47 protein-coding genes (1 of these 47 running past the window's edge) are annotated in these 57,101 nt (G+C 71.3%); 21 read left to right on the forward strand and 26 right to left on the reverse strand.

Annotation, left to right across the window (positions count from 1 at the left end):
- Positions 1 to 12: 12 nt before the first annotated feature.
- The 4 genes from ABDZ66_RS02850 to ABDZ66_RS02865 are packed head-to-tail and all read right to left on the reverse strand — an operon-like array spanning position 13 to position 1,776.
- Positions 13 to 675, reverse strand: a complete 663-nt coding sequence (locus tag ABDZ66_RS02850; protein ID WP_343755857.1) for an ABC transporter ATP-binding protein — start codon at positions 673 to 675, stop codon at positions 13 to 15.
- A gap of 14 nt (positions 676 to 689) precedes the next feature.
- On the reverse strand, positions 690 to 965 hold the full coding sequence (locus tag ABDZ66_RS02855) for a hypothetical protein (protein WP_343755859.1): 276 nt from the start codon (positions 963 to 965) through the stop codon (positions 690 to 692).
- Positions 962 to 1,558, reverse strand: a complete 597-nt coding sequence (locus ABDZ66_RS02860) for a peroxiredoxin family protein (RefSeq protein ID WP_343755861.1) — start codon at positions 1,556 to 1,558, stop codon at positions 962 to 964. The genes ABDZ66_RS02855 and ABDZ66_RS02860 overlap by 4 nt, the downstream gene beginning before the upstream one ends.
- Complete coding sequence (locus tag ABDZ66_RS02865; protein WP_343755863.1) at positions 1,555 to 1,776, reverse strand: hypothetical protein; 222 nt, start codon at positions 1,774 to 1,776, stop codon at positions 1,555 to 1,557. The genes ABDZ66_RS02860 and ABDZ66_RS02865 overlap by 4 nt, the downstream gene beginning before the upstream one ends.
- 112 nt (positions 1,777 to 1,888) lie before the next feature.
- On the opposite strand from ABDZ66_RS02865, the gene ABDZ66_RS02870 reads away from it, so the two are divergent.
- Positions 1,889 to 3,802: an ATP-binding protein gene (locus ABDZ66_RS02870; RefSeq protein ID WP_343755865.1), complete on the forward strand. Its 1,914-nt coding sequence runs from the start codon at positions 1,889 to 1,891 to the stop codon at positions 3,800 to 3,802.
- A gap of 53 nt (positions 3,803 to 3,855) precedes the next feature.
- On the opposite strand, the gene ABDZ66_RS02875 is transcribed toward ABDZ66_RS02870, so the two are convergent.
- Together ABDZ66_RS02875 and ABDZ66_RS02880 are read right to left on the reverse strand one after the other, a co-directional pair.
- Positions 3,856 to 4,206, reverse strand: a complete 351-nt coding sequence (locus tag ABDZ66_RS02875) for a transposase (protein ID WP_343755867.1) — start codon at positions 4,204 to 4,206, stop codon at positions 3,856 to 3,858.
- Between the two features lie 227 nt (positions 4,207 to 4,433).
- Positions 4,434 to 5,009 (reverse strand): transposase, encoded by a 576-nt coding sequence (locus tag ABDZ66_RS02880; protein ID WP_343755869.1) that lies wholly within the window; start codon positions 5,007 to 5,009, stop codon positions 4,434 to 4,436.
- Positions 5,010 to 5,028: 19 nt separating this feature from the next.
- On the opposite strand from ABDZ66_RS02880, the gene ABDZ66_RS02885 reads away from it, so the two are divergent.
- Positions 5,029 to 5,550, forward strand: a complete 522-nt coding sequence (locus tag ABDZ66_RS02885) for a zinc ribbon domain-containing protein (RefSeq protein ID WP_343755871.1) — start codon at positions 5,029 to 5,031, stop codon at positions 5,548 to 5,550.
- 13 nt (positions 5,551 to 5,563) lie between these two features.
- On the opposite strand, the gene ABDZ66_RS02890 is transcribed toward ABDZ66_RS02885, so the two are convergent.
- Positions 5,564 to 5,794: a hypothetical protein gene (locus tag ABDZ66_RS02890; RefSeq protein WP_343755873.1), complete on the reverse strand. Its 231-nt coding sequence runs from the start codon at positions 5,792 to 5,794 to the stop codon at positions 5,564 to 5,566.
- Positions 5,795 to 5,937: 143 nt separating this feature from the next.
- Here ABDZ66_RS02890 and ABDZ66_RS02895 point away from each other — a divergent pair, with 143 nt between their 5' ends.
- The 3 genes from ABDZ66_RS02895 to ABDZ66_RS02905 are packed head-to-tail and all read left to right on the forward strand — an operon-like array spanning position 5,938 to position 10,436.
- Positions 5,938 to 7,638, forward strand: a complete 1,701-nt coding sequence (locus ABDZ66_RS02895; RefSeq protein WP_343755875.1) for a DNA repair helicase XPB — start codon at positions 5,938 to 5,940, stop codon at positions 7,636 to 7,638.
- A gap of 36 nt (positions 7,639 to 7,674) precedes the next feature.
- A complete protein-coding gene (locus ABDZ66_RS02900; RefSeq protein WP_343755877.1) occupies positions 7,675 to 8,028 on the forward strand; it encodes a hypothetical protein in 354 nt (117 codons plus the stop codon).
- Positions 8,025 to 10,436, forward strand: a complete 2,412-nt coding sequence (locus ABDZ66_RS02905) for a hypothetical protein (RefSeq protein WP_343755879.1) — start codon at positions 8,025 to 8,027, stop codon at positions 10,434 to 10,436. The genes ABDZ66_RS02900 and ABDZ66_RS02905 overlap by 4 nt, the downstream gene beginning before the upstream one ends.
- A 44-nt stretch (positions 10,437 to 10,480) precedes the next feature.
- Here the strand turns inward: ABDZ66_RS02905 and ABDZ66_RS02910 are convergent, their stop codons facing one another.
- Positions 10,481 to 11,890, reverse strand: coding sequence for a phosphohexomutase domain-containing protein (locus ABDZ66_RS02910; protein WP_343755881.1), 1,410 nt, complete (start codon positions 11,888 to 11,890; stop codon positions 10,481 to 10,483).
- A gap of 121 nt (positions 11,891 to 12,011) precedes the next feature.
- Between ABDZ66_RS02910 and ABDZ66_RS02915 the strand changes: the two genes are divergently transcribed.
- On the forward strand, positions 12,012 to 13,076 hold the full coding sequence (locus ABDZ66_RS02915; RefSeq protein WP_343755883.1) for a mannose-1-phosphate guanylyltransferase: 1,065 nt from the start codon (positions 12,012 to 12,014) through the stop codon (positions 13,074 to 13,076).
- Here ABDZ66_RS02915 and ABDZ66_RS02920 read toward each other — a convergent pair.
- Positions 13,042 to 13,470: a hypothetical protein gene (locus tag ABDZ66_RS02920; protein ID WP_343755885.1), complete on the reverse strand. Its 429-nt coding sequence runs from the start codon at positions 13,468 to 13,470 to the stop codon at positions 13,042 to 13,044. The genes ABDZ66_RS02915 and ABDZ66_RS02920 overlap by 35 nt on opposite strands.
- A 77-nt stretch (positions 13,471 to 13,547) precedes the next feature.
- Here ABDZ66_RS02920 and ABDZ66_RS02925 point away from each other — a divergent pair, with 77 nt between their 5' ends.
- Both ABDZ66_RS02925 and ABDZ66_RS02930 read left to right on the forward strand, forming a co-directional pair.
- Complete coding sequence (locus ABDZ66_RS02925) at positions 13,548 to 13,733, forward strand: hypothetical protein (protein WP_343755888.1); 186 nt, start codon at positions 13,548 to 13,550, stop codon at positions 13,731 to 13,733.
- On the forward strand, positions 13,694 to 14,530 hold the full coding sequence (locus ABDZ66_RS02930; protein WP_343755892.1) for a glycoside hydrolase family 130 protein: 837 nt from the start codon (positions 13,694 to 13,696) through the stop codon (positions 14,528 to 14,530). The genes ABDZ66_RS02925 and ABDZ66_RS02930 overlap by 40 nt, the downstream gene beginning before the upstream one ends.
- Before the next feature lie 16 nt (positions 14,531 to 14,546).
- Here the strand turns inward: ABDZ66_RS02930 and ABDZ66_RS02935 are convergent, their stop codons facing one another.
- The 5 genes from ABDZ66_RS02935 to pucL all read right to left on the reverse strand — a co-directional run bounded on the left by ABDZ66_RS02935 (position 14,547) and on the right by pucL (position 22,382).
- On the reverse strand, positions 14,547 to 17,672 hold the full coding sequence (locus tag ABDZ66_RS02935) for a GAF domain-containing sensor histidine kinase (protein WP_343755894.1): 3,126 nt from the start codon (positions 17,670 to 17,672) through the stop codon (positions 14,547 to 14,549).
- Between the two features lie 164 nt (positions 17,673 to 17,836).
- Positions 17,837 to 18,238 carry an ArsR/SmtB family transcription factor gene (locus ABDZ66_RS02940; protein WP_425544394.1) on the reverse strand — a complete coding sequence of 134 codons (402 nt, stop codon included), beginning with the start codon at positions 18,236 to 18,238 and terminating at the stop codon, positions 17,837 to 17,839.
- A complete protein-coding gene (locus ABDZ66_RS02945; RefSeq protein WP_343755896.1) occupies positions 18,235 to 20,460 on the reverse strand; it encodes a heavy metal translocating P-type ATPase in 2,226 nt (741 codons plus the stop codon). Before ABDZ66_RS02945 ends, ABDZ66_RS02940 begins: the two co-directional genes overlap by 4 nt.
- Positions 20,461 to 20,514: 54 nt before the next feature.
- Positions 20,515 to 20,883, reverse strand: a complete 369-nt coding sequence (gene uraH / locus ABDZ66_RS02950; protein ID WP_343755898.1) for a hydroxyisourate hydrolase — start codon at positions 20,881 to 20,883, stop codon at positions 20,515 to 20,517.
- The gene (gene pucL, locus ABDZ66_RS02955; protein ID WP_343755900.1) at positions 20,880 to 22,382 is read right to left on the reverse strand and encodes a factor-independent urate hydroxylase; all 1,503 of its coding nucleotides are present in this window, start codon (positions 22,380 to 22,382) and stop codon (positions 20,880 to 20,882) included. The genes uraH and pucL overlap by 4 nt, the downstream gene beginning before the upstream one ends.
- Positions 22,383 to 22,747: 365 nt before the next feature.
- Here pucL and ABDZ66_RS02960 point away from each other — a divergent pair, with 365 nt between their 5' ends.
- Together ABDZ66_RS02960 and ABDZ66_RS02965 are read left to right on the forward strand one after the other, a co-directional pair.
- Complete coding sequence (locus ABDZ66_RS02960) at positions 22,748 to 23,851, forward strand: GGDEF domain-containing protein (protein WP_343755902.1); 1,104 nt, start codon at positions 22,748 to 22,750, stop codon at positions 23,849 to 23,851.
- A 137-nt stretch (positions 23,852 to 23,988) separates the two neighbouring features.
- Complete coding sequence (locus ABDZ66_RS02965; protein ID WP_343755904.1) at positions 23,989 to 24,420, forward strand: response regulator; 432 nt, start codon at positions 23,989 to 23,991, stop codon at positions 24,418 to 24,420.
- Positions 24,421 to 24,650: 230 nt separating this feature from the next.
- Here ABDZ66_RS02965 and ABDZ66_RS02970 read toward each other — a convergent pair whose 3' ends face one another.
- Positions 24,651 to 25,097, reverse strand: coding sequence for an Ohr family peroxiredoxin (locus tag ABDZ66_RS02970; protein ID WP_343755906.1), 447 nt, complete (start codon positions 25,095 to 25,097; stop codon positions 24,651 to 24,653).
- 81 nt (positions 25,098 to 25,178) lie between these two features.
- Between ABDZ66_RS02970 and ABDZ66_RS02975 the strand changes: the two genes are divergently transcribed.
- Positions 25,179 to 26,102, forward strand: a complete 924-nt coding sequence (locus ABDZ66_RS02975) for a LysR family transcriptional regulator (protein WP_343755908.1) — start codon at positions 25,179 to 25,181, stop codon at positions 26,100 to 26,102.
- Between the two features lie 34 nt (positions 26,103 to 26,136).
- Here the strand turns inward: ABDZ66_RS02975 and ABDZ66_RS02980 are convergent, their stop codons facing one another.
- Together ABDZ66_RS02980 and ABDZ66_RS02985 are read right to left on the reverse strand one after the other, a co-directional pair.
- A complete protein-coding gene (locus ABDZ66_RS02980; protein ID WP_343755910.1) occupies positions 26,137 to 26,994 on the reverse strand; it encodes a DNA repair protein in 858 nt (285 codons plus the stop codon).
- Positions 26,995 to 27,183: 189 nt separating this feature from the next.
- Positions 27,184 to 30,078, reverse strand: coding sequence for an EAL domain-containing protein (locus ABDZ66_RS02985; protein ID WP_343755912.1), 2,895 nt, complete (start codon positions 30,076 to 30,078; stop codon positions 27,184 to 27,186).
- Positions 30,079 to 30,222: 144 nt separating this feature from the next.
- On the opposite strand from ABDZ66_RS02985, the gene ABDZ66_RS02990 reads away from it, so the two are divergent.
- Positions 30,223 to 33,180: an EAL domain-containing protein gene (locus ABDZ66_RS02990; protein ID WP_343755914.1), complete on the forward strand. Its 2,958-nt coding sequence runs from the start codon at positions 30,223 to 30,225 to the stop codon at positions 33,178 to 33,180.
- Between the two features lie 480 nt (positions 33,181 to 33,660).
- Here the strand turns inward: ABDZ66_RS02990 and ABDZ66_RS02995 are convergent, their stop codons facing one another.
- Positions 33,661 to 34,509 (reverse strand): MurR/RpiR family transcriptional regulator, encoded by an 849-nt coding sequence (locus tag ABDZ66_RS02995; RefSeq protein WP_343755916.1) that lies wholly within the window; start codon positions 34,507 to 34,509, stop codon positions 33,661 to 33,663.
- 484 nt (positions 34,510 to 34,993) lie between these two features.
- Between ABDZ66_RS02995 and ptsG the strand changes: the two genes are divergently transcribed.
- The 6 genes from ptsG to ABDZ66_RS03025 all read left to right on the forward strand — a co-directional run bounded on the left by ptsG (position 34,994) and on the right by ABDZ66_RS03025 (position 43,280).
- On the forward strand, positions 34,994 to 37,126 hold the full coding sequence (gene ptsG / locus ABDZ66_RS03000; protein ID WP_343755918.1) for a glucose-specific PTS transporter subunit IIBC: 2,133 nt from the start codon (positions 34,994 to 34,996) through the stop codon (positions 37,124 to 37,126).
- 78 nt (positions 37,127 to 37,204) lie between these two features.
- Positions 37,205 to 37,474, forward strand: coding sequence for an HPr family phosphocarrier protein (locus tag ABDZ66_RS03005; RefSeq protein WP_343755920.1), 270 nt, complete (start codon positions 37,205 to 37,207; stop codon positions 37,472 to 37,474).
- Positions 37,467 to 39,233: a phosphoenolpyruvate--protein phosphotransferase gene (ptsP, locus tag ABDZ66_RS03010; RefSeq protein ID WP_343755922.1), complete on the forward strand. Its 1,767-nt coding sequence runs from the start codon at positions 37,467 to 37,469 to the stop codon at positions 39,231 to 39,233. Before ABDZ66_RS03005 ends, ptsP begins: the two co-directional genes overlap by 8 nt.
- Before the next feature lie 4 nt (positions 39,234 to 39,237).
- The gene (gene nagA, locus ABDZ66_RS03015; protein WP_343755924.1) at positions 39,238 to 40,416 is read left to right on the forward strand and encodes an N-acetylglucosamine-6-phosphate deacetylase; all 1,179 of its coding nucleotides are present in this window, start codon (positions 39,238 to 39,240) and stop codon (positions 40,414 to 40,416) included.
- Positions 40,413 to 41,438: an SIS domain-containing protein gene (locus ABDZ66_RS03020; protein ID WP_343755926.1), complete on the forward strand. Its 1,026-nt coding sequence runs from the start codon at positions 40,413 to 40,415 to the stop codon at positions 41,436 to 41,438. Before nagA ends, ABDZ66_RS03020 begins: the two co-directional genes overlap by 4 nt.
- Before the next feature lie 291 nt (positions 41,439 to 41,729).
- A complete protein-coding gene (locus ABDZ66_RS03025; RefSeq protein ID WP_343755928.1) occupies positions 41,730 to 43,280 on the forward strand; it encodes a GGDEF domain-containing protein in 1,551 nt (516 codons plus the stop codon).
- 166 nt (positions 43,281 to 43,446) lie between these two features.
- On the opposite strand, the gene ABDZ66_RS03030 is transcribed toward ABDZ66_RS03025, so the two are convergent.
- The 8 genes from ABDZ66_RS03030 to ABDZ66_RS03065 all read right to left on the reverse strand — a co-directional run bounded on the left by ABDZ66_RS03030 (position 43,447) and on the right by ABDZ66_RS03065 (position 51,491).
- Positions 43,447 to 43,914, reverse strand: a complete 468-nt coding sequence (locus ABDZ66_RS03030) for a response regulator (protein WP_343755930.1) — start codon at positions 43,912 to 43,914, stop codon at positions 43,447 to 43,449.
- A gap of 78 nt (positions 43,915 to 43,992) precedes the next feature.
- Positions 43,993 to 44,418, reverse strand: a complete 426-nt coding sequence (locus tag ABDZ66_RS03035) for a response regulator (protein ID WP_343755932.1) — start codon at positions 44,416 to 44,418, stop codon at positions 43,993 to 43,995.
- 325 nt (positions 44,419 to 44,743) lie between these two features.
- Positions 44,744 to 45,154 (reverse strand): response regulator, encoded by a 411-nt coding sequence (locus ABDZ66_RS03040; protein ID WP_343755934.1) that lies wholly within the window; start codon positions 45,152 to 45,154, stop codon positions 44,744 to 44,746.
- Between the two features lie 209 nt (positions 45,155 to 45,363).
- Positions 45,364 to 47,403: a hypothetical protein gene (locus tag ABDZ66_RS03045; protein ID WP_343755937.1), complete on the reverse strand. Its 2,040-nt coding sequence runs from the start codon at positions 47,401 to 47,403 to the stop codon at positions 45,364 to 45,366.
- Positions 47,404 to 47,585: 182 nt separating this feature from the next.
- Positions 47,586 to 49,667 (reverse strand): fimbria/pilus outer membrane usher protein, encoded by a 2,082-nt coding sequence (locus ABDZ66_RS03050; RefSeq protein WP_343755940.1) that lies wholly within the window; start codon positions 49,665 to 49,667, stop codon positions 47,586 to 47,588.
- Complete coding sequence (locus ABDZ66_RS03055) at positions 49,642 to 50,295, reverse strand: fimbrial biogenesis chaperone (RefSeq protein WP_343755942.1); 654 nt, start codon at positions 50,293 to 50,295, stop codon at positions 49,642 to 49,644. The genes ABDZ66_RS03050 and ABDZ66_RS03055 overlap by 26 nt, the downstream gene beginning before the upstream one ends.
- A 214-nt stretch (positions 50,296 to 50,509) precedes the next feature.
- Positions 50,510 to 51,016, reverse strand: coding sequence for a spore coat protein U domain-containing protein (locus tag ABDZ66_RS03060; protein ID WP_343755943.1), 507 nt, complete (start codon positions 51,014 to 51,016; stop codon positions 50,510 to 50,512).
- A 1-nt stretch (position 51,017) separates the two neighbouring features.
- Positions 51,018 to 51,491 (reverse strand): hypothetical protein, encoded by a 474-nt coding sequence (locus ABDZ66_RS03065; protein WP_343755945.1) that lies wholly within the window; start codon positions 51,489 to 51,491, stop codon positions 51,018 to 51,020.
- A 271-nt stretch (positions 51,492 to 51,762) separates the two neighbouring features.
- Between ABDZ66_RS03065 and ABDZ66_RS03070 the strand changes: the two genes are divergently transcribed.
- From ABDZ66_RS03070 to ABDZ66_RS03080, 3 genes are all read left to right on the forward strand, one after another.
- Entirely contained in the window at positions 51,763 to 53,118 is a 1,356-nt protein-coding gene (locus tag ABDZ66_RS03070; protein ID WP_343755947.1) for an AfsR/SARP family transcriptional regulator, read from the forward strand.
- 78 nt (positions 53,119 to 53,196) lie between these two features.
- Positions 53,197 to 54,441: a tetratricopeptide repeat protein gene (locus tag ABDZ66_RS03075; RefSeq protein WP_343755949.1), complete on the forward strand. Its 1,245-nt coding sequence runs from the start codon at positions 53,197 to 53,199 to the stop codon at positions 54,439 to 54,441.
- 119 nt (positions 54,442 to 54,560) lie between these two features.
- Positions 54,561 to 57,101, forward strand: the 5' portion of a protein-coding gene (locus tag ABDZ66_RS03080; RefSeq protein ID WP_343755950.1) for an EAL domain-containing protein. It continues 309 nt past the right edge of the window; only the first 2,541 of its 2,850 coding nucleotides appear in the window; the start codon lies at positions 54,561 to 54,563; its stop codon lies beyond the right edge, outside the window.

Here is a 57,101-nt window from a genome sequence, read left to right on the forward strand (position 1 = left end):
CAAAGCAGCCGCTCATCGGCGGCGCCTTAAGACGCCACCGGCCACCTTGTAAAGACCGTGAGCAACGGCCGTCGAGGGCTTAACGGGGGTTTTCGGGTGATTGAGGCTATAACGCGTATGCGTGGACAGCACGACGCTGCGGTCGCGGGAGATGTTCCCCAGAATCTTGCGGATGAGGGTCCGGCCATCTGGATCCACGCCCGCCGTGGGTTCATCCACCACGAGAATTGACGGGTCGCCCAGCAGCGCGGTGGCCAGGGCCAGGCGGCGTTTCATGCCGCCTGAGTAGGCGCCCACACGCAGGCCCGGGTCAGGGAGTCCGACCGTATCGAGCGCGCCACGTACGTCCGCGTCCGTGAGGCGCTGGCCACGCAACTGCGCGAAGAAGCGCAGGGTTTTGCGGGCCGACCAGTGCGGGTAGAACTCCACGTGCTGTGGAACGTACCCCAGGCGCTGCCGGTAGACAGCGGGGTCGTCCATGGGGGTGCCGTTGTAGATGAGGGTTCCAGACGTGGGAGGGATCAGGGTGGCCATGGTTTTGAGCAGGGTGGTTTTCCCGGCGCCGTTGCGGCCCAGGAGGCCCGTGACCCCACCAGCGAGGTGCAAATTGACGTGCTTCAAGATGGCAGTTCGGCCATAGCCTTGGTGGACGTCGCGCAATTCAAGATGATCCATAGGTAGAAGACAGGCTACGGCGCAATCGCCGTAGCCTGGGTCTTACCGGTTTCACCCGAGGAGATCAGGTGCGTGTGCCGGTTGCCCATGTCGCCGACGTAGTAGCCGTACGTGTACGTCCAGTACTGCTTGTTGGGCGTGAACGGGTTGAGGTAGCAGCCGTTGTCGGTGACGCACTTCGTCTGGCTGTACGTCTGACCGGTGAAGGCGCCGTCCGCTTTGGCCGTCGCCGCCAGCAGGCCCATCACGCACGCGCCGGCCACCAACATCGCTTCGAGTTTCAGTTTCATAGGTTCTCCTTTTGAGCACCGCTGCCTGCCGCGCCGCCGAACAGGTCCGGCAGCTCGTCATGCAGGCGGTTGTCTCCGTGTGAATTGATCAGTCGTCCCGACTGCAGGAACAGAATTTCGGCCTTCTGGTCGGTCAGAATCGTCTGGGGCGTCGCTTCACTCCCCAGCGTCTTATGGGCGTACGTTTCGTTCTTGTCGTGGAGGTACGTGAACTTCAACTTCATGACCGCTGCGTATTTGCTCTGAAATGCCAGGGGATCTTTGGAGATCACGATCAGGTTCATGTCGTTGATCCCGGGAATGTCGTGGAGGCCTTTGAGTTCCTCCACGCACGGGACGCAGTTGTAGTCCGCCACCATGATGAGGTTCCGTTCGTGCTGCCCGAGGAGATCAGCCAGTTTGACCGCGCCCTTGGCCGTGGCGAAAGTGTGGTCCGGCAGGGTCTGCTCAGGGCGGTACTTCAGTGACCGGTCAATGAAGGGGTATTTCGTGACTTCGGTGCGGCCATGATCCGAGACTTTCTGGTAGGCGAGGACGCCTCCTGCAGTGCAGAACAGGGCGAGGGCGGCGGCCGTGATCAGGGTGGGTTTCACTGAGCTCCTGAGGTCAGCTCGACGCTGGTCTGCTGCGGACCAAGCGCCTGTGGGCAAGTGTGTCCACACGCGGCCGTTCCCTCGGCTACTTTGGGGTCAGGGAAGGGGGTGATGACCGTGATCGGCTGCCCATCGCCCGATGTCATCGACAGACCACCACCATTCCTGCCGTCCGGTTCAGCCTTGGCTGAGCCCATCATCGCCGTGAGGATCACCATGACCCTGAGCACTGACCGTTTCATTTGGAAGCCCTCTTTAACATGCCGAGAGCCTAGACACTGGCCGTTGAGGCGCCGTTGAGGTGAATGCGCTCCTTTGTCGAGGACGGCCGTGACAGACGCGCCACTGCACCTGATCCTGGAGGGGAAGTACCTGCAGGCGCTCGAGCACGTTCAGGGCCTGTCGTCGCCGACGCCCCGCGATGAACGGTGGGCGGGCGTGTGTCTGCTGAACCTGGGGCGCCCGCTGGAAGCGCGCGCGGTCCTGATGCGGGCCAAGGGCCGCGGCTGCGCGCCGGCCGCCATCGAACTGACAACCACCGCACGCCTGATGGGTGATCTCGTGCGGGCGCAGGGGCACCTCGCGCGGTTGGACCTCGCCGCGCTCGGGGCCTTCGACCGGGCCCTGGCCGAGCGGGAACGTGGCGTGCTCCGCTTCGCTCAGGGTGATCTGCCTGGCGCGCGCGACGCCCTGGAACAGGCTTGGGAGGCAGCGGCGGCGTCCCCCCATGAGCAGGCGCTGCTGCCGGGCATCTGTCAGACGATCGCGTACGTGTGTCTCGACCAGGGTGCGTCCAGCACCGCCCTGCATTACATCGGGCACGCCCTCCCCTACGCCCACCCGGCCAAACGTGTGGCCCTGTTGACACTGCAGGGCGCCTGTCACCTGTTCGAAGGGGACTTCGAACTCGCCGGCACGTGCCTGGCGGAAGCAGAAGCGGCCGTGACACTGGCCCCACAACAGCGGCCCACGCTCTTGTACTACCAGGGAATGCTGTATCGGTATGTGGGCCAACCGGCCAAGGCCAGTGCCCTGTTCCACGCGTGCACGGCCGCCAGTCGTGAAGTGCAAGCGCTCAGCACGGAGTGCTATGCGGAACTGGGAGCCTGCGCCCTTTGTGCCGAATGTGGTGACTTCGCCCAGGCGCACCTTCACCTGGCCCGCGCGCAGGCGATCACCGGCTCGAGCCGCCTCCAAACAGTGATTGATCTGCGCGCCAGCCAGGTGCTGATTCAGGACGCACCCGAGCGGGCCCAAACACTCTTACGAGAGGTCTACGCACAACTGCAGGCGTTGGGCCTTCACCGCGAAGCTGGTTGGGCCAGTTTGCAACTCGCCCGGGCGGCGCAGGTGCTCGGAGATGAGACTGGTCTGCGAGGCGCGCTGCGCCTCGCCGCTCAGTGCCGGGCCGCGACCGGTGACTCCCGGGCCGTTGCCCTGGAATTGCGGGCCACTCCGGAACTTGTCCCTGCCCTGGAAGCTGCCGGGCCCGCCGGCCAACTGTTCCTCAGCGACTGGCAGGCCATGACGGGCGCGACGCCGCTGCACCTGAACATCACCGCGCTCGGCGCGCCCTCTCTGGTGCTGGACCGCGTCACCGTGCGGCCCAATGCCAGCCTCGCCCGGAGCGTCGAGTTGCTGGTTTACCTCACCCTGAAGGGTGGAGCAAGCCTGGAACGCGTCCTGACTGACGTCTTTCCTGACCGTGACCCACAGTCCGCGAGGGTCTACTTTCACCTCATCCGCGCTGAACTGGCGCGGATTGCGCCCGGGCTGAAGATCGTGTTCCAGCGGGAGAGCCGCCAGTACGAACTGGAGACCTGCGGCGTCCGCGTGACGGTCGATCACTTGGAGGTGCGACGTGAGCTCACGGCGGGTGGTATAGATGGAGTGACCCGCGCGCTGGCGCTGTACCGTGGCCCGCTGCTCCCAGATTCGGACAGTGAGTGGGTGAGAGAGGAGCGAGACGATTTGGAATGGTCCATGGTGAGGGTAGGTCTCGAGTTGGTCGAGGAGTACTTCGAACGCGGCGAAGATCAGCTGTGTCTGGACTTGGCAGGACGACTGCTCGACATCGAACCGTTCAATGAAGCCATCCACACCTTCCTGATCCGTGCGACCGAACGCCTGAGTGGGACCATTGCGGCGCGGCAGGCCATGGCCCGCTCACAAGCGCAGTTCCGGGATCATGTGGGCGAAGTGCCGTTGACCCTCAAACAACTCCAGATCACCATGCAGGCCTGATCCGTCTTGAGCTGCTCCCAGAATTGTGGATAGGTCAGCTGACATGTTGCAATTTAGGAAGCAGGAGCAGAAAGTGCGTCCTGGAAGGCATCAAGCTCGGAAAGTTCCAGTTGAATCGCTTTACGACGCACTTCTGGGATAAACGAGAACCGAACGGTTCTCGCTAACGCTCCCCAATCCGGCCATGTTCCCAGTGGTCTGGGCGGCACATCCTGATCCGCCAGGTGGCAGAGCAGATACGCCAGCCCTGAGAGACACCACCACCGCATCACGCCCTTTTTGCTGTGCTGCGCGAACCGCTCCAGGCCGAACCGCCCCTTGATGGTCTTGAAGAAGCCCTCGATCCGCCAGCGTCGTTTCCCGACCCTGGCCAGGTATTTGCCGCCCAGGTTGATGTTCGACATCACGAAGCGCTGCTCTGGCTCTTTGTTCCGGTACAGCCATCTTGGGCAAAACGGACGCCCATGAGGACGCCTGCCCGCATGCCCACGAGACGTACATGGTGGGTTTCAGACCCTGGAGTTGTGCCTTGTACCCGCGGGTCATCAGCTCGTGAATGGGTGTCCCATTCGCGAGTGTTCTGTTGCGCCGGACACCAATCACGATGTCTATTTCTCTTTCCAGGACGGCCTCAATGAACTCCGCACTTTCGAAGCCCCCGCCCCTTTTGCAGACGGGGGCGGCGCTTCCCCTGAAGCATGACGGGTGGAACAGTGCGGAGCAGTTTGAGGGCTAACGCGGCGGGTGAGGACGTGCCTTTTCCACGCCAGATCTGAAAGGCCCAGGGGAGCTTCAGGTCTCTACAGCAGATGTACAGGACGACCAGGTGAACGCCGTTCACGGCGTTCAGGACGTGCATCCAGTCGGAGAGTCCGGAGAACTTTCCTGCTTTTTCGAGACTGGTGAGGTCGACCAGGAATTCGAGCCGGGGACGCTGGTGTGGAGCATGTTTCCCCGTGTCATTGAAGAGCTGAAGTGCAGCCTGGCGCATGAAGCGGCAGAGCGTCCGGAGATCCCAGCTCGTGTGGTTGAGGAATCGACTGATCGCGGAGGGCGATTTGACGGTTGCGCGAGTGGGCAGGGGACGGCCGGAACCGTCGAGGAGGAGGTCCAGGAAGACCTGAAAGGAGTCGCGATGTTGTTTGCGCGAGAAGCAGGTGAGGATGTCAGAATAGAGCCGTCTGGCACGTGCATTCTTTGGGTTCACACCTCATTCTGAGGCCAAAGTGTCGTGCCAGACGTCCTTTTCTCAAACTGCAAGATGTGAGTTGACCCGTTTCCCAGGTTCGATCTTCGGCCTGGAAGACCTCACGAACATTCGAGACCGCACCGAGGGACGCGCACACCCGAAGGCCGGCCCCAGGGCCAGACGGTCGAGGCGTCGCCGTTCCCAGTGGTCGTTCGCGGAACTCCAGGCGAACCTGGCGTACAAGGCTCCGCTGCACGGCTCGCTGGCGGTGCAGGTGGACGCCGATTACACCAGTCAGGCGTGCCCACGTTGCGGGCACACGTCGAAGGGGAACCGGCCGAACGCGGGTCTGATGTTCATGTGCGAGGTGTGCGGTCATATGGGTCATTCCGACAGGGTGGCGAGCGTGAATATTGCGTTGCGAACGTTGCTTGTCCGGCAGGACTGGATGAGTACGGGTGCCTTGTCAATGCGCCCTGATGTGTCGGATGGTGAAGTCGAAGCCGCTCGCCTGTCGAGGTACGCGGAGTTGCGATGGAATCCAGACACAAACCCGTGACTTCAGTCATGGGTCATTGCAGGGTCAGCAGCACCAGCGTCAGCGAGCGCGCCGCGACCAGCCAGGGCCGCTGCGTGACCAGCATGGTGAGCCCGCGCGACGGTGCGAGCAGGGCCGTCATCAGCAGCAGCTGCACCGCGTAGCGGACGCTGGCGACCAGCGGGACCGGGTACTCGGCCGTCAGGTGCTTGACCGTGGCGTCCAGGCACGCGAACAGCAGCAGCGCGCCCGCCAGCAGGGCCACGCCGCGCAGGGGCAGACGCGCGTGATGGCGGGCGCGGTCACGCGGACCGGCCGCGCCGGGAGGACAGGGCGGGCAGGGAAGGGCGGGGCATCGCGGCCCACCATACGCGCATTCCAGCCTGCCGCCGCTATGCTGCCGGGCGTATGGCGACCGACCCCCTGAACCCGCTGATCGTGCAGGCGGACCGCAGCGTCTTCCTGGAGGCGTTCAACCCGCGTGCCGACGCGGCACGCGCGGCCATCGCGCCGTTCGCGGAACTCGTCAGCAGCCCCGAGCACCTGCACACGTACCGCGTGAGCCCGCTGTCGCTGTGGAACGCCGCGAGTACCGGCATGACCGCCGACGCCATGCTGGGCGCACTGGAAGGACACGCGAAATTCCCGCTGCCGGGGAACGTCGTGACCGACATCCGCGAACTGGTGGGCCGCTGGGGCCGCCTGACCCTGGACCGCTTCGACGAGGCGCTGATCCTGTCCGCCGCGCCCGGCGACGGCCCGCTGCTGAGCGAACTGGCCCGCCACCGGGCCGTGGGGCCGCTGCTGCGTGAACGCATGAGCGACGTGGTGTACACCGTGGACGCCGGGGCGCGCGGGGAACTCAAACGCGCCCTGATGGACGCCGGGTGGCCCGTCGACGACCGCGCCGGGTACACCCAGGGGGCGGCGTTCCCCGTGACCCTCGCGCCGGACCTGACGGTGCGCGACTACCAGCGGGAGGCGGCGCAGGCGTTCTACCAGGGCGGCAGCGACACCGGCGGGTCCGGCGTGGTCGTCCTCGCGCCCGGTGCGGGCAAGACCGTGGTCGGCATGGTCGCCATGAGCCTCGTGGGGCAGCGGACGCTGGTGCTGACCACCAACCGCACCAGCGTGAACCAGTGGCAACGCGAACTGCTCGCCAGGACGGACCTGACCCCGGACGACGTGCAGGAGTACGCGCCGGGCCGCCCCGCCGGGCGGGAACTGGCCCCCGTGACACTGTGCACGTACCAGATGCTCACGCACCGCCGTCCCGGAGCGCCCGCCGGGGAGGAGCATCCGCACATGAGCCTGATCGGCGCGGCCGAGTGGGGCCTGATCATCTACGACGAGGTGCACCTGCTGCCCGCCCCGGTGTTCCGCCTGACGGCCGGCGTGCAGGCCCGCCGCCGCCTGGGCCTGACCGCCACCCTGGTCCGCGAGGACGGCCGCGAGGGTGACGTGTTCGCCCTGATCGGCCCGAAACGCTACGACCAGCCCTGGAAGACCCTCGAGACGCAGGGCTGGATCGCGGCCGCCACCTGCGCCGAGGTCAGGTTGCGCCTCCCGGCCGACGAGCGGCCCGCGTACGCCGCCGCGCCCGACCGGCAGAAGCACCGGCTGGCCGCCGTGAACCCCGCCAAGCGCGCCGCGCTGCGCGCCGTCCTGGCCCGCCACCCGGACGCCCCGACCCTGGTGATCGGTTCGTACCTGGACCAGCTGGACCTGATGGCCGCCGACCTGGAGGCGCCGCTGATCAGCGGGAAGACCCCGCAGCGCGAGCGCGAGCGGCTGTTCCAGGCGTTCCGCGAGGGGCGGCTGCGCACGCTGCTGCTCTCCAAGGTCGGGAACTTCGCGCTGGACCTCCCGGACGCCGAGGTGCTCGTGCAGGTGTCCGGCGCGTTCGGGTCCCGTCAGGAGGAAGCGCAGCGGCTCGGGCGGCTGCTGCGGCCCAAGGCCGACGGACGCGCGGCGCACTTCTACTCGCTGGTCACCCGCGAGACCGTCGAGGAGGACCACGCACACCACCGGCAACTGTTCCTCGCGGAGCAGGGCTACACGTACGACATCCTCGACGAGAGCGAACTGTCAGCGCCGGGCGTGCATTGACACGGCGCCGTTCCCTGCGCAGGATGCACGTACCCCATGACCGACCAGACTCCCAAACGACGCGGACGGCCCCCCAGGGTGCGGCCTGAAGAGACGCCCACCCCCGCCGCGCCGGCACCGGCCAGAGCTTCCCGCTCCAAGGCGGCCCCGGTCCTGCCGGAACCCACCTTCGTGCCCGAACGCCTGACCGTCCACGCGGGCCTGACCCTGCTGGAAGTGCAGGACCCGGCGGACCTGGACGCCCTGCTGAGCGACGCGCGGCTGAATCCGCACGTCGCCGAGCGGCTCGCGCCGACCTTCGCGCTGCTGCGCCCCGGCACGGACGCCGCCGCGCTCGACGCCCTGCGCCGCGCCGGGCACACGCCCCGCGTGAACGGAGGCCAGCCGTGAGTGGCCCCACCGACCCGTTCACGAAAGCCGACGCGAAGGCCGCGCTGGACGCCGTGGCGGCCCTGGAGGAACGCAAGGCCCAGGACTTCGACGATTCCATCAGCCGCCTGCCTCGCCCGTACCAGCAGCGGATCGCGGCCCGCTACGTCAGCGAGAAGGTCAGCAGTGGCGCCCGCGCGGCCGAGGTGATCGGTCAGGTGCGCAGCAGCCCGGAACGGCTGCGGACACTGGTGGCGAGCCTGAGCGTCATGGAACGCGCCGCACTGGGCGAGGTGGCCCGGCAGGGCGGAATCATGGACGGCTGGGACCTGCACGTCTTCCTGTTCCTGCGGGACCTGCGCGGCGACCCGCGCGTGTTCGGCAGTCCGAAGGGCAGGGTCGGGGATTTCTCGGTGACGGAATTCACCGGGGCCGCCGCCCTGTGGGAACTGCTGACCGGCGGTCTGCTGCTGCCCGAGGCGCTGCCGAACGTCTGGATGCAGTCGTACTACAGCCAGTTCGAACCGCTGGGACGGCTGCCCAGCCGGGTCCTGCTCGACCCGCGCCTGAAGCCCCTGCTGCCGCCGGAACCCGCCCCGCCCATCACGGCCCCCCCGACCGAGGTGCCGGCCGCGCCCGGCCAGACGGACCTGACGCCCCTGCGGCTGCTGGAGGTGCTGCGCGGCGTGCGCCTGCACCCGCTGTCGGTCACGAAGACCGGCACGCTCAGCCGCACGTCCCTGAAGACCCTCGCCAGGAGCGTCACGGCCGTGGACGACCTGGAAGGCTGGGTGATCGCGGCCCTGAACCTGGGCCTGATGATCCGCGCGGGCGACCGCGTGATGGTCACCGCGCAGGCCGAGCGGCACCTGACGACCCTCGACCCGGCGCGGCTGCGCGCCGTCCTGAGCGGCCCGGGCGGGCACGTCCATCCGGAGGACGCCCGCGCGCCCTTCAACTCGGTCACGGTCGTGCGGCGTCTGCTGGGCGCCGTGCTGCGCGCCCTGCCGCACGCGACCACCCAGGCCGAGGTGATCCGCCTGACCCGGCTGGTCACGCCGCCGGAACTGCTGGGTTCCCGGCCCGGTCAGTCTGTCCGGCCCGACGCGCTGGACCGGTGGGTGGCCGAGGCGCTGCGCGGGCAGCTGAGCGCGGCCGGACTGGTGCATGTCAGCGGCGAGGGACCGGGCGCGGCCGTCACGCCCGCGCACCTGATGACCCCGCCCGCCCCGTCCGGCCCGGCCTGGATCCTGCAACCGAACTTCGACCTGCTGGTGTACCCCGCCAACCTCACGCCGCCGCAGTGGCCGCTGCTGGCCGCCGCCGAGGCCGTGCGCTTCGACGGGCAGACCGCCTCGTACCGCCTGACCCGCCCGAGCGTGTACGCCGCGCTGGAAGGCGGCCTGAACCTCCCGGACCTGCTGGCCGGATTGCAGGCCGGGTCCGCCACGCCCCTCGCGCCCGGCGTGCAGCGCAGCCTGGAGGACTGGGCGGCGCGCCGTGACCGCCTGACCCTGCACCGCGCCGCCACGCTGCTCGAGTACCCCACGTCCGCCGAGCGCGGCGCCGCCCTGAAGAAACTCGGGGGCACGCCGGTCGGCGAGCGCTTCCTGCTGCCCGCCGGCACCGACTTCAAACTCCCGTCCGGCACGCCGGTCCTGCGGGCCGACGGGTCACCCACCCCCACCTTCTCATTTGACCCGGACGGCTCCTTCCGCGCCGAGGGCAGCGTGGACCTGCACGCCCGCGGCCTCCTGCGTGGCCGCGTGACCACCCGCCCGGACGGCCGCCTGGAACTGCGCCCCACCCCGCCCGGCGGGCTGCCCGCATCGTTCCTGCCGGACCTCGAAGCGCGCGTCGAGGGCCGCCTGCCCGGCGCGCTGCGACTGCAACTGGGCGTCTGGAGCGGGCAGACGCCGCCGCCGTCCCTGGCGAGCGTGGCGCTGCTGTCTCACCCGCAGGCCGCCATGCTCGCCGCGCACCCGCGCCTCAGGGGTCTGATCGGCCCGGTGATCGGCCCGAACCTGTTCACGGTGGACGCCGCGAACGTGGACGCCGTGCGCCGCGCCCTGGACACCCTGGGCCTGAGCCCCACCACCGACCTGACCGTCCCGGAGAACCGCTCGGCGGAACTGACCATCATGGACGACACCCGCCAGAAACGCGCCTTCCTGGAACGCGCCATCGAGGCCGGGCAACGCGTGCTGGTGCAGTACAACGTCGAGAAGTACGTCGGCTGGTCCGGGCAGCCCAGCGCCGGGCGCAGCGTCCTGGAGGAACTCGAACCCCTCAGCATCGAGCGCGGCAGCGGGAACACGCCCTACCTGAACGCCCGGCTGGTCGGCGAGCCCGGCAGGGGCCGGGGCGCGCAGGCGTCCAGGGACCGGCACATCCGCATTCAGTACGTGACCGGCATGGCGCTGCGCTGAAACCGGCTGGCCGGGACGGTTGCCGCCGTCCCGGCCAGCCGGTTTCAGCCCGGCAGGTGCCGCAGCGTCCGCTCGCGCAGTTCGTTCAGGATGCCCTGCACCTCGGCGTCGCTGGGGGCCTCCACGTACAGGCGCACGACCGGCTCGGTCCCGGACGCCCGCACCATGCCGTACCCGCCCCCGAACACCAGTTTCACGCCGTCCATCGTCACGACGTCCTGCACGGCGTGGCCGCCCAGCGACCCCAGGCCCGCGATGTCCTCCATCAGGGCCGCCCGGTCGATGGGACGCGGCAGGTGCAGGTCCACCCGGTCGTAATGATGCCGGAAGTCCACGAGCGCCTCGATCTGCGCGAACTGCTCGTCCAGACCCAGGCCGGTCACCGCGACCGCCTCCTGCAGCAGCAGGCCGTTGAGCAGCCCGTCACGTTCCGGCACGTGCCCCTGCACGCCGATCCCGCCGGACTCCTCACCGCCGATCAGCACGGCGTCCTCCGGGTGCGTCTCGCCGCGCAGGAACGCCTCGGTGATGTACTTGAAGCCCACCGGCGTCTGCACGACCCGCAGTCCGTGATGCTGCGCGAGCCGCTCGATGATGCCGCTCGTGGACACGGTCCGCACCACGATCCCCCGCTTCCCCTGCGAGGCGAGGTGATGCAGCAGCACCGCGAAGATCTGGTGGCTGTTGAAGAACCGCCCGCCCGACAGCACCGCCCCGATGCGGTCGGCGTCGCCGTCCGTGACCATCGCGAAGGCCGGGCCGCTCACGTCCCGCATGACCTGCATGGTGGACTGCAGGTTCTGCGTGATCGGTTCCGGGTTCACGCCCCCGAACAGCGGGTCCGGCGCGGCCCGCAACCCGTGGAACGGCACGCCCAGGTACTCGCGCGTGAACGCCTCGATCCAGCCTCCGGCCGCGCCGTGCATGGCGTCGTGGTACACCGGCAGGCCCGCCCGGCGGATCGCGCCGGTGTCCACCAGCCGCGCCAGTGCGCCCAGGTACTCTGCCCGGACGTCCGCCTCGTTCAGCCCCCCGGCCGGGCGGGGCGTGACCGGGCCGTCCAGCCGCGCCTCGACCTCGGCGACCAGCGCGGGCGTGGCGCTTCCGCCGTACGCGCCCTTGAGTTTGTACCCCTGGTACTGCCCCGGGTTGTGGCTGGCGGTGATCATCACGCCGCCCGCGTGCCCGCCGGCCCGCACCGCGTACGACAGGGCCGGCGTGGGCGTGGCGCCCTTCAGGACCGTCACGTTCAGGCCCGCCTCCTGCAACGTCTCGCCGGCCGCGCGGGCGAACGCGCCTCCCAGGAAGCGGGTGTCGTGCGCCACGACCGCCGAGCGGCCCCCGGCGTCCAGCAGCGCCTGCGCGTGCGCGCGGGCCACGCGCCCCACGTTGGCGAAGGTGAACTCGTCGGCAATCACGCCGCGCCAGCCGTCAGTGCCGAACGAAAGCTTCATGAGGCACAGCCTACCCTGACACGCTGCGCCCTGCGTCCATTGTTCACGCCGCGGCGCTCCCCGTGCAGGTGGGGCGCACAGTCGGGGCGCGGCCCGCACACACCGGGGATAAGATGCGCGCATGACCTTCTACCCGGTGATCCTGGCAGGTGGGAGCGGCGAGCGCTTCTGGCCGCTGTCGCGCAAGAGCAAGCCCAAGCAGTTCCTGACGCTGGAAGCCAGTGGCCGCAGCCTGCTGCAGACCACCGCCGAACGCCTCACGGCCGGGCTGAGCGGCGGCCTGGAACGCCTGATGGTCGTCACCGCCAACGAGCACCGCTCGCACGTCCTCGAGCACCTGCCGGACCTGCCGCTGGAGAACCTGCTGGTCGAACCCGTGCCGCGCGACACGGCCGCCGCGATCCTGTACGGCGCGCTCACCGTGCACCGCGACGACCCGGACGCCGTCATGGGTGTGTTCCCGGCCGATCACCGCGTGGATGATCCGGCGGCCTTCGCCGAGACCCTCGACCGGGCGGTGGCGTACGCGCAGGCCAACGACGTGCTCGTCACGCTCGGCATGCAGCCCCAGTACCCGGCCACCGGCTACGGGTACATCGAGAAGGGCGAGCAGGACGCGCAGACCGGCGTGTACCGCGTGCAGCGCTTCGCGGAGAAACCCGACGCGCAGACCGCGCAGGCCTTCCTGGACACCGGCAACTACCTGTGGAACTCCGGGATGTTCATCTGGAAGGTCAGCACCATCCTCGCCGCCTTCGAGGAACTCGTCCCCGACCTGTACGGCCCCATGGCCGAGGCCGCGAAGGTGCGCGGCGGGCTGCGGCAGGTGTACCCGGACCTGCCCAAGATCAGCGTGGACTACGCCATCATGGAACGCGCCCGGAACGTCGCCGTGATCCCCGCCAGTTTCGGCTGGGACGACCTGGGCGACTGGAACGCCCTGGAACGGCTGCTCAAGGGGGACGGCTCGAACGTCGCCGTGGGCCGCCACGTCAGCCTCGACACCGGCGGCGCGATCATGTACACCACCGGCGGGGACGACCTGATCGCCACCATCGGCCTCGAGGACGTGGTCGTCGTACGCGCCGGGGACGTGACCCTGGTCGTCCGCAAGGACCGCACGCAGGACATCAAGAAGGTCGTGCAGCAGCTCAAGGCCAACCCGGACCTCGCGCGCTTCGCCTGACGCCGTTCACCGGCGGGGCGGTGTCCGCCTCGCTCCGGCCGGCGGGTGGGGGCACCGCGTTCCAGTTCTCACGCAGGTGCGCGGCCAGGGCACTGGCCTGCCGTTTCTCGATCGGGGACAGGACCCGTTCGAGGGCCATGGCGACGCGCGTGTGGGTTTCCAGGTGCGTGCGAATCTGACGGGTGGTCGCGGCGTCCAGGTGGTTGGTTGCCAGCAGAGACTCGCACAGGATGGAGATGGCCCAGCTGGCGACCCGGCGCACGCTCAGGTCATGCACGTAGTTGTGGTCGGTCAGCGCCAGCAGGTGTTCACGCCTGGCCGCCACCAGCCCCTCTGGACGGCCGGGTGGCGCGCCGAGGCCCCCGGCCCGGTCCAGTACCTGCGCGAATACCACCGCCTGCTGGAACGCTTCCCGGCCGTTCCGGGGGCGGGCCGCGCGGCGCGCCCCTTCACGCTCCTTCCGGTGCCCTCATGACCCGCCTGCCCACCCGGCGTTCCACGTTGTTCACGCGCAGTGACCTCAACCCGCTGCTGTCCGCCGCCGACTGGCCGTACCCGGTCAACTCGGTGTTCAACGCCGGAGCGACCCTGCTGCGCGACGGCACCACGCTGCTGCTGTGCCGCGCCGAGGGGATTTCCGGGGCCTGTCGCACCTGACGGCCGCCCGCAGCGTGGACGGCGTCCACAACTGGCAGATCGACGCCGCGCCCACCCTGCTGCCCAGCCCGGACCACCCGGACGAGGTCTGGGGCGTCGAGGATCCCCGCATCACGTACCTGCCCGAAGAGGATCAGTACGCCGTGCTGTACACCGCTTACAGTCCCGCCGGTCCCGGCGTGGCCCTGGCCCTGACCCGCGACTTCGTGACCTTCGAGCGCCGGGGCCTGATCTTCCCGCTCGAGGACAAGGACGCCGCGATCTTCCCTGTGCGTTTCGGGGGGCTGTGGGCGGCCCTGCACCGCCCCGTCACGGGTTCCAGCGCGACCATCCACCTGAGTTTCAGTGAGAACCTCCGGCACTTCGGGGACAGCCGCTCGGTGCTCGGGGCGCGGCGCGGCCCCTGGTGGGACGCCCGCAAGGTCGGGCTGTCGGCGCCGCCCATCCGCACCGTCGAGGGCTGGCTGGTCATCTACCACGGCGTGAAGGTCACGGGCGGCGGCGTCCTGTACCGCAACGGGCTGGCCCTGCTGGACCTGCACAATCCCAGCGTGTGCCTGCGCCGCAGCGACCCCTGGCTCCTCGGGCCGCACGACCTGTCCGAACGTGTCGGGGACGTGGCGAACGTCGTGTTTCCCTGCGGGACGGTGCTGCAGCCGGACGGCGACACCCTGCGGGTGTACTACGGGCAGGCCGATACCAGCATCGGCCTCGCCACCGCCAGCCTCAAGGAACTGCTGCGCTGGCTGCGGGACAACAGCAGCGTGCCCGGCAGCGCCGACACCGGCCTGGACTGAACCGGCGGGCTGGGCGTCAGGCGGGCCGGGCGGGCAGCGTGAAGGTGAACGCGCTGCCCTGGCCGGGTGTGGACTCGGCCCAGATGCGCCCCCCGTGGTGCTCGGTGATCTTGCGGACGATCGCGAGGCCCATGCCGGTCCCCTCGTACTGATCGCGCAGGTGCAGCCGCTGGAACAGCTGGAAGACCCGCTCGGCGTACTGCGCCTCGAAGCCGATGCCGTTGTCCTGCACGCGCACCTCCCACTGATCGCCGCGCCGCGTGGCGCTCAGGTGCACGCGCGGCGCGGCGTCCGGGCGGCGGAACTTCACGGCGTTCCCGATCAGGTTCTGCAGCAGCTGCGTCAGTTCGCCGGGAATGCCCATCACGTCCGGCAGGGGGTCCCAGCTGACCTGCGCGCCGGCCTCCTCGACCGCCGCCTGCAGGTGCGCGAGGGCGTCGTGGAGCGGCTCTTGCAGGTTCAGGGGTTGCAGCGGCTCGCGCACGGCGTTCAGGCGGGAGAAGACCAGCAGGTCGTCGATCAGGCCCTTCATGCGCCGCGCGCCCTGCGTGACGATGCCCAGGTACCGCTGGCCCTGCGGGTCGAGTTGCGGGCCGTAGCGCCGGTCGATCAGTTCCGTGAAACTGGTGATGGTCCGCAGGGGCTCTTGCAGGTCGTGGCTGGCCGCGAAGGCGAAGCGTTCGAGTTCGGCGTTGCTGCGCTCGAGTTCCTGCGTGCGCTCCTGCAGGGTCCGGGCCTTCTGTGCGCCCTCCAGCGTCAGCCCGAGGCTGCGGGTGACCGTGTCGAGCAGCGCGCGGTCCGTGTCGTTCCAGCGGCGCCGTCCGAAGAGCCCCACCACGATCACGCCCTGCACCGTGCCGTCCACCCGCACGGGCAGCGAGGCGGTGGTGCTGATGTGCTCGACGCTGCCCTGCAGGCCGTCGTGCCCGCGGTCGTACTCGTCCTGGTAGAGCGGCTGGCCCGACTCGAAAGGCTGCCGGACGGTCAGGGTGGTGTCGTACGGCAGTCCGGCGTCCAGCCGGCGTTGCAGGGCGTCACTGCCGACCTGGCCGACCTGCGTGCGCACCCGCACCCACGCGCCGTCGCGTTCCCAGTACAGCGCGTACCCGTCGGGCAGCAGGGACAGCATGATCTCCTGCGCGCGGTGGATCAGGGCGCCCGGGTCGGCTTCCAGCGTGAGGTCCCGCGTGAGTTCCGCGAACGCCTCGAGCGCCTGGGTGCGGGCCTGCAGCGCGTCACGCTGCGTCTGGAGTTGCGTGGCGACCTCCGCGCGTTCCAGGGACAGGTTCATGCTGCGCCCGGCCGCGCGGACCACCGCCCGGTCCCGTTCGGTCCACACGCGCGTGTCGAGCAGGCCGACCGCCAGCATGCCGACCACCTCGCCCGCGACCAGCATGGGGTACAGCGCCACCGTGCCGTAGTCGTCGGTGGCGGCCACCTGCTGCTCGCCGGCCTCCCAGCCGTCCACGAACACCGGCGCGTGCGTGCGCGCCGCTTCCAGGAAGGCGGGCGCGTCGACCGGCACGCCGGCCGTGATGCTCTGCACGACGTGCGGGGCGATGTCCTCGGTCCACACCTGCGCGTACCAGTGGTCGCCGCCGCGTTCGTAGTACGCCGCGCTGCACTGCGCGAAGAAACTGCGGAACACCGTCAGCGCCTGCCGCGCCAGGGTGCGCACGTCGGTGCTCGTGCCGGCCGCCTCAGTGAACCGCGCGAACGCCTCGAGCGCGACGGCCTGCTCGGCCAGTTCGCGGGTGCGGGCCTCCACGCGCGTCTCGAGCAGCGCGTGACTGTCCTGCAGCTGCTGGTACAGGCGGGCGTTGTCGAGCGCCGCGGCCGTCTGCGAGGCGAGCCCGGTGGCGAGCTGCTCGGAACGGTCCGTGAACACGTCCGGGTCGGGATGCCCGAACAGCAGCGCGCCGAGCACCTCACCGGAGCGGGACGTGACGGGCACCGCGAGGTAACTGCGGACCGGCAGGTGACCCGGCGGCATGCCGTGGAACGGCCCGAGCTGCCCGTAGCGTCCGTCGCGGGTGATGTCGCCGGCCCGCACGACGCCCTTGCCGGCGAAGGTCGGGCCGAACACGCCGGTCATGCGGGGCGTGGGAAAGGACGAGAAGGCCTCGCGCGGCGCGCCGGACAGGACATGCAGGCGGTAGCCGTCCGGGTCGCGGTCACTGAGGTTGTAGAAGAACGCCCCGAACTGCGCGCCGGTGAGGGTCACGCCGGCGTCCGTGACGCCCTGCACGAGTTTCTGCAGGTCCAGTTCGGCCGCGAGTGTCTGTCCGACCCGGTTGAGCGTGGCGAGGTTCTCGGCCTGCTCCTCGAGGTGGCGGCGCGCCTCGAGTTGCGTCAGCGCCTGCGCGCACTGCTGCGAGAGCGTCCGCAGGAACTGCTGCTCGGCGGGCGGGAAGGGGCGCGGCACGCCGAAGCCCAGCAGCAGCGCTCCCCAGGGACGCCCGTCCACGGTCAGCGGCAGGGCCGCCATCCGTCCGTGCGGACTGTCCTGCGCGAACACCGCCCGTTCCCCGCGGACCGCCTCGCAGGCCGGGTGGTCGCTGCCGAGCGGCAGGGGGTCCGGCGGGATCTGGTCGGCCGGCAGGCAGACCGGACTGTCCGCGCAGGGTGGCGTCGCGCAGGTGAGGGCGTCCCCGCCGGGCGTGAGCCGCAGCGCCAGACCGCCGGTCGCGGCGGTCACCGGGACCGCGCCGGCCAGGGCGGCACGCAGCACCTCGTGCGGGCTGCTGGCGGTCACGAGGTCAGCGGTGATCTGCTGGAGGGCCGCCTTGCGTTTCATGGAGGACACGTCGCGCAGGTGCGCCGCCAGCGACTCCCCGCGCGGCGTCAGCGTGACCCGCACCCAGCCGCCGACCGCCGGGCTGAACGCGTCGTACCCGCCGGGCCGTCCCTCGGCGCGGACGCGGCGGCTCTCGGTGTACCAGTGCTCGCTCAGCAGGTGCGGGAAGTCGCGCTCCAGTGGCCGGCCGAGCGCCTCGTGCGGCGCGAGGTGCAGCAGGGCGGCGGCCGCGCCGTTGACGTACTCGAAGTGACCGTCGCCGTTCAGGACGAACATCACGTCCTCGCTGCCGAGCAGCAGGTCCGCGAGCGCCGGGGGCAGCGTGGGGAGGTCGTGGCGCGTCATGCGGTCTGGAGGAAAGTCACGGCAGGGGGCCTCGGGAAGCAGGTCGAAAGCAGGTGTCAGAGGGCAGTCGGGGGCGGGCAGGGACCGTCACCGGGCCGGGGACGGCGCGAGGGCAGTGGGAACAGCCCTGATGGTAGCGCACGCGGCGCCCCGCCGGGTCCCGGTCAGCGGTCCTGCTCGGCGGCGTGGTCAAGGGCGCTGCCGATCAGGTCGGTCAGGTGAGCGTCCAGCAGTCGGTAGTACACCACGCGGCCCTCCCGGCGGGTCTGCACGGCCCGCACCTGCCGCAGCAGCCGCAGCTGGTGGCTGACGGCGCTCTCGCTCAGGTCGATCACGGCGGCCAGGTCACACACGCACAGTTCCCCGCCGGGACCGGCGGCGTTCAGGGCGCTGAGCAGCCGCAGCCGCGTGGGGTCCGCCACGACCTTGAGCAGCGCGGCGGCCCGCTCGACCTGCGCCGGGGCGGGCTGGGCGGCCAGGGCGCGCGCCACGGCCTGCGGGTGCCGGCCCGCGCAGGCCGTGGCGTCCGGCGGGGGGGGCGCGGCCGGAACGGGGGGCGGGGTCACGCGCGCTCCGGGGTCCAGCGCAGCAGGCGCAGGGCGTTCGCGGTGACCAGCGCCGTGGCGCCGGTGTCGGCCAGGACGGCCATCCACAGGGTGGTCGTGCCGCTCAGGGTGGTGATCAGGAACAGGCCCTTGAGGCCCAGCGCCAGGGCGATGTTCCAGTGGATGTTGCGCATGGTGGCGCGTGCCAGCTGCACGAGGTCCGGCACGCCGCCCAGCGACGGGCGCAGCAGCGCGGCGTCGGCGGTGTCCAGCGCGACGGCGGTTCCGCCGCCCATGGCGACGCCCACGTCCGCGCGGGCCAGGGCCGGCGCGTCGTTGATGCCGTCGCCGACCATCACGACCGGGCCGGGCAGGGCCTCGATGTGCCGGAGTTTCTCCTCGGGGCGCAGCGAGGCGTGCACGTCGAGCGGCAGGCCCTGCGCGGCGTGCCGCGCGGCGCGTTCGTGATCCCCGGTGAGCATCACGGTGCCCAGGCCCAGGCGGCGCAGGTCCGCGAGCGCCTGGGCGGCGTCCGGGCGCAGGTCGTCCTCGAAGGCCAGCAGGGCCAGCGGGGCGTGGTCGTCGTGCAGCACGCTGACCGAGCGGCCCTGCGCCTGCAGGGCGTCGAGCTGCCGCGCCAACGGGCCGCTGAAGGCGCCCAGCTGGGCCGCCGCGCTGGCCGGGGAGCCCAAGTGCAGCGCCCGGCCGTCCAGGACGGCGCTGGCGCCCTCGCCGGGGCGGGCGCGGGCGTCCGTGACGGCCGGGACGGTCAGCTGCCGCTGGCGGGCGGCCTCGGTCACGGCGCGTGACAGCGGGTGGCTGCTCGCGCCGGCCACGGCGGCCGCCAGGCGCAGGGTCTCGGTGTCCGCCTGCGGGTCCGGGTGGACGTGGTCCGCGGCGTGGCCGCTCCCGACGGAATGCCACTCGCTCAGGCGGGGGTGTCCGGCGGTGAGGGTGCCGGTCTTGTCGAACGCGACGGTCCGCACGCGCGCCAGGGTCTCCAGGGCCGCGCCGCCCTTGATCAGCAGGCCGCGGCGCGCGCCGGCGCTCAGGCCGCTGGTGACGGCCGCCGGAACGCTCAGGACCAGCGCGCAGGGGCAGCCGATCAGCAGCAGGCTCAGGCCCTTGTACAGCCACGGTGAGAGCGGTTCGCCCAGCAGCGGCGGGCCGAAGGCCACCAGCGCCGAGACCAGCACCACGCCCGGCGTGTACACCCGGCTGAAGCGGTCGATGAAGCGCGCGGTGGGCGCGCGGCTGTGCTCGGCCTGCTCGATCAGGTGCAGGATGCGGGCCAGGGTGGTGTCGTCCGCCTCGCGGGTCACGCGGACCGTCAGGCTGCCGTCGGTGCTGACGCTCCCGCCGAACACCTCGTCGCCGGCGGCGCGGCGGACCGGGACGCTCTCGCCGGTCACGGCGCTCTCGTCCAGGCCCGAGACGCCCTCCTCGATCACGCCGTCGGCCGGGACGCGCGAGCCGGGCGTGACCAGGACCCGCTGGCCGGGGCGCAGCGTGGCGGCCGGGACCTCGCGCGGGCCCTGCGGCGTGAGCAGCTGCGCGCTGGTGGGCGTCAGCGCCGCGAGGGCCTGCACGCCGGAGCGGGCGCGTCCGGCGGCGACGCCCTCGAGCAGTTCCCCGACGGCGAACAGGAACACCACGGCGGCCCCCTCGGCGGCCGCGCCGATCAGCAGCGCGCCCACGGCGGCCAGCGTGACCAGCAGGTGGATGGAGAACACGTCGCCCAGCCGGGCGCTGGCGACGGCGCGGCGGGCCAGGGGCGCGCCGGCCAGCAGCGTGACGGCCACGTAGCCCAGTCCGGCGGCGGACGGCGCGGCCAGGGACAGCAGCCACGCGGCGGCCAGCAGCGTGCCGGACAGCAGCACCAGGCGGCCCTGCGCGCCGCGGTGCCAGGCGGGACCGGCCGCGTGGCCGCTGCGGGTGTCCTGACCGGGGTCGGGGTCGGTCGGGGGGGGCGCGCCGGATGGAGCGGTGGGGGCCGGGTCCTGGAGGGTGGGAGCGTAGCCCAGGGCGCGCAGGTGACCCTCGAGGGTGTGGCGGGGCGTGCGCGTCTCGTCGAGCTGCAGCCGGAGGGTCTGGCGCGTGAAGCTGGTGCTGACGGCGCCGGTGCCGGGCAGCGTGCCGACCAGCCGCTCGACCTTCTGAACGCAGTTGGCGCAGTCCATGCCCTCGACCCGGTAGGTGAGGACCGGCGTGGCGGGGAGGTCCGGGCGGGTGGGGGCGGTCATGCCCCCAGTATATCTGAATGAATGCTCAGGTCTTCAGATGAACGGTTCCCGGCCTCAGCTTCCCCGGTAGGTGCTGTACGACCAGGGACTGACCAGCAGCGGCACGTGGTAGTGCGCGTCCGCATCGGCCACCGTGAACCGCAGCGTGATCTCGTCCAGGAACGGCTCCCCGGCCCCCGGGACCGCGCCGACCAGCTCCGCGAAGTACGGCGCGACGTGAAAGGTCAGTTCGAAGGTGCCGCGCCGCAGCGCGCCGCGCGCGATCAACGGCCCGTCCGTCCGCCCGTCCGCGTTCGTGACGGTCCGGGTGACCAGGGTGCGCGTCCCTCCCTGCACCTCGCGCAGCTCCACCGGAATCCCGGCGGCCGGCCGGCCACGCGCGGTATCCAGCACGTGCGTGCTCAGGCCAGCCGACCCGCTCATGCGCGCTCCACCCAGCCCTCGATCACGCCGTACGGTTCGGCGTCCGCGTGGAAGATCACGCCCGGATTCTCCAGTCCGAAACGGCCCAGGTCGTAGGGAATGTGATGCCGGTTCGGGAACGAGAAGTGAATCCGTTCGATCTCCGGGCAGCGGGTCAGGACCGCCTCGCCCAGCCGGTAGAGGGTGTGCTGCATGGAGTGCGAGTAGTGGTCCGGGAAGACCTCCAGCAGCGTGCCGTACACCCGCGCCCACACGGCGTCGTAGTCGGGGTTGTCCTCACGGTACGTCCAGCGGGCCGTGACGGTGGTCGCCAGGATGCGGTCGGTCGTCTCCGGCAGCGTCGTGAACTGGTCACGGTGAAAGCCGGCCCAGCCGCTCTGGGTGGTCTTCAGGATGAACAGTTCGTCGATGCCGCTCTCGACCGTGAAGCGCTGCCCGTCGCCCTCCACGCGGGCGGTGTGCTTGGGCAGCTGCCGCGCGAAGGCGTGGTCGTGGCCGCCGGGCTGCCCGGGGACCGGCAGGCGGTCCCACAGGTGCTCGGTGAAGGTCGCGTACGCGCCGCTCACGCGCGGACCGGCCTGCACGAAATGCCGGATCAGCTCCTTCCCGAAAGCCTCCACGCTGCCGGTCAGGTGATCGCGGGCCAGCGCGTAGATGGTGTTGCGCACCGTGTCGGTCGCCACGAGGTCCGTGTTGTCGCCGACCTCGTGCGCCGCGCTGAAGTCCCCGCGCATGCCCACGCGCACCCACACGTCCTTGATCTCGTGCCGGGGCGAGTCGCGGAACACCTTGAACAGCCGCACGTCGGCCTTGCCGTAATTGTTGTCTCCCAGCCGCACCCGGACCGCGCCGGTCGGGGGCGCGGGCGTGACAGCGGGGTCGGGGGCCGTGGCAGGAGCGGGCGGTCGGGACTCGGTCATGGGATCTCCGGTGACGCGGGGGGAAGGGGAGGGCTCGATCAGGTCCAGCACCCGCAGCCGCGCGATGCGGCCGATCTCATGCAGCGCCGCCGCGCGTTCCTGCCCGGGCGTGTGGGCCAGGCGTTCACGCGCCGCCGCGAAGATGCTGCGCTTGTCATGTTCGCGCACGCACACCACGAACGGCAACCCGAAGCGCTCATGGTACGCGGCGTTCAGCCGCTGAAACTCGGCGTATTCCCCGGGGCTCAGGCGGTCCAGGCCGGCGCTGGCCTGTTCGCGGGCACTCTCGGGTGTCAGGTCGCCGGCCAACGCGGCCTTCCCGGCGAGGTCCGGGTGCGCGCGGATCAACGCGAGCTGCTCTTCCTCGCTGCCGCTCCGCGCGGCCTGCGCGAACGCCTCGGCCAGCGTCCCGGCGTCCCGGTAGGGCCGGCCGGCGGCCACCTGCGCGGCGTAGTGCGGCGAGTGTTCCAGCACGCCCGCGAAGTACGCGGCGAAGGTCTCGGCACTCAGGTCGTTCAGGTCTTCCACGCGCAGGCGCGGCGTCACCCCGCTCGGGGCGGGGACGGGGGTTCGGGACACGGGAATACCTCCTGGGAACGGAAAAGGGAACCGGGGTCCCGGCGGGCGCGTGGGGCGGGCGGGCGCCGCGCCCGTGGGGCGCGCGGGCCGGGCCGCTGCGCCGCCGAACGCCGGATGAGAAAGAACTGCGCGCATGCTAGGCGGGGCCACCCGGACGTGTCAAACCACCCGTCCAGACCGCGCCGCGCCGCCCCGCGCGCCCCGGCGCACGCACCTGATAGGATGCATGCGCCCATCGTCGAGCCAGCCCTCCCTGCCGGGACCGGGCCGCGCCTCCCCCCACCGTCAGTTCCGTCCGGACGATCCGTCTGGACCTGTCACCCATCACGCGCTGATCACGGCCACCGGGAGGTGGAACGCCGCAAGTGCCCGACCCCCTGCACGCCCAACCCAGCCCCGTACTGCCCGGTCCCGTTCCGCCCGGTCCCGTTCTGCCCGCGCCCGACCTGCCTGGCCGGCACGCGGAGGCGGAACGGCTCGCGTCCCTGCGCAACCTGGGCATCCTGGACACCGCGCCGGAACCGCAGTTCGACCGGATCATGGCGCTCGTCGCCCGGTACTTCCAGGTGCCGCTCGGCTCGATCACCTTCGTGGACGAGGACCGGCAGTGGTTCAAGGCGCGCGCCGGGTTCACGCACACCGAGGACCCGCGGGCGCAGTCCATCTGCGCGCTGACGGTGACCGGCGGGTGCCCGCTGGTCATCCCGGACCTGCGCGCGGACCCGCGCACCGCCGGCCTGAGCGCCGTGCAGGGCCCCCACCAGGCGCAGTTCTACGCGGGCGTGCCGCTGCGCGCCGCGGGGCACGCCGTGGGCACCCTGTGCGTGCTGGACACCCAGCCCCGCCACTTCGGTCCGCAGGAACTGGAGGTTCTCGAGCAGTTCGCGGAACTCGTGCAGTCCGAGCTGCGCCTGCGCCTGGCGCTGCGTGACCTCGAGGCGCTGGCGCTGACCGACCCGCTGACCGAACTGCCCAACCGCCGCGCCTTCCAGCGGGAACTGACCCGGGTGTGTCTCGCCGCGCAGGACGGCGAGGAACTGGTGGTGGGCCTGCTGGACCTCGATCAGTTCAAACCCATCAACGACACGCTCGGGCACGCCGTGGGAGACGCGGTGCTGAGGTTCGTCGCGCAGCGCGTCCGCGCCCTGCTGCGGCCCGGCGAGATTCTCGCCCGCTACGGCGGGGACGAGTTCACGCTGCTGCTCTCCGGGGCCGGGGCAGACGCCCGCGCCCGCCAGATCACCCTCGAACTCCCTCAGCGGCTGCACATGCCCTCCGGCCGGCAGGTGGGCGTCAGCCTGGGACTGGTCAGCGCCGAGGGGCCTGCCGATCCGCACGCCCTGCTGGAACTCGCCGATCAGACCATGTACCGCGCCAAGGCGGCCGGTGTACTCGTCGTGCACAGCCGCCTCCCGGCCCGCGCCGGCCCCCATGACCGGCCGCTCACCGGCCCGGATCCTTTTCTGTAAGGAAGCTGACGGTAAGACCGCCGGCGCTCCCATGTTGTGCGGCAGGTCATCCGATATGATCGGCGCATGTCCCTGCCTGTGCCTGCCCCCCGATTCAGCGGCGTTCCCGCCGCCCCCACCGGTTCCGCGGGACGCCGTTGACGCGCCCGTTCCAGGTGCTGCTGGTCGATGACAACCCGGCGGACCTGCTGCTCGCGCAGGAAGTCTTCCGCGAGCACGGCGACGCGCTGCACGTGACGACCTGCTCCAGCGGCGCGGACGCCATGGCCTACCTGCGCGCGCCGGACACCCGCCCGGACGTCGTGATTCTCGACGTGAACATGCCGGTCATGAGCGGCTTCGAGGTGCTGCAGGCCATCAAGGACGATCCGGCGCTGGTGTGGATTCCGGTCGTGATGCTCTCCACCTCCTCACACCCGGGCGACGTGGCGCGCGCCTACACCCTGCACGCCAGTTCCTACATGGTCAAGAGCAGTTCCTTCCAGGCGTTCATGGAGCAGGTGGACGCCTTCGTCCGCTTCTGGCGCGAGAGCCGCACGCCCAGCTGGCCGGAACGCGCCGCCCACTGATACCGACTCCGATTGAATGGGCTGCTGAGCCCGTTCAATCCGAGCGGATGCGAGCAAGAGAAAAACGGGTTCCGGACGTGGAGCTGGCAATCCGGTGAACTTCCGGATTGTCGGCGAAACAAACGGAATCCGTATGACAGCCCGTCGCGTTCCTCCTGTGCGGGGCCGCTCCGCGAGTCGTGTCCACCCGGATTGAACGGGCTGGCGACCCCGTTCAATCCGGGTCCGTATCACAGCAGCGGGTCGCGGTGCAGTTCCAGGTCCACCTGGACGTTCCCGGCGACGGCGCGGCTGTACGGGCAGGTGGCGTGCGCGGCGTGGATCAGTCGTTCGGCGGTCGCGTCGTCCGTGCCGGGCAGGTGAAGCTGCAGCAGGACGCTCAGGTGGTAGCCGCCGGTCGTCTCGGCGTGCAGGCCGACGTGCGCGCGGGCCTGCGGCGTGCCGATCGTGACGCCGTCACGGCGGGCGACGCTCTGCAGGGCGCTCAGGAAGCAGGAGGCGTACCCGGCGGCGAACAGTTCCTCGGGGTCGGCGCCCTCGGTGCGGGACTGCGGGGGGCGCAGCGTGACGGTCAGCCGGTCGCGGCCGACGACGGCCTGACCGCTGCGGCCGCCACTGACGTCGCTGGTGGCGGTGTAGATGAGTCTGGAATCGCTGGCGGTGGCTGCTTCGGTCATGCCGGCAGGTTACGCGCCGCATTTCCCCGCATCAAGCTGGAAATCCGGCCGGATTGATGCGCGTTTCGTTATAATCGCCGGATGGACCGCAAACAGCTGCAGGCCTTCGTGACCCTCGGCCGGGAACTGCATTTCGGCCGGACCGCGGATCAGCTCAACCTGACCGGCCCGGCCCTGGGCCGCCTGATCCGCGCCCTGGAGGCGGACGTCGGCACGTCCCTGCTGACCCGCACGACCCGCCGCGTGGACCTGACGTCCGCCGGCCGGGCGTTCCTGCCCGAAGCGCACGCGATCCTGGAGCGCATGCACAGCGCCGCGCACCTCGCCCGGCGCACGGCGAGCGGGCACGCCGGACGGCTGCGGCTGGGCTACCTGGGGGCCGCGAACCTGCACCTGCTGCCGCGCCTGTGGCGGCACATGAGTGCCACGCACCCGGACATTCACATCGAGGCGACGGAACTCTGCACGCCCGACCAGCGGCAGGCGTTGCTGGCGGGCGAACTGGACGCCGGACTGATGGCCCTGCCGGTGTGGCATGACCGCCTGATCGCCCAGCCCCTGACGCGTATTCCCCTGCTGGCCGCGCTGCCCGCCGCGCACCCGCTGGCGGGCAGCGCGCGCCTGCACCTGCGGGAGCTGGCGGACGAGGAGTGGTTGACCTGCACCCCCCACCACACCACCCCGCCGCCCGAACAGGTGCAGGCCCTGTACCAGACCTTCGGCCAGCAGCCCCGTATCCGCGCGGTGGGCGGCACGGAGGGCGCCGTGGTGGGCCGCGTGGCAGCCGGGCAGGGCGTCACGCTGGTCCCCCAGACCCTCGTCAATCCCCAGCAGGAGGGCGTGGCGTTCATTCCGCTCGAGGGTGGGGTCACGCTCGACGTGGGCCTCGTGACCTGCCGTGACGCCGCTAACCCGGCCCTGGGCGCGCTGCTCGGCAGTCTCGCCGTGGTCACGGGCCACGCTGGGCCGGGGTCCGGCGGCGGTCCTCGTGGGAACGCCGGTTGAGCGGTCCGTGCAGACCGCGCGACCGGCGGGCGGTTCAGCTGTTCTTCAGGCCGTGACGCAGCACCTCGGCCAGCTGCCGGGTGGTGTGCGACTGCAGCTCGTCGAGTTCGGCGCCCGCGGCGCGCAGCAGCGCGCGGTGCGTGTCGGCGTTGCGGGCGTCGGGGCCGGTGATGGAATGCACGGCGGCCTGCACGGTGAAGTGCGCGTCGGGCAGCAGGGACAGGTTGCTGCGCGCGCCGGCGTGGCGGGCGCCGAGCAGCGCGCCGAGCATGCCGACCTCCTCGCTGCGGCGCATCAGTTCCCGCTGGAACACCCGGTCCCTGATGCTGGTGATGACGTCCCAGGCGGCGTCGGACAGGGCGGCCTCGGCGCTGGCGGGGCGGGCGACCTCGACGTGCAGGGTCTCGCCGCTGCGCCAGGTGCGCCAGTACTGCTCGCCCCGCCCGGCCGTCCAGTGGGTTTCGAAGTCGCGGGCGTCCTCGATCAGGACCTTCAGGCGCGCGGCGGGCGCGTCGCCGGGCACGCGGTGGCCCTCGCCGAGCGCGCCCCAGAGGCTCAGGCCGCGTTCGTCGGTGGCGCGCATGTCCTCGTAGGCCCGTGCCAGGGCCGCGACGCCCTGCGAGAGGGTCGCGGTGGGGCGGTCGTCGGTCAGGAAGACGATGTCGTCCCCGTCGACGCGGGCGGCGTGTTTCAGGTGGTGCAGGCCCAGACCCCAGCGCCGCTGCGCGGCCTGGGCCGCCTCGGTCAGCGCCGCGTCGAGCGTCAGGCTGTCGGCGCCGCTGTCCGCGAGGGACTGGATCTGGCTGTCCACGGCGGCGGTGGCCATCAGCGCGTCGAAGGCGCTGAAGGGGGAGGCGGTGGTGGATTCGGTTTTCGTTTTTGCTCGTGCCATAGTTCCTTTATTCTGCCCTGAACAGAGCGGATGATGTGTTCGCCGGACACGTTATCACGCGTGTGGCCGGTCCGGGGCGCCCGTGCGGGCCTGCGGTCCCGTCACCCCGGCGGTCCCGAGTTCGTGCAGCGCGTAACGCCGCCCGCCCGGATTGAACGGTGCTCGCCCCCCATTCAATCGGAGTCCGTGTCAGGTGCGGGCGTTCAGGAACTGCTGCCGGAACGTCTCGGCGTCCAGGCCCGGCGCGATCAGGTAGCCCTGCATGACCGGACAGCCGAGTTCGGCGAGCAGGTCGGCCTGCGCCTGCGTCTCGACCCCCTCGGCCACCACCTGCAGGCCCAGGGCCTGCGCGAGCCCCAGCGTCGCCTGCACGATCGCGCGGTTCTGGCTGCCCTTGCGGCCCGGCGCGCACAGCTCCCGGACGAAGGCCCGGTCGATCTTCAGTTCGTGCGCCAGCAGGTCCCGCAGGGTCATCAGCGTGGAGTACCCGGTGCCGAAATCGTCCACGGTGACCCGCACCCCCAGCGCCCGCAGCGCCCGCACGGCGCCCGTCACGGCGCTCAGGTCGTTGATGAACGCCGTTTCCGTCACCTCCAGCGTCAGGCGCGCCGGATCGAAGCCGGTCTCGGCCAGCAGCGCGGCGAGACGCCCCGTGAACTGCGGGTGGCGCAGCTGCACCGGGGAGACGTTCACGCTCAGGCGCAGCGGCGCCGGCCAGGTCAGCGCCTCGCTCAGCGCGGCGCGCAGCACGAACGCGCCGATCCCGTCGATCAGGCCGGTCGCCTCGGCCAGCGGAATGAACTCGGCCGGTGAGATCACGCCCAGGTCCGGGTGGGTCCAGCGGACCAGGACCTCCGCGCCGATCAGCCCGCGGTCCACGACCCGCACCTGCGGCTGGAAGACCAGCGTGAACTGCCCGCCGCGCAGCGCCTCGTACAGCGCCGACTCGAGGGTCAGGTGCGCGATGCGCGGCTGGGTGACCGGCGTGAACACCGCGTGCCCCTCGCCCCCGCGCTTGGCGAGGTACATGGCCATGTCGGCCTGCCGCAGCAGCGCGGCGCTGTCGGGCGCCGTGTGCGGGTAGACGCTCCACCCGACCGCGATGCCCACCCGCAGGCGGCGGCCCGCCACCTCGAACGGCTGCGCCATGGCCGCGCGGATCGTCTCGCTGACCGGCCCGATCAGCGCCGGGTTCCGCAGCATCAGCGCGAACTCGTCGCCGCCCATGCGGGCCAGGACCGGCACCGGCCACGCACGCAGCACCTGGTCGAGCCGGGCGCTGATGGCGCGCAGCAACTCGTCGCCCACGTCATGCCCGAGGGTGTCGTTCACGACCTTGAACCGGTTGAGGTCCATCAGCGCCAGCGCCAGCGGCTCGCCGCCCGACAGCAGCTGCGCGGCCTGCCGGGTGAAGCCGCCCCGGTTGGTCAGGCCCGTCAGGGCGTCGGTGTAGGCCAGCTGCTCGAGTTGCTCGAGCGTACGCTGCCGGTCGATGAGCAGCGCGATGTGTCCGGCCATGTTCTCGGCGAGGCGCAGCAGGTCGGGGCTGACCTCCAGCGGCTCGGGATGGGTGAGGACCAGCAGGCCCAGCAGCTGCCGGGCCCGGTCGTACATGGGCACCTCGACGCTGGTCTGCACGGCCGGCACCCACTGACCCTGGACCTCCTGCCCCACCGGCACGCGCGCCCACTGCCGGCGGATCACCAGCGCCCGGCCGGACCGGTTGGCGTCCCGCCGGCTCCACAGCGCGCGGGCCCACTCGCTGGGGTAGGTGTCCAGTGCGCGGCGCAGCGGCGCCGGGACCGGCCCCATCACGCGCATGATCGGGCTGTCCAGGGTGGCCACGCCGGGACTCCAGCCGTTCAGGACCTCGCCCAGCCCGCGGAACATCGCGTCCAGCACCGCGTCCAGCGGCGCGTCCTGCAGCGAGGTGACGGTGGCGTCCGCGAAACTCCGCAGGAACAGCTCCGCGCGGCGCTGCTCGCGCACGTCCCGCAGGAACAGCGCCCAGTGACTGCCGCCCCCTGGCAGGTCCTGACCGACGCGCGTGGCGGTCACCTCCCACCACTCGTCGCGGCCGGTCAGGTTCAGGTCCCGCGTGAACGACGTGACGGCCGTGCTGTTCAGCTCGGTCAGCAGCGCGCGGATCACCCGCCGGTCCGCCGGCGCCCACGGCCATTCCAGCGGGTGCGTGCCGAGGGAGACGGTCAGCGGCGAGAGCAGCCGCTCCAGCGCCACGTTCGCGTACACCAGCCGGCCGCGCTGGTCACCCGGGCGGGCATCGAGGATGCACATGGGCAGCACGGCGGCCTGCATGCTCCCCTCGAGCAGGGTCAGCCGTTCGGACTGCCGCAGCCGTTCGGGCAGGTCCGTGGCGAACGACAGCATCAGGTTCAGGCTGCCCTGCTCGTTCAGGATCGGCACCAGCGTCCGCTGCTGCAGTTGCCCGGCGGCCGTCTCCTCCCAGCTGAGCCGCTCCGGGTCCCGCTGCGCGCGGGCGGTGGCCGCCTCCCGCAGCTGCACGGTGTCCCCGTCCAGCCCGAGCCGCGCGGCCGCCTCACGCTCGGTCAGGCCGGTCAGGGACGCGCGCTCCTCCGGGTCGGGCGCGGCGGCCGGGTTCAGGTACAGGTAGCGTCCCTCCGGGTCCAGCACCGAGAGGGCCAGCGGCAGTTCCTCGAGGATCTGCCGGTAGAACAGCGCGGCCGGCAGCAGTTCCGTCGCGGGGCGGATCGCGAGGACGCCCACGCGCCTGCCCCCGGCGAGCGTGAAGCGCAGGCCGCGCACCTGGGCCGGCAGCGGTCCGCCGCGCGCGGACTGGAACATGAAGTCCCGCCGCGCCGAGGGCATGTTGCCGTGCAGGAACACCTGCAGGCTCCGGCGGAAACGCTCGCGGTCCTGCGAGGCGAGCAGGTCCACGGTCCTGAACCCGGTCAGCTGCGCGCGCGGGTAGCCGCTCCACTGCGCGAACGCCTCGGAGGCCAGCAGCACCTCACCGGACACGCTGTCGACGATCAGCAGCGGATCGACGGTGTCGGTCAGGGCGGTCAGCACCGCCTGGTCGGTGGGCGTGAGCGCGGCGTCCATCGTTCCTCCAGTATCCCAGCGCCCCTGTCACGACCGTCTTAATCGATCCCGGTCCGCCGGCCGTGCGCTCCCGCCCCGCCCCGTTCCCGCGACCATGGAGAACCCATCAAGACTGCCGTAAGAGTTCCCGGTGAATACTGAACCATGAGCCAGGCGGGCAGCGCGGAACAACCGGCGGACGGGGCAGCGGCAGACGAGGTCCTGCGCGTCCTGAGCGCCAGTGCCGCCGCCCTGCTGACCGCCGACGCCTGCGGGCACCTGCTGAGCGTGACGCCCGCCCTGCTGCAGTGGCTGGGCCACACCGAAGACACCCTGAGCGGCCAGCCGCTCGCGGACCTGGTCGCACCCGCCCACCACGGCCGCCTGGATGCGCTGCTCGCCGGAACGTCGCGCCGCCCGGACGACCCGGTCAGCACCGACCTCGACCTGCGGCGCGCCGACGGCCGGTGGGCCGCGGCGCAGGTCCGCGCGCTGCCGCTGCCGCACCCCCCCCGGGCCACGCTGCTGGTCGTCCTCTCGGCCCCCGGCCTCACGCCGCCCGGCATCCCGGACAGCGTGGACCTGTACCGCGAACTGGTGGACCACCTGCCGATCGACGTGGTGCTGTTCGACCCGCAGGGCCGCTACCTGTACTGCAACCCCGCCGCGATCCGCGACCCGGCCATCCGCGCGGCCGTCGTCGGCCTGACCAATCCCGAGTACGCCGTATGGCGCGGCCATCCGGCCGGACTGGCCCACGAGCGGGTCGGGCGTTTCCGTGAGGCGGCCACCCAGCGGCGCGCCGTGCAGTGGGAGGAGGTCCTGCGGGTCGGCACGGAGGACCGGGTGTTCCGCCGGGCGTACTGGCCGGTCTTCAATCCGGACGGGACGCTGCGCCTGATGATCGGACACGGCACGGACGTCACGCGCAGCGTCGAGCAGGGCCAGCGCATGACGCTGCTCGAGACCATGGTCGCCACCTCCGTGGACCCGCTGCTGCTGCTCGACGCCCGCCCCGGCCCGGCGTACCTGACCGTCACGTACGGCAACCCGGCCCTGTACGCCCTGCTGCGCCAGCAGGGACTGCAGGAACTGCCGACCATGCCGCTGCCGGACTGGCCGCTCGGTGACGGCAACCGCGTGACCATCAGGGCCATGCTCGCGCACCTGCACCCCCGCGAACCGCACCGGGAGGTGCTGTACCTGCCGGACGCCCACCAGTGGCTGGAGGTGAACGCCAGCCCCATCCTCGCCGCGGACGGGCAGTGCTCCCACTGGGCCATCAACCTGCGGGACGTCAGCGACTCCGAGCGCGCCACGCAGGTGCAGACGCACGTCGCCAGCGCCAACCGCCTGGCCCTCGGCGGACACCCGCTCGAGGAGAGCGCCGAGGCCCTGCTGGGCGGCATCGAACCGCTGAACCCCGGCTGGAAGGTCGCGCTGGTCGTGGCGCACCCGGACAGCGGCCTGCAGGTGGTCGGTGAGGTCAACCCCACCTTCCGCCAGACCGTGACCGGCGTGCCCTCCATGCACCTGCAGGAAGTCTGGGGGCACGCGGACCCGGACCGGGCCGGCCTGAGCATGAACATCCCGGACCTGCTGGCGTTCGACTCGCCGTTCCCGGTCGCGCGGGCCATCGCGCCCCTGCTGGGCGTCCGGACCCTCGCGCAACTGCCGCTGTACGGACGCGACGGGCAGCTGCTGGGCGTGCTGCTGGCCGCGCATGCCGACCCGCGGCAGTGGATGGAGCCCCTCACCGACGCCCTGAGGCTGCGGGTGCCGGCCGCGTCCATGCTGGTCGAGCGGCACCTGCAGCAGCAGCGGCTGTCCAAGCTGGCCTTCACGGACGCCCTGACCGGCCTGATGAACCGCGTGACGCTCGGCGAGCAGCTCGACCGGCTGCTGCGGGCCGCCGAGCGGGACGGAAACCGCCTGGCGTTCGGGCTGATGGACCTCGACCGGTTCAAATTCCTGAACGACGGCTACGGTCACCTCGTCGGGGACCGCCTGCTGCAGCAGCTGGCCCGCCGACTCGAACGGGTGTGCGGCGCGTATGGCGTGCCGGCCCTGGCCCGCATGGGCGGTGACGAGTTCGCGGTGGTCGTCCCGGCCGACCGGCAGCCGGACCTGACCGGGGCGCTGAACACCGTCTTCGACCAGCCCTTCGACACCGGCAGCGGCGCGGTCCTGATGCAGGCGTCGCTGGGCTGGAGCGTGTACCCGGACACCGCCCACAACGCCAGCGAACTGCACCAGCAGGCCGACGCCGCCATGTACACCGCCAAGCGCCGTCAGCTGTTCGCGCAGGTGTTCGAGGCGGGGGCGCGCACGGGCCGGCAGACCCTCACCCTGGAAACCGCGCTGCGCGAGAGCCTGCGCGACGGGGACTTCCACCTGGTCTTCCAGCCGCAGGTGAGTGTCCGCAGCGGCGCGCTCGTCGGCGCCGAGGCCCTGCTGCGCTGGACGCACCCGGTGCTGGGCGCCGTGCCGCCCGACCAGTTCATTCCGGTGGCGGAGATGAGCGGCCTGATGGGGTCGCTGGGCGTGTGGGTGCTGCGCGGCGCCTGCGAGGAAGCGGCCCGCTGGACCGGCGTGTGCGTGAGCGTGAACGTCTCCAGCGTCCAGCTGAGCACCCCCGACTTCGCCGCGCAGGTCCGCGCGGCCCTGTCCCACAGCGGCCTGGACCCCCACCGGCTGGTGCTGGAAGTCACGGAGACCGGCCTGATCGACAACCCGGCCCGCACCCGCGAGACCCTGCAGACGCTGCGGGACGACGGCGTGCGCATCAGCATCGACGACTTCGGCACCGGGTACTCCTCGCTGGTCAGCGTGCGGACCCTGCCGGTCGACGAACTGAAGATCGACCGCTCCTTCATCCGTGACCTCGGGCAGGACACCCAGGCGGGCCGGGAGAGCCGCGCCATCGTGAGTGCCAGCGTCCTGATGGCGCACGCCATGGGCATCGCGGTGGTTGCCGAGGGCGTCGAGACCCCCGGGCAGGCCGCGCAGCTCGCGGAACTCGGCTGCGACCTCATGCAGGGCTGGCTGTACGCGCCGGGCCTGAGCGCCGAGCAGTTCAGCGCGTGGCAGGCGCAGTGGTCGGGAACTCCTTCCACCACCTGATCCGGAATCCGCATCTGCTTTCACGCGCTTCGCCCGACCGTCCTCCGGGCGTCCACCCTGCGGCGCCGCTCTGCGAGTGCGCTCGGGTTGAAAGATGGTGCAAAGCTTTCAACCGGCGTCGGGATCAGCAAGGGTGCGGACAGGTTCGTACCTTCAGGGCAGACCAGCGATGAACACGCCGTGTTGACCCCTCCCGCTTGAGGGGGGAGGCTGGGAGGGGGTGAGCAGGAATGGCGTTACAGAGGACGTGTTCCATGCCTGTCCCCTCTGGCGCTGGAAAAGTGTCTGCACCATTGATCAATCGGAGCGGATGCGACTCGGAGAGCTGCTCCGCGGAGGAGGAGAGAAACGCCCCTCCGGACGTGGAGCTGGCCATCCGGTGAAGTTCCGGATTGTCGGCGAAACAGACGGAACCCGCCCAGCTCCCACTCGCTTCGCTCGGATTGAATGGCTTTGTACGCCATTCAATCGGAATCCGGATCAGACCTTCTTCTCGCCGACGCTGTTGGCGGTGACGCGCAGCATGGCGTCCGCCTCGGGGCGGCGGGCGAGCAGCGCGGCGTAGAGCGCCTCGAGCAGCAGCAGCTGGCTGGTCAGGGTGTCGAGCACGCCGTCGGTCAGCGGGTCTTCCTGGCTGGCGGTGAACAGCACGGCGCTGGCGTGCCGGGTGATGGGGCTGGCGGCGCGGTGCGTGACGGCGACGGTGTACAGCCCGCACTGCTGCGCGAGTTTCAGGTGTCCGATGGTGTCCAGGGTGCTGCCGGTGCCGCTCAGGCCGATCACGACGCTGCCGCGCGGCAGGGTGGAGATGCTGACGGCCGCGAGGTGCGGGTCGGGGTAGGTGGCGGCGGGCACGCCGATGCGCAGCAGGCGGTGCGCGAAGAACTGCGCGGTGAGGCTGCTGTTGCCCTGGCCGGTCAGGTCCACGCGGGGCGCGCGGGCGAGGCGGTCGGCGACGTCCTCGGTGACCTGCGGGTCGAGCATCCGGGCGGTTCCCTCGAGGCTGCGCACGGCCTGCTGCGTCAGGCGCTGCATCTGGCTGGGGGCGTCACCGGCGTCCGGGTGGGGCTGCCGGCCGCCGAGGTCGCTGGCCAGGGCGATCTTGAAGGCGTGGAAGCCGGCGTAGTTCAGTTTGTGGCACAGCCGGGTGATGGTGGCCTCGCTGACGCCGACGCTGGCGGCGACCTCGGTGATGGTCTGGTGGACGGTGGTGTCGGCGTGGGCGACGACGTGGTCCGCGACGCGCCGCAGGCTGGGGGAGAGCGAGTCGGCGTGCAGGCGGATGCGCCCGATGGCGCCGCCCGCGGTGGGTGTGACGACAGGGGTCATGCGGCGGTCCTCCTGCGGAACCTGGGTGGGGAGGGTGGGGGCGCGGGAGCGGATGAGGCCACGGTAGCGCCTGAAAAGAATTCTTGTCAATGTGCCCGCCGCCTGACAGCTGGGTTTCAGGGTGGGGGCGCGGTGGCGTGGCTGTGGCGGCGCAGCGCGGCGCCGCGACTGGAGCGCCCTGCCGGCGTGGCCGGGTCCGGGTGCGGGGCGGGTGGCGGCGGGCGCGGCGGGCATTGAATGAAAATTAATTTTCATCGCGGGAAATTGACAAGAATAATTTTCACTTCTAGAGTGAAGCGAGCCGCGTTCCGACTTCCCCCGCCTGCCAGACCGTGGAGGCCCCAACGCACCCCCGACCCCGTGCCCGTGACTGCCCCGCCGCAGCCCACGTGCCCCGGTCGTTGCGTCCCGCGCCCTCCCCGGCGGCAGGCCCCGCTCCTGCCTGAACGCGAACATCCTTCCCTGCCCCAGGAGTAACCGTCTGATGACCACACCCAACCCCACCGCGTCCAGCCCCGTGCCGGGCAACCCGCCCCGCAAGACCGCCTTCGCCGCCCTGCAGGAGATCGGCAAGGCCCTGATGCTCCCGGTCGCCGTGCTGCCCGCCGCCGGCCTGCTGCTGGGCTTCGGCTCGGCCTTCAACGACCCCAGTTACTCCTGGTACGCCAGCATCCCCGACTGGCTGCACTTCATCGGCAAGATGATGGTCGGCGCCTCCGACGTGATCTTCGGGAACCTCCCCGTCATCTTCGCGCTGGGTGTCGCCATCGGCCTCGCGGGCGGCGCGGGCGTGGCGGCCCTGGCCGCGCTCGTCGGCTTCCTGGTCATGCACGCCACCATCAGCGCCTACCTGGGCCTGGGCGACGCCGCGAAATTCGACGCCCTGAGCGCCGCCAGCAGGGGCGCGTACGCCAAGGTGCTGGGCATCAACTCGCTGCAGACCGGCGTGTTCGGCGGCATCCTGATGGGCCTGCTCGCCGCGTTCCTGTACAACCGCTACAAGGACATCCGCCTGCCCGCCTTCCTGGGCTTCTTCGCGGGCCGCCGCTTCGTGCCGATCGTCACGGCCGCCTCCGCGATCGTGGTCGGCATCCTGCTCACCTACCTGTGGCCCCCCGTGCAGCAGGGCCTGAACGCCTTCTCGACCGTCGCCACGCAGGGCGCGCCCGTCGCGGCCAGCGGCATCTTCGGCTTCGTGAACCGCCTGCTGATCCCGTTCGGGCTGCACCACATCTGGTACCAGCCGTTCTGGTTCATCGCCGGTGACTACGTCAAACCCGACGGCAGCGTCGTGCACGGCGACCTGACCCGCTACATCGCCGGGGACAGGAGCGCCGGGATCTTCATGACCGGCTTCTTCCCGATCATGCTGTTCGCCCTGCCTGCCGCCGCGCTGGCCATCGTGCAGGAGGCCCGCCCGGAGCGCCGCAAGGTCATCGCCGGGATCATGGGCAGCGCCGCCCTGACCTCCTTCCTGACCGGCATCACCGAACCGATCGAGTTCTCGTTCATGTTCGTCGCGCCGCTGCTGTACGTCTTCCACGCCGCCATGACCGGCCTGAGCTTCATGGTCATGAACATCCTCGGCTCGCACAGCGGCTTCACCTTCAGCGGCGGCGCCATCGACTACTTCCTGCTGATGCCCAAGAGCACCCGCGCGTGGCTGGTGCCCGTCGTGGGCCTCGCCTTCGCCGCCGTGTACTACGTGGTGTTCCGCGCCGTGATCCGCCGTTTCAACATCATGACCCCCGGCCGTGAGGAGGTCAGCAGCGAGGACACCGCCGCCGCCACCGTCCGCGCCGCCGGCGGGGACCGCGAACTGGCCGTGGACATCCTGCGCGCCCTGGGCGGCCCCAGCAACATCAGCAACCTCGACGCCTGCATCACCCGCCTGCGCGTCAGCGTGAACGACCGGACCCGCGTGAACAAGGGCCAGCTGCAGCTGCTCGGCGCCGCCGGCGTCCTCGAGGTCGGGAACAGCGTGCAGGCCGTGTACGGCACCCGCAGCGACCAGCTGAAAGAGGAGATGCGCCGCGTGATCGAGGAAGGCGCGTACACCGAGGCGAACCCCGCCGCGACCCGCCCCGCCGACGCCGCGCCCGCCCAGGTTCACGTCGGCCCGGCCGCGCCCGCCATCACCACCCAGCCCAACCCCATCCCGCAGACGGCCGGCAGCGCCCCGGCCCTGCCCGCCGACTTCACGCTGCCCATGCCGGGGCGCGTGCTGCCCATCACGGACGTGCCCGACCCCGTCTTCAGCGGCCGGGTCATGGGTGACGGTTTCGCCATCGAACCCACGGGTGGCCGCGTCGTCGCGCCCGTCAGCGGCGAGGTCGTCACGCTGTTCCCCACCGGTCACGCCATCGGCCTGCGCGCCGACAACGGCCTGGAAGTCCTCGTGCACGTCGGCATCGACACCGTCAGCCTGAACGGCGAGGGCTTCACCGCCCGCGTCGCGCAGGGCGACCGCGTGACCGCCGGGCAGACCCTGGTGGACGTTGACCTGGACGCCGTGCGTCCCCGCGTGCCCAGCCTGATCACGCCCGTGATCTTCACCAACCTCGCCCCGGACCAGAGCGTGCAGATCGACGGTCAGACCGTCACCCTCAACTCCTGAAGTCCGGCGCCTGACCCTCAAGTCCGCGCGGGCGGCCATGACGTTCGCCCGCGCCCCCACCTTTCAAGGAGAACCATCATGGAACAGCACTTCACCGTCACCGCCGAACACGGCCTGCACGCCCGCCCCGCCGCCCAGCTCGTGCAGGTGGCCGCGCCGTTCGCCAGCGCCATCGAACTCGTCACCGCCGACAGGGCCGTGAACCTCAAGAGCATGATGTCCGTCATGGGCGTGGGCCTCGCCAGCGGCGCCAGCTTCAGCGTCCGCGCGACCGGTGACGACGCGCAGGCCGCCGTGGACGCCATCGCCGCCCGCCTGGAAGAACAGGGCCTCGCCCGCCGTGCCTGACCCGACCCTCACGCCCGCCGCCGTTCCGGTCACGCTGAGCGGCGTGGCCGCCTCGCCCGGCACCGGCATCGGCCCGGCGTTCCTCCTGAGCGCCCCGGACCTGAGCTTCGACACCCTGACCGGCCAGGACCCGGCCGCCGAACGCGCCCGCCTGGACGCCGCGCTGGCTGCCAGTCGCACCGACCTGAACGGGGTCCGCGAGGGCGCCCGCGCCCGCCTGGGCGACGACGCCGCCGCGATCTTCGACGCGCACCTGCTGCTGCTCGACGACCCGGAACTCGGCGCGGCCATCCAGGAAACCCTGACCGGCGGCGCGAACGCCGAGGCGGCCGTCCACGGCGCGTTCGGGGCGTTCATCGGGATGTTCGAGAGCCTGGACGACCCGTACCTGCGCGAGCGGGCCGCCGACCTGCGCGACCTGCGCGCCCGCGTCCTCTCGCACCTGCTGGGCCGCCCCCTGGCCAGCCTGACTGAGCTGCGCGAACCGGCCATCGTGGTCGCGCACGACCTGACGCCCAGCGACACCGCCGGACTTGACCCCGCCCTGGTACGGGGCGTCGTCACGGCCGTGGGCGGACGCACCAGCCACAGCGCGATCATGGCGCGCGGCCTGGGCCTGCCCGCCGTGGTCGGCGTGGGCGAGGCCGCCCTGGCGGGCCTGACGCGCGGCACGCCGCTGATCGTCAGCGGCGACGCGGGCACCGTGACCGTCCACCCGGACGCCGCCGCCCTGAGTGCCGCACAGGCCGCGCAGGCCGCCGCGCAGGCCGAACACGCCCGCCTGGACGCCCTGAAAGGCCAGCAGGGCCGCACCGCCGACGGCCTGCGCGTGGAACTCGCCGCGAACATCGGCTCGCCCGCCGAGGTGCCGGGCGCCCTGAACGCCGGGGCCGAGGGCGTGGGCCTGTACCGCACCGAGTTCCTGTTCCTGGGCCGCGACGACCTGCCCGGCGAGGACGAACAGTACCGCGCCTACCGCGCCGTCCTCGAAGGCATGGCGGGCCGCCCCGTGATCATCCGCACGCTGGACATCGGCGGCGATAAGGCCCTGCCCGCGCTGGGCCTCCCGCACGAGGAGAACCCCTTCCTGGGCTTCCGCGCCATCCGCCTGTGCCTCGCGCGGCCCGACCTGTTCCGCGTGCAGCTGCGCGCCCTGCTGCGCGCCAGCGTGCACGGCCAGCTGCGCGTGATGTTCCCCATGATCGCCACCGTGCAGGAATTCCTGGACGCCCGCGCCCACCTGGACGCCGCCCGCGCCGAACTGACCGCCGAGGGCGTGCCGGTCGCCGCGGACATCCCGGTCGGGATGATGGTCGAGATTCCGGCCGCCGCCGCCCTGAGTGAGCAGTTCGCGCGGCACGCGGACTTCTTCAGCGTGGGCAGCAACGACCTGATCGGGTACGCCATGGCCGCCGACCGCATGAACGAGCGGGTGGCGAACCTGTACCAGCCGCTGAACCCGGCCGTGCTGACCCTGATCGCCCTGACCTGCCAGGGCGCCGCCCGCCACGGGAAATGGGTGGGCGTGTGCGGCGAGATGGCCGGCGATCCCCTGGCGCTGCCGCTGCTGGTCGGGCTGGGCGTCACGGAACTCTCCATGAGTGCCCCGGCGCTGCTGCCGCGCCGCGAGCAGGTGCTGAACCTGAACGCCGCGCAGGCCCGCGAACTGGCCGCGCAGGCCCTGACCCTCAGCCACGCCGCCGAGGTCGAGGCCGCCGTGCGCGCCGCCTACCCCGACCTGACCCCCACCGATGCCTGAGTCGATGCCTGACGGAGCGGGCGTGACGGTCCTGCGCGGCCTGCTGCTGATGCCCGGCCCGCAGGGGAGCCTCGCGCCGGGCCGCCTGACCCTTCAGGGTGGCCTGATCCGCGCCGCAGAGTCCGACCCGCAGGCCCCGCGTGACCGGGTGATCCTGCCCGGGTTCGTGGACACCCACGTTCATGGCGGCGGCGGCGGGGACACCATGGACGGCCCGGACGGCGTTCGCACCCTGGCCCGCCTGCACGCCCGGCACGGCACGACCACGCTGCTGCCCACCACCATCACCCACCCCTGGGAGGCGGTGCTGGACGCGCTGCGCGGCGTGGCCGAGGTCATGCGTGTGGGCGTGCCCGGCGGCGCGGACATCGCCGGCGCCCATCTGGAAGGGCCGTTCATCAGCCCGCAGCGGCTGGGCGCACAACCGCCCTGCGCCGTGGACCCCACCGAGGAACTGGTGGCGCAGGTCATCGCGACGGGCGTCCTGCGGGCCGTGACCCTCGCCCCGGAACTGCCGGCCGCGCGGGAAGCGGCTCTGGCCTTCGCGCGGGCGGGCGTGCGGGTCGGGATCGGGCACACCCGCGCCGACGCCGATACCGTCACCGGCCTGCTCGCGCTGCTGAGTGCGGCGGGCGCGCAGACCTGCGCGACGCACCTGTTCAACGCCATGGGCGGCGTCGAGGGCCGCACCCCCGGCGTGCCCGGCGCCCTCATGGCCGACCCGCACGCCACGCTGGAAGTCATCCTGGACGGCATCCACCTGCACGACACGGCCGTGCGGCTCGCGCGGGCCGCCGCGCCGGAACGCCTGATCCTGATCACGGACGCCATGCGCGCCGCCGGACTCGGCGACGGCCCCAGCGAACTCGGCGGGCAGCCCGTCACCGTGCGCGGCGGGCGGGCCACCCTCCCGGACGGCACCCTCGCCGGGAGTGTCCTGACCATGGACGCCGCCCTGCGCCGCGCCGTCGCCGCCGGCATTCCCCTGCCGGAAGCGAGCCGCATGGCCAGCCTCACCCCGGCCCGCTCGGTCGGGCTGCGCGACCGGGGCGAACTGAGGCCCGGCCTGCGCGCCGACCTCGTCACCCTCGACCCGGACCTGACCGTGCAGGCCGTGCATGTCGCCGGGAGCCCCATCACCGGCACACCCTTCACCGCAACGCCCACCCTGGAGACCCCATGACCGACCCCCTGATGCTGCAGGAAGCCCGGCAGTCCCCCGACGTCACCCGCCGCCAGCTCGCCGGGAACGCCGACGTCAGCCGCGCCCTGGCCGCCGCCATCCGCGCCCTGAAGCCCGCCTACGCCGTCACGATCGCGCGCGGCAGCAGCGACCACGCCTGCACGGTCCTCAAGTACGCCCTGGAAACCCAGCTGGGCCTGCCGGTCGCCAGTCTCGGCCCCAGCGTCCACACCCTGTACGGCACCCGCCTGGACCTGCGCGGCGCCCTGGTGATCGCCGTCTCCCAGAGCGGCGCGAGCCCCGACGTGGTCGAGAACGTCCGCGCGGCCCGCGAGAGCGGCGCCCTGACCGTCGCACTCGTCAATGTGGAAGACAGCGACCTCGCGCAGGCCGCCGAGTTCGTCCTGCCGCTGCGCGGCGGGGAGGAACGCGCCGTGGCCGCCACCAAGAGCTACCTCGCCAGCCTGACCGCCCTGCTGCCCGTCATCGCGGACCTCAGCGGCGACGGGGCCCTGCTGCGGGGCCTGGACGCCCTGCCCGCCGCGCTGGAGGCCACACTGGCCCTCGAGGGGCAGGCGCGCGACCTGGCCGACCGCTACCGCTTCGCGGAGAACCTGATCGTCCTCACGCGCGGCCTGCACTACGGCGTGGCGCAGGAAGCTGCCCTGAAACTCAAGGAGACCAGCGGCATCCACGCCGAGGCGTACTCCGCCGCCGAGTTCAGCCACGGCCCCAGACGCCTGCTCGCCGAGGGCCTCCCGGTCCTGGCGTTCACGCCCGCCGATCAGGCCGGGGCCGCCACCCGCGCCGCGCTGGACGCCCTGCAGGGCGACGGCGCGGACCTGCGCACCATCGGCCCTGCCAGCGGCAGCACCCTCACCACGCCCGCCACCGGGCATGGCCTGACCGACACGGTCCCCAGCGCCCTGGCGTTCTACCTGTTCGCCGCGCACCTCTCGCTGGCACGCGGCCTGAACCCCGACCGGCCCCCGCTGCTCAGCAAGGTCACGAAGACCCGCTGATACGGATTCCGTCTGTCTCGCCCTTCACCCGCCAACCCACCGGATTGCCGACTCCACGTCCGGAACCCGCCCAGCTCCTCCTCTGCGGAGCAGTTCTCCGAGTCGCTTCGCTCGGATTGAACGGGCTGCGAAGCCCTTTCAATCGGAGTCCGTATGAGACAGACCGCGCCTGAACGGCCTGCAGAGCCATTCAACCGGAGTCCGTATGAGGCGCGGACCCTGCCCGCTGCATGAATGTCCGTTGCCCACAGCTGCGCCCCGAATGAGTGCCGGATGTGACACAGTGGACGGGTGCCCGTTCAACCGGTCCGTCAGCAGGTCGCCCTGGCCAGCCTGGGGTTCGGCCTGCTGGCGGCCGTGACGGTCGCGGGCCTGCCGTCCGTGGCGGACGACCTGAACCTCACGATGCTGAGCGCCGCGCTGGTGCGGTTGGTCTGCCTGACCATGGTCATCAACGCGTCCGTGTGCGCTCCGGGCCCGCGCGCCCGCGCGTACCGCTGGTTACTCGCGGCCCTGGTCGCGTACTTCGCCGGGGAGGTGCTGTTCTTTCACCTGGAAACACCCGGCCCCAGGACAAGCTGGCTGCCGCGCCCGTCGGATCTGTTCTTCCTGCTGCTGTACCCGCTGACACTCCGGGCGCTGCTGGACCTCAGTGGCGCCCGCGCCTCCCCGCTCGCGCTGCAGATCGACGTGGCGGCCGTGACGCTCACGCTCACGCTGCCGCTGCTGGTGCCGCTCTCGCAGACCGGACAGCCCACCGTGTGGATTCAGGCGGTGTTCCCGGTGCTGGACCTGTGGCTGCTGCTGATCACCGGCTGGCTGCTGCTGGCCCGCACCCGCCAGCTGTGCCGTCACCAGCTGCTGCTGGCCAGCGCGGTCCTGCTGATCGGTGCCGGTGACCTGTGGTACGTCGGGCGGGTCACGGCCGGGGATTACCAGAACCTGCGCCCGGTCCTGCAGCTGTGGAACGTCACCTTCGCCCTGATCGCCCTGTCCGCCCTGCTGGCGCTGGACCCGGACGATCCGGCGCTGCTGCGCTCCCGGCCACTCACGCACCAGGTCCGGCAGCTGCTGGGCACCTGGCCGTTCCTGGCGCTGCTCGGCGCCTTCGCGAGCGGCTGGTCGCTGCGGGCCGCGCCGCAGGGCGTGACGGTCCACCTGACCGTCACGCTGCTGATCGCGGCGCTGGTCCTGGCCCGCTACCGCCTGCTGGTCACCCGGCAGCGGCAACTGCTCGGGCGCCTGCGCGAGACCTCCCGCGCCCTGAGCCGCAGCCGCGCGGACCTGCACCGGCAACTGCACACCGACGACCTGACCGGGCTGCCCAACCGCCGCGCCCTGATGGACACCCTGACCCGCTGGACCGCCACCGGCCGGGCCGCTGAGGGCGTGGGCGTGATCTTCCTCGACCTGAACGGATTCAAGGCCGTGAACGACCGCCACGGCCACGCGGCGGGCGACCTGGTGCTGCGCGAGGTCGCCCGCCGCCTTCACGCCGCCCTGCTCCACCCGGACGACCTCGTGTCCCGCCTGAGCGGGGACGAGTTCGCCGTCGCGTTCCGCGGCCCACCGGCCCACGGTGTGGCCCTGCTGCGGGCCATCGGCGCGGCCATCACCCGGGAGCCCATGGGCGACCCGGGCCTGCCTCCGGGGTTGCGGGTGGGCGTGTCCGCGGGCATGGCGCATTCCGGCACGGGCCCGTGGACCCTCTCGCCGCTGCTGTCGAGCGCCGATCACCGCATGTACCTCGCCAAGCGTGGCGGCTCGGGCCTGTTCCGCAGCTGGCCCGCAGCCGACGGCCCGGACCCACGGCACCCGGCGGCCGGGCCGGACGGGGCCTGACGACCCGCCCATGCGGTGGCCGCGCGGCGCTTCTGCGGACTGCCGGCTGTCTCGCCCTTCACCCGCCAACCCACCGGGTTGCCGACTCCACGTCCGGAACCCGCCCAGCTCCCACTCGCTTCGCTCGGATTGAATGGCTTTGCAGCCCATTCAATCGGAGTCCGTGTCAGCTGCCCGGGAGGCGGACCGGGCGGTCCGGGAACAGGCAGGTGCTCCAGAAGTGCACGAAGCCCTGGACCTGCTGCTCGAAGGCCGTGAAGTCCCGCTGCTTGACGAGGTAGGAACTGGCGAGCAGTTCGTACGCGCGTCCCACGTCACGGGGTTCTCCGGACGTGGAGAGGATCACCACCGGCAGGTGCCGGAGCGCGGCGTCACGCCGGATGCTGTCCAGAACCTCGAAGCCGTTCATCTGTGGCATGTTGAGGTCGAGGACCACGACGTCCGGCAGGGCCGGCGTGGCCCGCAGGTGCGTGAGGGCCTCCACGCCGCCGGAACAGGTGTGGACGTCGAGTTCGTGCTCGCCGAAGACGATGGCGGCCAGTTCGAGGTCCGTGGCGTCGTCGTCGACCAGCAGGACCGACAGGGGCAGGTCGGCCCGGGCGGACGACGTGGCGACAGGGTCAGCGGCTGGCATGACGCTCACCATACCGGACGGGTCGGGCGGCGACTGTGCCAGCCGGCCCGTGTGCGGGGCCGGGCGGGGCCGGGGCGGTCACGGGCGGTGGGGGCGTTTGAACTGACAGCCGGTCCAGAATTTCACGAACTGGTCGATCTGAGAGACGAACTCGCTGAAACTGGCGTTCTTGAGCATGTAGGAACTGGCGATCAGGTCGTACGCCTGCCCGATATCCGCCTCGCTGCTGGAGGTGCTGAGCATCACGACCGGCAGGTGGCGCAGGTCCTCGTCGGCGCGGATGGTGCGCAGCACGTCGAAGCCGCTCATGACCGGCATGTTCACGTCGAGGACGATCACGTCCGGCAGGGACCGGCTGGTGTCCTTGAGCAGACGGATGGCCTGGGCGCCCTCGCTGCAGGTGATCAGGGTGACGTGGTCGCTGTGATCGTCGAACGCCTCCTGCGCCAGCGTCAGGTCCGCCGGGTTGTCGTCAATGAGAAGCACGGTAATGACTTGAGGCATACGGTCCTTAACGTACCTTCATTGTGTGAGTTGAGGGGGCAAAAACCCGCAATCCCGTCAGCGCCACGCCGCACATTAAGCTTCCATAAGTGACGCCCTCACGGGCGGGTGGCGCACCGGATCCGTGCGGCCAGGCAGGCCGCTTCCATGCCCACCCCCACCACCCCCGGCCTCGCCCCGCCCGGTCCCCCGGCCCCATCCGCGCGTCCCGGTTGGGCAGACTGTCAGCCACCGGCAGCTGCATGAACATCAGGGCCTGCCCTGCGGCGCAACCCTGCTGGCCCCGGCCGGGAGGGGCCGGGCGGAGTCACCCTCCCAGTCCGGTTCAGCAGCGCGGCGCGGCGGACGGCAGGGCCCGCCGCGACCGCAGTTCCCCGATCATGCGGTCCACCGACGCCATCAGTCCCTCCAGCGAGGCCTGCTTGATCAGGCAGGCCAGCGTGCCCGGCACGTCCAGCGCGTGTCCGGACAGCACCATGACCGGCAGGCCGCGCAACCGCGGCTCGGCACGCAACGACTCCAGCACCTCCTGACCGTTCATGGCAGGCATCAACCAGTCCAGCAACAGCACGTCCGGCAGCGGGCAGGCCGGATCACGCAGGTACGCCAGGACGTCCGGGCCACTGCGGAACGTCAGGAGATCCACCTCCGCGGCGTGCTCCTCGAACACCTCCTCCAGCAGCAGGAGGTCCGCCAGGTTGTCATCTACTACCAGAACGGTCAGGCGGTCGGACATCAGCAGTGGCATGATGTCAGATCACTCGGCTTCAAGCAATGCTTGCGCGCACGGACCCCGGAGGTGCCCGGGCCGCGGCGCAGGCTCCGGCTGTCTCTGCGGCCCGCAGGACAGCGTTGCGATCCGGGACAGGCGAAAGGAACTGCTGACTGCGGGGGATACCACCCGCACCGGCGCACGATGACCCTCCAAGGTGCACCGGCCGGCGCTCACCGCACCCAGCGGGTGAGCGTCAGGGTGGGTGGGCCCCCGTCCTCGGGTAACGGATTGGTGCTGACCAGGGTCAGTGGTCGCCCGGCAGTGTCGATGTTGACGGCATTGAGAGAGGAGTCGAGCGGGCCGACCGGCCGCAGCGGGCCGCATGATCCGCTCGGACTGCACTCCGCGGTGGCCGGCGGCGCGGCGTTCGTCTGGACACCCAGCACGAGGTGCCCGTCATCGTGGAACGCGGCGGCATCCACTCGCCTGTTCTGGAAGCCGCCGGGCACGAGCGCTACGTCGGTGAGGCCGCCGCCCGTCACGGTCAGCAGGCGCGGTGACGTTCCGCCCGTCACGACCAGCGTGTTCCCGTTCGGCTGAACCCGGCAGGCCAGGAGGTTCGTCCGGGGTAGGGTTCGCGTGACCGTTCCCTGGGCGCTGAAGGTGATCAGCGTGGAGGTGGAGACGGAGTCCATGAGGGTCACGGCGACCTGCCCGTACCCGCTGCAGCTCGGGCTGCGGGGCTGACTGCCGGTCCAGACGGACGCACGGAGGTCATCCAGCGGGTGCCCTGTGGCCTGCTGACCGCTTGAGGTGATCACGAGGGTTCTGAGTCCAGAATCGACCGGGAAAGAGAAGCAACTGAACCCGTCACAAGCCGCGGAATTCCGCTGGTAGGGAGCCACCACCAGCGTGTCTCCACCAGTGAGGGGATGGAAACTGAGTGGCAGGTCCGAGTAGGCGTTGCCTGTTTCGTAGTCCAGTTCGTAGGGCACGGTCACCGACCCGAAGGCGGGGTCGGCGGCGCCGCTGAGGAACCAGCGGTCGATCTGGAAGACCTGCGAGAAGGTGTCGGGAACGGTATGGCCCGTCAGGACGCGGTCCGACTGCAGGACCGCCGATGCGCGGTATGAAGGCAGGCCGGGAAACGATGTCTGCTGAGGGCCGACCAGTGTTTCCCAGGAGAGGCCGCTTCCCGATCTCTCTCCGAACAGCACCGTGTTCTGCCCGTTTGTCTGCAGGTCGGAACCGTACATCTCGAAGCGGCCCAAGACCGGCGTGAAACAGGGATCCTGTGCGCCGCTGGGGGCCGCGCAGGGATCGGCCAGCGCGAAGAGGCTGCCGGTGGGCGCCGAGGCTGGCCCACTGGTGCGCACCGCGTTCAGGCGCGCGCCGAACGGAATGCTGGACCCGGGAAAGTGCGTGACGCGGAAGGTGGCCGGCAGGGCCTGTGCGTTCGGGGCGTTCAGGCCCGCGACCGTGCCGCTCGCCTGCTCCTCGGTCGTCTGGGTCACGCGGATGTCCTCTGCGCTTTCCTGATACACCGCGAACGTGCCGCTCACGCTGCGGGGCGTCGCCGTGCCGGACAGGGGCACCTTGAACGCCAGTGTGACCCGCCCGGCGTAGGAGAGCGTCCCAGTCGGTTCCGGGTGGAACGTGCGGGTGTAGGCGGTGCAGGCGGCGTTCAGGCACACACGCGCCGCGAAGCCCCACGGGAACGGTGCGGGGCCGCCGCCGGTGCGCGCGGTGAGTTCCGTCTCGGTGAACACCACGAGGTCCGATCCGGCCGGGTGGGCCGCGCCGGGGGCGCTCATGCGGTGGGCGGGTTTCACGGCGCGCGCGGCCGCCTCTCCCAGCAGGGTGCCGTCATCACTGCGGACGCTGGTGAAAGCGGTGTCCGAGATGGTCTGTGGGGTATCCACGGCCAGCAGGTACACGTTGCGGCGCTCCGGAGCGTGCACCTGCAGGGTGCTGTGCAGGTAACGTTCCCCCCGGACGGGGTCGTTCACGAAGGGCGTGGGCGTCGTCACAGTGCGGAACTGCACGCCGGTCGCGGGGTCCAGGGTCTGGGGCCGCAGGGCAGCCGCGTCCAGCCACTGGACGCGGCTGCCCTGCGGGTCGGTATCGGCGGTGACCTGCACGTATCCGAGCAGCTCAAGGCGCGGCCGGGAGGTGCCTGGGGCCAGTGTCGGTCCTGGTGATGGTGCCGGCGGCGTGCTGGGTGCGCAGCCGATGAGGGCGGCGCAGACGAAGAGCGGCAGGTGTCGCATGAATTCCTCCGGGGGACTGCCGTGGTGCGCGGCGCTGTGGGGGAAGCTGGGTGTGGTACGGCCTCCGGTTGAATGGGTTGCCAGCACCGTTCAATCCGAGCGGACGCGTAGAGCTGCGCTGCCCAGCGGGGGGAGCAGAGCGGACTGCCGGGCGTGGCGTTGGCAACCCGGTGTATGAGGAGTCAGGAACAGGTGGCGGTCCCGTCGGTGGCCGTCCAGGTGACCGGGCAGCTCCGGTCGTTCCACACGAGTTGGCCCTGTCCGGCCTCCGGGGGGAGGAGTGTCCGGCCGAGGCTGTCCAGGGCCCACTCCTGCCCGGCGGCGCGGACGGTGCCGAACGCGGCGGGTTCATCCGGCCGGGCGAGGAAGGTCACAGTGCGCAGGCGCCTGAAGTTGGTGTGCCAGTCCACCTGCGTGCCGGCGGTGTCCTGCAGGGTGAAGGTCAGCCGGTCCTGCCCGACCAGGACCTCGATGGGCAGGTCGTTGACCTGAACGCTCAGCGTGTGGGGAGTGCCGGGGGTCACGCCGGCCAGCAGGAGCGTGCCGCGCGCGTCCGTGCGCCCGGCCGGCCGGCCATCGAGCAGCAGGAGCAGGTCGGGAAGGCCGGTCTGAACGGCGACCACGCCGCTGTCACCGGTTCGGGACCAGCGGCTGAGGCCGCCGGTGGAGACGAGGACGCTGCTCAGGTTCGCCTGCCAGGTGCCGCGGGTTGTGACGGAGGCGCCGATCCGTGCGGTCGAGCCGCCCGTCACGCCGAGCAGGCTCTCGCCTGGCGTGACCTGCGCCTGTACCGTCCACGGTTCCGCCGGGCGGTACGTGACGTTCAGGGCGCGGCGCTCTCCGGTCAGCGCCTCAATGTCGGTGCCGGGGGCGACCTGCCACGTGACCCCCAGCTGCCAAGTCTGCTCCTGCGCGGTCCACCGGCCCCCGGCGCGGATCCGCAGGTCCGGTCGGGCCTGCCACTGACCGCTGAGGCTGACTTCGGTACCGCCGGCCGTCCAGTCGCCTGCGGCGCGCACCTGCCAGCGGTTCGCGCTCAATCCGAGGTCCACACCGGCGCCTGCACCGTCCCTCTGCGTGCCCCACGTGCCGTGCAGGCCGGCGTGCCAGGTGGCACCGTTCACCTCGCCCTGCGTCCGGTACGACGCGCCGAAACGTGACGCCCAGGCGTCGCCGTTCCGGCTGGTTTCGGCGGTGAGCGCCAGGGTGACCGGTCCGTTCCGGTACGTGCCGGTGACGCCGGCACCAGGGCCTGCGCCGCTCAGGACGCCCTGCGTGCTCCACAGCCAACTGCCGGCCGCGAAGGCGGCCCGCACCTGAAACGACGCGCCACCCGGCGTGACGGTCGCTTCCGCGGCGGCCCGCCAGTCACCGGGATTCAGGGAATGTCGCGGTGCGGGGAACGCCGTGCTGATCGTGCGAAGCCCCGCCTCCTCACGGACGGTGACCTGCACCTCTCCCGCCCGGTCAGGCAGGGGAATGCCCGTCAGGATCAGGGTGCCTGGCGCGGCCGTGACCGGTACGGCGGTGTTGCCGTCCACCTGCACGGTCACGCTGCCTCCCAGTGGAACGGGAACGGTCACGGGAGGAAGGGTCCGTTGACTGACGTGTGCGGCCGTCACGTGCGCGGCGGCACTCAGGCCGGCGGCGTTCCGCTGCACCTGCGCGCCGATCTCCGTGCCAGCCAGCCGCACGGTTGCGCCCAGCACGCCGCTGACACCGATCTGCCCGTCCGTGGCCTGCGTGTCCAGCTGACCGGACACGGTCACCGGTCCCGTCCGGTAGGACGGCCGGATGCCCAGCGTGCCGCTGACGTGACCCCCGGCCGTTCCGGACACCTGCGCGCTGACCGGGACGGTCACGACTGCCCACTCGCCCGGCAGCGCCCCGGACGGCCATTCGGGCCGGACGGTCACGACGGGCAGCAACGTGACGTTCGGCGTGAACGTCAGTTGCAGGGCCGCCTCGTCCACCGTCCACGCCAGTTCTTCCCGGATCAGCGTGCCCTCACCGTCCGGGCAGGGAAGGTCGCGCGCCACGTACCCGCCCTCCCCGGCGCCCAGTGCGCCGCGTTCAATCCACACCCGCGACCCGTCCGGGGCGCGCCGCACCAGCCACTCCCCGCGCGCGGAGGTCCCCATGCGGACGTCCATGATTTCCGCCGGCCACTCGCACAGCTGCGCGCCGGCCGCGCCGGTCAGCCCGGCGCTCAGGAGGGCGGCCCTGGCGAGCTGGGTGCTAGCGGGCCGACACCTTCGCTGCATGCGGCCCTCCACCCGCCTCGAACGTCACGCGTTCCACGCCCTCCGTGAGCGGCCAGCGCATCTCCCCGCCCGCCACGAGGACCAGGCTGCCCAGCGTGCGTCCGGGAACGCTGAGGTTCGCCAGCACGGCCCGCCGTCCCCCGGCGTTCCGCGCTGTCAGGACCGGTCCCTGCGGGCCGCGCTCAGTCCAGAAGGTCACGTCCGGCTCACCGTCCCGCGTGCGGACGTACAGGGGCACGCCGACACTCAGCAGGGACGAAACGGTGGCCATCCCGCCTGGAAGTGGGACCTGCTGCACCAGCACCCGGTACGTTGCCTCCGCGTTCGCGGGGGCCGCGCCGGTGAATCCGGCACGCAACACCTGCCGGGCCCCGGCGGTTACCGTGAAGGTGGGCGGGTTCAGGACCACTTCCGGTGCGGGTTGCAGGGTTTCCTGACCGTCCTGCGATACCCGCAGGACCGTCACGCGGTAACGGGCGGCGTCACGGCCGGTGTTCGTGACGGTGACCGACCCGGCTTTCGAGTGGCGCAGGTCGATCTCCAGGCTCAGTGGCGTGACCTGCAGGGTCGCGGCGAGGGCGGCGCCGCCAAGCAGTGGGCACAGGAGGGCGAGGGAAGCTGGGCGCATTCAGGGGCCTCCGGGGAAGGGTGAGACGGCCTCCGCTTGAACGGGTGACCGAAACCGTTCAATCCGAGAGAAGCGAGTGGGAGCAAAGAGGATGCCGGACGTGGAGGTGGCAACCCGGTGAAGTTCCGGGTGGTCAGCGAAACAAACGGAATCCGTATGAGCCGCCCGCTCCGGGCGGTTCACGCGGGCGGGCAGCGGTCAGGGTGTGAGCGGGTCAGTTCAGCAGGGTGATCTCGACCGTGTGCTGCGCCCGGTACTCACCCGGCACGGGGGTCTGACCGCCGTACAGCAGGAACGTCAGGGTGCGCACGTAGGGAACGGTGGTGGCCGTGACGGTCACGAGCCCCAGCGGGTCGCTGTCGTCCAGCGCGGCGTACTGACCGTTGTCGCTCACGCTGTCGAGGGTGTACTCCAGGGTGTCGGTGCCACCCACGCGGGTCAGGACGGTCGCGCCGCCGGGCGTGGCGGCGCTGGCTGTGACCAGCAGTGAGTACCGGGCGCCTTGCGTGCAGGTCACGCGGATGGTGCCGCTGGCACTCAGGGGGGCGCCGTCGTAGAAGCCGAACACGGCGTCTGAGGTGCTCAGGTCGCAGCCGGCCCCGACCCCGACGGTCACGGTGTACGGCGCGGACCCGCCGGGCGTGAGGGTACTGACGCTGCCAGAGGCGGCGGCCAGTGATTGCCAGGTCAGCAGCGCGAGGAGGGAGGGTCGCCGGCGCATGTCAGTTCATCAACGTGATGTTGATGTAGGTGCTGCCGGTGTGGGTTTGCGGCAGGACGCCGGTCTGCCCGGTGGGAACCGTGACGGTGAGGTCGTAGGCGTCGGTGCCACCGTTACTGGTGACGGTGCTGCCGTTCGTGAAGGTGTACGTCAGGTTGGCATACAGGGAGCTGGTGTTCCCCGTGTTCGACAGGGTCATGAAGCCCGGTCCGGACAGCTGGTACTGCGCGCCGTTGGTGCACAGGACGTTCACGGCGTTGGTGGCCGTCTGCTGCAGGCCGTTCGGGTCGCTCGCGAGGTACGTGCCGCTCACGGTGATGTCGGTGGTGCTGAGGGTGCAGCCGGCTCCGGCGACCACCGTGACTTGCAGGGGCACGCTGTTGCTGGTCGCGGTGGGTGTGACGCTTCCGGTCGCGGCGTGCGCGGTGGAGAGCAGGATCATCAGCGTGCTGAGCAGGGCGGGTTTCGCGTTCATGGGGGACCTCCGGGGCAGAAGCGGATGTGGGGCGAGGAATGCCGGACGCGGACCAGGATCCGGATCGGGGATCCTGAGGCCACTGTGAGGGTGGGTGCGTGAAGGGAACGTCAAGAATCGCCTTCAAACGGCGGGACCTTGTTACGCCGTGTTACCGGTCGCCGGGTCCGCCGGTGGCGCCCGCCAGGGCCTGACGCCTACGCTGGGAGGCGGATTCGACCTGAGGAACGCGTGAACGGCGCGTGAACAGCCTGAACGGGGGAGGATGACCTTGAACCGAGCGGCCGACGGAACGGGAGAGGCGGGCACGCAGGCAACACTGGACGTACTCGGGCGGGTCGCGTTACGGGTGGGCGGCGTGCCCGCCTCGCCGTGCGGGGAGTTGCCGCTGCGCCTGCTGGCCCTGCTCGCGCTGCAGGGACCCATCGGGCGGGAGGAGGCGGCCGATCTGTTGTGGAACGGCACGACCCGGCAGACCCTCCAGAGTCTGCGCACGGCCCTCTCGACCCTGCGCGCGGCGCTGCAGCGCGCGCCCGACGTCCTCGTGGTGTCCGGCGCGAACCTCTCGGTGAACCTGGACACGCTGTCGGTCGACGCGCTCAGGACGCCGGATGAGACGGAATTGCTGCGCTGGTGGCGCGGGCCCCTGCTGGCCGGGCGTGCATGCCGCGGCACGGACCGCTGGCTCGAATGGCGTCTGGGAACCGAAACCCGCCTGCTTGAAGGGCATCTGTCCGCGTTGTTCGTGGCGGCAGCCCGGCAGCGGGAAGGCGGGCAGGCCGAAGCGTTCATGCGCCGCGCCAGGGAACTGTCGGAGTCGTTCGGGGTTCTCCCGCGGGAGCCGTGGGGATCCGCGGCAGGGGGGGGCCTGCTGGGACGGGCGAGGGAACTGGCGGCCCTGCGCTGCGCGACGGGAAGTGTGCACGTCCGGGGTCCGCGCGGAGCGGGCCGGTCGAGTCTGGTGCGGGCAGCCTTTCCGGAGGCGGTCTGGTGCGCGCCGGACGGCGTGAGTGACAGGCCGGACCCCGGGTGGGTCGCGCGGGCAGTCGGGACGGGCCGCGCGGTGTTTGACGATGTGGAGGACATGCCGGAATGGGTGTGGCCGCTGGTGCGTTTTCTGGACGGGCGCGGGTGCCAGGTGATCCTGGTGTCGACGGGTCCCCTGCCGCCCCAGTGGCATGATCTCCCGGTGGTGGAAGTGGGGAGCGTGGCGCGGGAGACGCTGGTCCGCCTCGCTGCCACGCTGGCCCCGGCGTGGTCGGCAGTGGAGTTGCCAGCGCTGATCGTGCTGACGGAGGGCCTCCCGGGACGGGCGGCGCGGCTCCTGCGAGGCGGCGGACCGACCCTGGAAGCGCTGTTGCGGGCGCGCCTGGCGCAGTTCAGTGAGGACATCCTGAGGGTGCTGTGGGTGTCGGACGGACCGCCGGTCGGTGAGATGGCGTGCCTGCGCGAGCGGTGTGGCCTGGACTGCGCCGCGCTGAGGGACGCGGTGAAGGTCCTGACAGACGCGGGCCTGTGGGCGGAAGGGCAGGTGGTGCATCCGCTGGTGTCCGAGGTGGCTGGTCAGTTACTGCCATGGTGGACGCGGCAGCTGCTGGAACCAGGACCGCTCAGCCGCGCGCCGTGAGGCGTCCGGCATCCGGTACGATGAAGCCCGTTGTCCCTCGCGTCTTCCCGAAACCAGCAGACCGGGAGTGTGGAATGCATGAAGCCAGTGCTGACGGCCGCGCTGCACAAAGGAGCCTGCGCGGTGTACTGGCAGGGAGAGCCGCTGGACCTGTCCGAGAAGTGGGTGGTGTTCTACACCCTGCTGGCCGTGCATGAGGACCGGCACGTCACGACTGACGAGCTCTGCACCCATCATCCGTGGAGTCATCTCGCGCCGGACGTGGCGGGCCGGGACCTGTGGCGTTTCACGCGGCAGCACGAAACGAGGTTCTTCGGTCAGAGAATCACGAGCAGTCCGGCCCGCCAGGGGTCCAGAGCCTTCACGGTGTCCAGCGTGCAGGTCGCCTTCCAGCCCGACCGTCGGTCGGTGGCGGATCACCTGCGGAGCCTCCGCTCGCAGGGGGGCGACTTTCCACTGGAACTCGGCGAGTGCACCCTGCTGCTCCAGGGTGGCCTGGTCGACCTGGCCCTGGCCCGGCTGGAAGAACTGCGGGGCCGGGTGCGGAACGCGAATGACGCCGCGCACCTGGAAACCCTCCGCGCCATGTGCCTGGACGAACAGGGCGGATTCCGCGCGACGGCCCCTCACCTGGGCACCCTGCTTCACCTGCTGCACAGCCCCGAGTTGACACGCGTGAACCGTGCACGGATTCTCACGCGGGCCGCGCGGCATCACATGCTCGCCGGTGAGGCGCACCTCGCCCAGGAGACCTTCACGCTGCTGCGTTCGCTGCTCTCCCCGGAAGACGGGCCTGACTACTGTCTGTATCACCTGAACTACGGGCTGTTCCTGCGGCGGCTCGGTGACCTCGACCGGGCCCTTCACCACCAGCGACTGGCGCATGACGTGGCGCTGCGCGTGCAGTGGTGGCACGGCGTGTACTCGGCCCGGTCGAACATGGTTATCGTGTACCTGTCACTGGCGGAAGCCGGGCCGTCAAGGGCGCGGGGCCGGCACCTGGAACGCGCGCTGGAATGGGCCCTGCGTACCCATTCGACCGTTACCATGACCCGCCAGCCCCTGGCGATGGCCGAGACGGCCCTGCTGATCGCGCGGGCGTACCGTCTGCTGAGCCGACCAGCGTGGGCGCGCCACTGGTTGAGGCGCGCGGCGGCCACCGCGCACCACCCGGACGCGCACGAGCATCTGGCGCGATGCTGGGAGGAGCTGGCCCTTCTGGAGCATCAGGAAGGCAACCTGTTCACTGCCGAGCAGGCACGCCAGCGTGCCGAGCAGGAACGTGCACTGAACGCTTGCAGCCCCTGCAGCGACGGGCACTGACCGCTGAGGTCACCAGCCGTCCCTCTGCCGCAGCAGGTGCGCGGCATACGGACTCGGGTTGAGGGCAGGACCGTGCCTGAAGGCGGCCGGTCGGGGGCCCGGCCTGATACGCTGTGGGCATGCTTCAATCCGGGCTCACGTTCGTGGGTGCTTTCGCGCAGTTCAGTGACGGTGTGGCCCTGATTGACCTGGATCTGAAGTTCCGGGATGCGAACCGGGCGCTGGGCCGCTGGCTGTCTCACGTGAGCGCGGCGGTGCCCGGCGCGGAGACGCTGGCGGACCTGCTGCATCCGGCGGACCTGCCGGGACACCTGCGGGCGGTGGGGGAGGTGCTCGGCGGCGCCCGGCGGGAGGTGTCGTTCCCGGCGCGGCTGCATCCGGCGCAGGGGCCGGCGTGGGTGTCGGTGACGGTCTCGGCCGTGAAGGGCGAGGTGGGCGTGGCGTTGCTGGTGGTGCGGGCCGATCCGCAGCGCGCCGTGGTGCTGGACCTGCAGGCGCAGCTGGCGGCGGTGACCGCCGAGGCGGAACGCTGGCGGCTGGCGCTGAACGGCAGTCATGACGGCGTGTGGGACTGGTACCCGGAGCGCGGCACGATCTACGTGTCGCCCGCCTGGAAACGCATCCTGGGGTACCACCGCGGGTCGCTGGAGGTGACGGTGGACGTGTGGCGCGACCTGATCCACCCGGACGACCTGCCCGGGCTGCTGCCGCGTTACCAGCAGCATGTGACGCTGGAGACCTCGGCGTACGAGTTCGAGCACCGCATGCGTCACCGCAGCGGCCGGTGGGTGTGGGTGCTGCTGCGCGGTCAGGTGAGCGCCTGGCACGCCGACGGAACGCCGGAACGGGTGACGGGCACGCTGCGGGACGTGACGGCGCAGGTGCGGGCGCGCGAGGAGTTGCAGCGCACCCGTGATCACCTGCAGGCGATCATGAACGCCGTGCCGGGACTGATCGGGTACAAGGACCGGGAGTTGCGTCACCAGTACGGGAACGTCGCGTACCAGGAGTGGTACGGGCGGCCGCACGCGGAGTTGCGCGGCATGCACGTGCGCGAGGTGATCGGGGAGGAGATGTACCGCCAGAACGAGCCGTTCATGCGCGCGGCGCTCGCCGGGACCAAGCAGCAGTTCGAGCGGCACCTGACGGACGCGCAGGGCCAGGAGCGGCACGTGCTGTTCTCGTACGTGCCGGACCTGCATGACGGGGAGGTGCGGGGCATGTTCGTGCTGGCGGTGGATATCACCAGCCGGTACCAGGCGGAGCAGGCGCTCCTCGAGGAACGCGAGTGGGCGCGCACGACCCTGAAGTCGATCGGGGACGGCGTGATCACCACCGACCCCCACGGACAGATCACGTTCATGAACCCGGTCGCGGAGAACCTGACCGGCTGGGCCGCGGCGGACAGTGAGGGCCGCCCGATCGAGGAGGTCATGCACCTCAGCGGCGCGGGGGAGACGCTGGCGGTGCGTAACCCGCTGCGGGTGGCCCTGCAGGACCAGCGGGTGGTGGGCATGGCCTTCGACACCAACCTGAACAGCCGGACCGGGACGGTGCGTGCCATCGCGGATTCCGCCGCGCCGATCCGCCGGCCGGACGGGACGATGCTGGGCGGCGTGATCGTGTTCCATGACGTCAGCGAGACGCGGGCGATGGCGGTGCGCATGAGCCACCTCGCGCAGCACGATCCGCTGACGGACCTGCCCAACCGGGTGCTGTTGCAGGACCGGATCCAGCAGGCGCTGGCCCGGTACCGGCGGGGCGGGGGGCCGTTCGCGGTGGTGTTCATGGACCTCGATCACTTCAAGTACGTCAACGATTCGCTGGGACACCACGTGGGTGACGAGCTGCTGCGCGCCGTGGCCCGCCGGCTGTGCGAACTGGTGCGCGAGACCGACACGGTCAGCCGCCAGGGCGGGGATGAGTTCGTGCTGCTGCTCACCGAGCTGCGCACGGCCCTGGAGGTCCGGGCGTTCACGGACCGCCTGGAGGCGCGGCTGGCGGAACCGTACCGGATCGGGGAGCACGTGCTGAGCACCTCGTTCAGTCTGGGCATCGCGATGTGCCCGACCGACGGGGAGGACGTCGGGACGCTGCTGCGGCACGCGGACGTGGCCATGTACCAGGCCAAGGCGGCCGGGCGGGGGCGGTCGCAGTTCTTCTCGCAGGAGCTGCTGGCGTCCATCGAGCACCGGCACCGGCTGGTCACGCAGCTGCGCGCGGCCTTGGCTCAGGGGGCGTTCACGCTGCACTACCAGCCGAAAGTGAACGCCGTGACGGGCGCCCTGATGGGCGTGGAGGCGCTGCTGCGCTGGGCCCTGCCAGACGGCACGCCGGTCTCTCCGGCGGAGTTCATTCCGGCGGCCGAGGAGAGCGGCCTGATCCTGCCGCTGGGGCAGTGGGTGCTGGAGCAGGCCTGCTTGCAGGCGCGCGCGTGGCAGGCGGCCCTGCCGGAGGCGGTGCCGGTCGCGGTGAACATCTCCGCGTTGCAGTTCGCGCAGCCGGAATTCGTGTCGCGGGTCCGGGGGGCGCTGGCGATGAGCGGCCTGGCGCCGGCGCTGCTGGAACTGGAGATCACCGAGAGCCTGCTCGCGCCGCATCCCGAGGCGGCCCGGGAGCGGCTGCAGGTGCTGCGGGACCTGGGCGTGCGGCTGTCCATC

Origin of the sequence: Deinococcus depolymerans (genome assembly GCF_039522025.1) — a bacterium.
Lineage (GTDB): Bacteria > Deinococcota > Deinococci > Deinococcales > Deinococcaceae > Deinococcus > Deinococcus depolymerans.

Excerpts from the sequence above, each read along its gene's own strand:
- ABDZ66_RS02850 (WP_343755857.1), bottom strand. The coding sequence starts at position 675 with ATGGATCATCTTGAATTGCGCGACGTCCACCAAGGCTATGGCCGAACT.
- ABDZ66_RS02855 (WP_343755859.1), bottom strand. The coding sequence starts at position 965 with ATGAAACTGAAACTCGAAGCGATGTTGGTGGCCGGCGCGTGCGTGATG.
- ABDZ66_RS02865 (WP_343755863.1), bottom strand. The coding sequence starts at position 1,776 with ATGGTGATCCTCACGGCGATGATGGGCTCAGCCAAGGCTGAACCGGAC.
- ABDZ66_RS02875 (WP_343755867.1), bottom strand. The coding sequence starts at position 4,206 with ATGTCGAACATCAACCTGGGCGGCAAATACCTGGCCAGGGTCGGGAAA.
- ABDZ66_RS02895 (WP_343755875.1), top strand. The coding sequence starts at position 5,938 with ATGGCGACCGACCCCCTGAACCCGCTGATCGTGCAGGCGGACCGCAGC.
- ABDZ66_RS02900 (WP_343755877.1), top strand. The coding sequence starts at position 7,675 with ATGACCGACCAGACTCCCAAACGACGCGGACGGCCCCCCAGGGTGCGG.
- ABDZ66_RS02910 (WP_343755881.1), bottom strand. The coding sequence starts at position 11,890 with ATGAAGCTTTCGTTCGGCACTGACGGCTGGCGCGGCGTGATTGCCGAC.
- ABDZ66_RS02915 (WP_343755883.1), top strand. The coding sequence starts at position 12,012 with ATGACCTTCTACCCGGTGATCCTGGCAGGTGGGAGCGGCGAGCGCTTC.
- ABDZ66_RS02925 (WP_343755888.1), top strand. The coding sequence starts at position 13,548 with ATGACCCGCCTGCCCACCCGGCGTTCCACGTTGTTCACGCGCAGTGAC.
- ABDZ66_RS02935 (WP_343755894.1), bottom strand. The coding sequence starts at position 17,672 with ATGACGCGCCACGACCTCCCCACGCTGCCCCCGGCGCTCGCGGACCTG.
- ABDZ66_RS02945 (WP_343755896.1), bottom strand. The coding sequence starts at position 20,460 with ATGACCGCCCCCACCCGCCCGGACCTCCCCGCCACGCCGGTCCTCACC.
- uraH (WP_343755898.1), bottom strand. The coding sequence starts at position 20,883 with ATGAGCGGGTCGGCTGGCCTGAGCACGCACGTGCTGGATACCGCGCGT.
- ABDZ66_RS02970 (WP_343755906.1), bottom strand. The coding sequence starts at position 25,097 with ATGACCGAAGCAGCCACCGCCAGCGATTCCAGACTCATCTACACCGCC.
- ABDZ66_RS02975 (WP_343755908.1), top strand. The coding sequence starts at position 25,179 with ATGGACCGCAAACAGCTGCAGGCCTTCGTGACCCTCGGCCGGGAACTG.
- ABDZ66_RS02980 (WP_343755910.1), bottom strand. The coding sequence starts at position 26,994 with ATGGCACGAGCAAAAACGAAAACCGAATCCACCACCGCCTCCCCCTTC.
- ABDZ66_RS02985 (WP_343755912.1), bottom strand. The coding sequence starts at position 30,078 with ATGGACGCCGCGCTCACGCCCACCGACCAGGCGGTGCTGACCGCCCTG.
- ABDZ66_RS02990 (WP_343755914.1), top strand. The coding sequence starts at position 30,223 with ATGAGCCAGGCGGGCAGCGCGGAACAACCGGCGGACGGGGCAGCGGCA.
- ABDZ66_RS02995 (WP_343755916.1), bottom strand. The coding sequence starts at position 34,509 with ATGACCCCTGTCGTCACACCCACCGCGGGCGGCGCCATCGGGCGCATC.
- ptsG (WP_343755918.1), top strand. The coding sequence starts at position 34,994 with ATGACCACACCCAACCCCACCGCGTCCAGCCCCGTGCCGGGCAACCCG.
- ABDZ66_RS03005 (WP_343755920.1), top strand. The coding sequence starts at position 37,205 with ATGGAACAGCACTTCACCGTCACCGCCGAACACGGCCTGCACGCCCGC.
- nagA (WP_343755924.1), top strand. The coding sequence starts at position 39,238 with ATGCCTGACGGAGCGGGCGTGACGGTCCTGCGCGGCCTGCTGCTGATG.
- ABDZ66_RS03020 (WP_343755926.1), top strand. The coding sequence starts at position 40,413 with ATGACCGACCCCCTGATGCTGCAGGAAGCCCGGCAGTCCCCCGACGTC.
- ABDZ66_RS03030 (WP_343755930.1), bottom strand. The coding sequence starts at position 43,914 with ATGCCAGCCGCTGACCCTGTCGCCACGTCGTCCGCCCGGGCCGACCTG.
- ABDZ66_RS03035 (WP_343755932.1), bottom strand. The coding sequence starts at position 44,418 with ATGCCTCAAGTCATTACCGTGCTTCTCATTGACGACAACCCGGCGGAC.
- ABDZ66_RS03040 (WP_343755934.1), bottom strand. The coding sequence starts at position 45,154 with ATGTCCGACCGCCTGACCGTTCTGGTAGTAGATGACAACCTGGCGGAC.
- ABDZ66_RS03045 (WP_343755937.1), bottom strand. The coding sequence starts at position 47,403 with ATGCGACACCTGCCGCTCTTCGTCTGCGCCGCCCTCATCGGCTGCGCA.
- ABDZ66_RS03050 (WP_343755940.1), bottom strand. The coding sequence starts at position 49,667 with ATGCAGCGAAGGTGTCGGCCCGCTAGCACCCAGCTCGCCAGGGCCGCC.
- ABDZ66_RS03055 (WP_343755942.1), bottom strand. The coding sequence starts at position 50,295 with ATGCGCCCAGCTTCCCTCGCCCTCCTGTGCCCACTGCTTGGCGGCGCC.
- ABDZ66_RS03060 (WP_343755943.1), bottom strand. The coding sequence starts at position 51,016 with ATGCGCCGGCGACCCTCCCTCCTCGCGCTGCTGACCTGGCAATCACTG.
- ABDZ66_RS03065 (WP_343755945.1), bottom strand. The coding sequence starts at position 51,491 with ATGAACGCGAAACCCGCCCTGCTCAGCACGCTGATGATCCTGCTCTCC.
- ABDZ66_RS03075 (WP_343755949.1), top strand. The coding sequence starts at position 53,197 with ATGAAGCCAGTGCTGACGGCCGCGCTGCACAAAGGAGCCTGCGCGGTG.